Here is a 57671-nt window from a genome sequence, read left to right as displayed (position 1 = left end):
CATGATGGGCGGCAAACACCACGGTAGCCGCCATGACAAGATGGCCCGCATGCAGAACATGACCCCGGAGCAGATCCAGACCAACCTGCAACAGCGCTACGACAAGATCGAAGACCCGGCCAAGAAGGCCGAGTTCGTGAAGAACCTGACGCTGCGTGCCGACGGCATGACCAAGCACGCCGAGGCGATGAAGCAGTTCGCCGAAGCGCACCAGTAAACTCGTCTCGACCTGCAAAAGGGTGGCCTAGGCCACCCTTTTTCGTTTCCCCCTCCCGCTCGGCCGCTCGCCCTCTGCGATCCCCCGGCCACCCCTCATTTCCCTTCGCCTCTGCTCCGGGTTCTGTGAGCGATAACAAACGTTTTATGTTCGAAATAGCTAATAATGGCGACTCAAATAACAAGGCCATGCAAGACAGTGCCAACAATAGACAGGAGTCGTTATGGGGTGGAGTCTGGGAACAATCAAGGGACGATATACAGCCGTCTTCGTGGGATTCATGGCGCTGGTGTGTGCCCTGACGGTGATCGGCATCCAGATCTGGATCAAGCCGGCGCTGCAGAGGGCCGGTGAGCAGAATGTAGCGCTGCGGGTCAGCGAGATAGCGACCGACATCCGCGATCAGCTCAACGGGGTGCAGAGCCAGTCTCGCAGCATCACCCAGCTGGTCGCCCAGCTGCCGAGCGAGCAGATCGATGCCCTGCTGCCGGCGCTGATCGATCAATACGGCAATGCCATGGTCTTCGGTGGCGGCATCTGGCCACTGCCGGATCAGCGGGAAGCGGGCCGAGCCAAGTTCAGCACCTTCTACCACAGGGATGCGGCCAACAAGCTGATCCCCAACACCTACTGGAACTCGGCCGAGGCCCCCAACTACTTCGAACAGCCGTGGCACAAGGCTGGCCAGCAGGCGCCGCAGGGCATGTGCGTCTGGGCCGCCGCCTACAAGGATGGCGCCAGTCAGCAGCCGAGAACCAACTGCGCCATGGGGATCTACCGCAATGGCGCCCTGTTCGGGGTATCGACCATAGATGTGACCCTGGGCTTCTTCAACGATCTGGTGGCCAGGAAGGAGCAGGAGATCGGTGGTCAGGTGATGATCGTCGAGGCTGACGGCAAGATCCTGAGCCGAAATGCCCGCCTGAGCGGTGACGTTGTGCTCGGCAACCTCTCCGCCCACACCGATTACCCCTTCGCCGGCGCCATCGCCAGCCTGCTCGGCCAGAGCCAGGGCAAGGGGCTGCTGCGTACCAGCTTCCAGGATCAGGGAGAAGAGCAGACCCTGCTGCTGCAAGCCATAGAGGGGACCCCCTGGTTGCTGGCCACGGCCCTGCCGACCAGTACCCTGACCCAGGACAGCCAGGACGTGCTCACCACCTTGGCCGCGATCCAGCTGCCCCTGGTGGGACTGCTGTTCGTGCTGATGCTGCTGGCCATCACCCAGCTCGGTAGCCGGCTGCAGACCCTCAAGCAGAATATCGACGCCCTCTCTGCCGGCGATGCGGACCTGACCGCCCGCATCCAGGTGAAGGGCCACGACGAGCTGGATCATATCGCCCTGTCGGTGAACCGCTTCATCGCCTATCTGCAGCAGATGATGGTGCAGGTGACAGACGCCACCGACCTCATCACCCGCGAACTGGCACAGCTCGATCAACAGACGGGTCAGGCGCGGCGGATCCTGAGCGAGCACGCCGCCGAGACGGATCAGGTGGTCACGGCCCTCACCGAGCTCAGCTCCACCGCCGACAGCGTGGCACAACATGCCAGCGACTCGGCGAGCTTCACCGAGACCGCCAATGGTCAGGCCGCCAACTCCCGCAAGGTGGTGGGATCGGCCTCCGCCAGCGTGGTGGCGCTGATCGACGAGGTGGATCTCGCCGCCGCCAAGGTGCTGGAGATGCAGGAAGATGCCAAGCAGATCGGCAGCGTGCTCGGGGTGATAGGTGGCATAGCCGCCCAGACCAACCTGCTGGCGCTCAATGCCGCCATAGAGGCGGCGCGAGCCGGTGAGCAAGGCCGTGGTTTCGCCGTGGTGGCGGACGAGGTGCGCGCCCTGGCGGCCCGCACCCAGAACAGCACGGCCGAGGTGGGCAGCATGCTGTCGCGCCTCACTCAGGGGGTGGCCGAAGCCGTGGTCGCCATGGAGCAGACCAAGCACAGTTGCCAGGCGGCGGCAGATACCACGGGCCAGGTGACGGGAGGGCTCGACAACATGGCCGATTCTGTGGTGCAGATCCACGATCTCAGCAGCCAGATCGCCACCGCCGCCGAGGAGCAGAGCCGGGTAACCGAGGAGATCAACCGCAACATGGTGAGCATTCGCGACATGCTCAACCTGCTGGTGGAGAATGGCCGCAACACGGAGCAGAGCGCGGAGTCACTGCTCAGCTCCAATCGCCAGCTGCTGGCCCTGGTGCGCCGCTTCAAGGTGTAATGAGGAATGCCAGCCAGCAAAAAGGGGCCCGAGGGCCCCTTTTTCATGCACGTCGTTCAGACTCAGGCCTTGGCTTTGTCGGCCAGGTTCAGGGTCTTGACGGTTTCGCCTTCGAACTTGATGACGACGCTCTTCTGAGCGGCTTCGGCATCCTTGAACAGGGTCTTGGAGGTCTCTGCCAGCATGGGAGATACCTTGTTCAGGGCGCTCAGGTCATAGGTCCACACTTCCAGACCGGCTTCGGTCTTGGTGCTGGCCGGGGCGCCCAGCTTGTCCTTGATGGCCTGCTTGTTGGAGCCGCCTTCCTTGATATCCAGTGCCTTCTTGATCGCTTCGTTGGAGGCGCTGTCCATGGCGGTACCGGCCATCTCTTTGGCACTGCTGGTGACGCTGCTGGTCACTGTATCGGTCAGGGAATCCATCAGGCCGGCGTGGGCGAACAGGGGCAGTGCAGTCAGGGCAATCAGGATGCGCTTTTTCATCGATTCATGTCTCGTGGGGGATTAAAGAGCGCGCATCAGACCAGTGCCCTCAGGCGGAGTCAAGGCAATCGATCGGTCAATACGCATTCGGGGGGGAAAAGAGAAAAATCCGACGGCCGGCAGGCCGGGGGCAACCCTATGGCCCCCTGGATCCGACTATTCGCAGATCTGGTTCTTGCCCGCCAGCTTGGCCTGATAGAGCGCCCTATCCACCCGCACCATCAGCTGGCTCATGGGCTCGTCCGGCAGGTATTCGGCCAGCCCGAAACTCATGGTGATGTCGAGCTGTTCGCAGACCCGCGACCGCACCAGCAGCTCTCGCAGCTTGTCGGCAACCAGCTTGGCATCCGTGCACCCTGTGCTGGGCAGCACCACCATGAACTCGTCGCCACCCCAGCGCGCTATGAGGTCAATTTCGCGAATGTGAGTCCGCACCAGTGCCACTATGTTGATCAGGGTCTGATCCCCGGCACTGTGGCCATGGTTGTCATTGATCTGCTTGAAGTCATCCACATCCATGGCGATCACGGAGAAGGACTGATGAAAGCGCCTGGAGCGCTCGCACTCCTGCTTGATGACCCGCTCCAGCCGATAGCGGCTGGCGGCCCCGGTCAGGGCATCCGTCTCCGCCAGCTGGCGGTTCTCCTCCGCCTTCTGCTGCAACACCCCGTTGAGCCGCACCAGCTCGGCGGTACGTTCGGCGATCTGCTGCTCCAGCGACTGGTTGCGCGATTCCAGCTGTTCATACAAGAGCTTCTGGGCATGGATATTGCGATGGGCGCCTATCATGCGGGCCACAGAGCCATCCGGATTGCGGGCTATGACGCGGCCACAATCCTCAATCCAGATGAAGAGGCCCTCCCGGCTGCGGCAACGATACTCGACCCGATAGTCGGCGGCCGTGCCGCTCAGATAGGCATCGAAGCAGGCCATCACTCGATCAATGTCATCCGGGTGGATCACGCTCTCCCAGGTGAAGACGGTGTTGCCAAGGGAGTGGGGCTCGTAGCCCAGCATCTGATACCAGCCGGGATTGCGATAGACGAAACCCGTGTTGGCGTTCCAGTCCCAGATCCCGTCGCTGACCACTTCCAGAATGCCGTGCACCACGGCTTCGCTGACGTCCGAGATCCTGATCGTGTCACTGTCTTGCAGCATAGAGACCATCCTTGCCCTCTAGCCCCGCCGAGGCGGGGGATTCAAACCTGATTAGTGGAAAACGACAACGAAGAGACGACAACCATGAAGCGCAACCCAATATCCGCCTGCCGGCGCACGATCCACCTCTGGTTAACAGGGTTATCGGCCGCTATCGGGTTCGTATGAACAACAACAGTAGCAACCAGTGTGGCTCAGGATCTCACCCTTGTCCGGTTTTAAATCCGGGATGATGCAGGCTGCGATAATGGCTGGGAGCCAGGCCATGCTGGCGTTTGAAGGCGGTGGAGAAGTGGTACTCGTTCTTGAAGCCGCACAGCTGGGCCAGCTGCTTCACCGGCTCGCCGCGACTGGCCAGCAACAGCGCCGCCCGTTGCAACCGCAGCCGTTGCAGCAAGGCCATGGGAGCCAGCGCGAAGTGCTGCTGGCAGAGGCGATAGAGCTGGCGCTGCGAGAGGTGCAGGGCGTCGGCCATCCGCCCTATGTCCCAGCACTCGGCCAGCGACTCTTTCAGCATCAGCTCGAGACGCAGCGCCAGCCGCTCGCCGCGACTCTGCCCCTCCCCCTTTTGCAGCAGGCGGCGCAGATAAAAGCCGAGCTGTTCTACCAGCAGCGCACTGAGCAGCGGGTCCTGGTGGCGCTCCTGCTCCGCATAGAGGTTCTCCAGGGTGTGCAGCAAGCTGGCCTGCTGGGAGGTACAACCCAGCCTGGGGTGGCTGGCGAAGGCATCCCAGGGGGAGCCCTTGTGCAGCAGCAGCCATACCAGATCCCAGTCGCCGCCCGGCGTTGACGACCATCTGTCCGGCAACTGCGGCTCAGGCAATTGATAGCAGAGCGGTTCCCCCGCCGGGATCAGGGCCCACTCCCCAATCTTGAGTCGCTCGAGACGATCGCCGATCAGCACCTCCCCCTCGCCCCCCAGAGTGAGCAGAAAACAGTGCACGTCCGCCAGGCGGCGCTCGATCCGGTAGTGGCTGCGCAGGCGGGAATGGCCAGCCAGCCATACCCGCTCTTGGGCAAGGGCGGGCAACAGGCTGTCACAGCAGATCTGTTCGCGGCAGTCAGGGGAGACTTCAATGACTTCAGGATTGGCAGTTTCAGACATCATCAGGACGGGCTCAGCCATGTCGAACATTCAAGGCCCAGCATAGCATGGTCGGTATCAAGTCACAGGAGACCAGCCATGCACATACATCACGTCGCCATCTGGGCACAGGATCTGGAGGCGCTCAAGGCATTCTACTGCTCCCTGTTTGGCGGGCAGGCCAATGAGCGTTACCACAACCCGGCCAAACAGTTTTCGTCCTACTTCGTGCGCTTCGAAGGGGGCGCCAGTCTGGAGCTGATGCACAGCCCTATCCTGTTTCCGGCAGATCTCAGTCTGCCGCACCCGCTGCAGGGGCTAGCCCACCTCGCCTTCTCCCTCGGCAGCGAGGAGGAGGTGGACAAGATGACCGCCCGCCTCAAGCTGCTCAAGGGCGCCGAGGTGAAACACCTGGACGGCCCCCGCTGGACCGGTGACGGCTATTACGAGAGCACCTTCCTCGACCCGGAAGGCAATCGACTGGAGCTGACTATCTAGTCCATAGGGATCGACACCAGTTGGCCAAAGAACAGACTGGCGATCCGGGCTCTTTCGGCTCATCCGCAGTGTGGGTGTTCATCACCTCCTGCATTTGCAGACACAGGTTCAGCAAAGTGCTCCATGTATATGCAACCTAAGTACAGGTAACTGCTTGGATAGATCCTTGGTCCTTGGCGCTATTTCCGGATGGCATAAATATTGATTAAAAAATGACACGACCTGTGTAGATGGATATAACGGATTATTTTTGAATTGTAACGCCCCGCTAAATAGCGGGGCTTTTGATATCGCCGGGGAAATAAGTAGTCAATAAGCCCGGATAACGGCCAGCGGAACTGACTGCGCGACCCGCAGATGCCCTTCATAATTGAGATGAAGGTGATCCCCGGAATCATATTGCGCACTGAGTTGCTGAATGCATTCCGGATCCCGTACCAGCAGGTCGCTGTCAATAACAGCATCAAACTCCCCGCTTGTTTGCATCCAGTGATTCACTGCCTGCCGGACAACCTCCTTTTCAGGCTGATAAAAGTGCTCAATACCATATTCACCGGTTCCCCGCAGCGGTACCAGGGTTACGCCTGTCATGCGGATACCGTGTTCCCGCGCCATCTGCAGTAATTGCCGATAGGCGTTGATCAGCACGGTTGCCGACGGCACCGGATGTTCCGGATCCAGTACCGTACCCGCCAACCCGATATCATTCAGTCCGACCTGCACGATACAGGCAGTGACACCGGGCTGCTGCACCACATCACGCTCAAAACGCGACAAGGTAGCGATGCCGACGCCGTCTTTCAGTAGCCGGGAACCCGACTGCCCGGCATTCACCACGGCAATATTCTCGGCAATAAAGCGCTCTGCCAAAAAATCAGTCCAACGGCCATAGGTGTCCATCTCCACGCCGTTACCATCCACCATAGAGTCACCGATGACGACCAGAGTGCGGCACGCAGATTCCGGCTGAACCTGGACACTTTCAACCAGAAGACGGGAACTGACTTTCTGACCATCGCCGGCTTCTTCCCTGATGGCCTGATTACCCGGTTCAAGCAACGAAAAATGACGGGCATCCCAATGGAAGGTATTGACCGGGATCTGCTCCGGCAGATATGTCCGCAGATTGATCACCGATAGTGATGGAATATCCAGTGGAATTTCATCACTGCACAGAGTGCCCCCCGCAGGAATTATCGCGCCGGTTTGCCCATTAAAGGTGACAGGCAGTGCACCGCACAGATCAGACACGGAAATATAGCTCTCGCCTATTACCAGAGGCTGTGCGCCATAGCGATTGGAAAAGATCAGCCGCAGCTTTTGGCCGCCCAGGCTGATGCGCAGTGTCTGCCTGAGTGTCAGATCCCCATCAATTACCGGTATATCCGATGGAAACGGAAAAACCTCTCCCGATGCCGGCTGAGAGGTGGAAAGCCAGGTGCATATCCACTCGTCGCGCATTGACGTGGCTGAAGGCACTGAATATGACATCAGAAACTCTCCTGACATGAATAACGGATTTAGTGCGCGTCCGGCGGGGTCGTCATGGTATCGAACGTGTGCATGGCGATATCTGTCATTGCCATCAGACGCGCCCGGCTGACACCATCCCGGGCCTGGACGGAGATCCCGTGAAACAGGGTCGCCACATAATCCCCGAGCGCCTGTATATCGGTGTTTTCCGGCAGATCGCCGGACTGAACGCCTTGCCGGATGCGCTGTATGATGCCGTCAATCCGCTCCCGGCGGTAACCGGCCAGCCATGCCATGACCTCTTCGTTGTCACGGCCATAGTTGGTCAGCGACAACACCACCATACAACCGTGCGGCCGATCGTCTCGGGTGTAGTTTTCAACTGCGTTTACAAGCAGTTGCCTGACAGCCAGGCGGGTATCCGGCTGTGACAGGGCGGCGTCAGCAAAAGCACCTTCTTCGGCCAGATAAAGCGCTATCGCCTCACGGAAAAGATTTTCCTTTGAGCCGAAGGCGGCATAAATACGGGCAGAAGCAATCCCCAGTGCAGCAACCAGATCAGACAGGGATATCCCTTCATAGCCACGCTGCCAGAACACCTCCTTTGCTTTGCGCAATGCCTCTTCACGATCGAACTCTCTTGGTCTGCCAGCCATAACACTCTCTCCGCATCTGTCATTTCAGACAAAGGCTACCAGTCCATTGTCGACTAACAAAGAATTATTTTTTGTTGATTGACAAAGATTGTGAAGCCCTCTTAACCTATTCACTGTTGATCGACAAACAATAGGTGCCATCGCAGCTGACACGGGCTCTGTCTAGGGCCTGCTGCGGGTATTTTTTATCAATCATTCAGACGGAAAAAGTATGAACACATCATTCATCAGGGCATTGCTGACACTGGTCATGCTGTTCCCATTGCATGGCACTGCCATCGCGGCAAATGTACAAAGCGCGGCAGCGACATCGGCAACAACGCAGGTTAGTGAGGCAGATTTTCAGCATCAGTATGTCGACGTTGCAGGGCAGAAGATGCATTACGTGACGATGGGAAAGGGGGAACCTGTATTACTGATCCCGGGCTGGCCGCAAACCTGGTATGCATGGCGTCATGTGATGACCAGACTCGCAGCCGAAGGCTATATGGCGATAGCGGTTGATCCGCCGGGAACCGGTTATTCCGCACGACCGAACACGGGTTATGATACCGGGGCGGTGGCAACCACATTGCACAGGATGATGAATCAGCTGGGCCATAAGCAATATTCGGTTGTCGGTCACGACATCGGCATGTGGGTTGGTTATGCGCTGGCAAGTGACTATCCCGCAGACATTAAAAAAATAGCGCTGACCGAGGCAGTGATTCCGGGGTTGGCGCCGGCCCCCTCCATCTTTGTCGATCCACAGGAGAATATTTTCCTCTGGCACTTTATGTTTAATCAGGTGCAGGATTTGCCAGAAACGCTGACGGCCGGAAAAGAACGGGAATATCTGAATTTTATTTTTGACCACTGGTCTTATCGTCGTGATCGCGTCGCCGCACAAACCTATATCGATGCTTATTCTTCACCAGGCGGACTGAGGGCAGGATTTTCGTATTACCGGGCGATTCCGCAAACTATCCAGCAAAATAAACAGCGGGCCGAGAAAAAATTGATGATGCCGGTTCTGGCCATCGGCGCAGATCATGCCACCCGTGATGCACCACAGCAGACGATGCAGGGAAGAGCGGTGAATTTGCAGGGCGCTATGCTCAGTGAGTGCGGTCACTTTGTAACGGAAGAATGCCCGGAACAGCTGATGACAGTATTGCTGCCATTTTTTAGAAAATAACGGCACCGCTGATTTACGAGCAATATTAAAATAGGCCTCCTAGTTGGGGGCTTTATTCTTTATGCCCGGATCATTTACCGTTTCACGCTGGCTCAGCGTGGCATTCTATTCGCGATAGCGTAATCTGGCTGAGGAAACGGAATACCCCCCTTCTCCCCTTGTGGGAGAAGGGCTGAGGATGAGGGGTAGGAAAAATATTTTACGCTGTAAATGTAGGGCTTCACTACGCTAAGCCGCCGATAGGTTGCTGCCGAGTATGCGAAGCCTTACATATGAGGCACTATTACCCGTAGCGTCTCATTATTGAGTCAGCCAAGTGACTGCCTGCACTAATTAACCTTGCCAATATCCTAATATTCTCAATACATTGTTCATTTGTAGTTTTAACAGGGTAATTCATCGTATGATCAACCTCCCCCCAAACTTCCTCCAACAATGTTCTGATTTGAACCTCACATGTTACTTTACTACGAGCATTAGGTTTTAATACATAGTGAATACTGGTGTAAAAACTATCTTTTTGCTCGGTTTTTATTCCAAGCTGTTGGAAGAATGCCGTAGAATCAGGGTCATATGTATATGCTTTAGGATCTTCAAAAAGCACGAAATCCTCTTCGGCAACCTTTCTTAAGATCAATCGATGTATTTCTTGGAACTGTGATTGATGCAAATGTAAAACTCGAACACCAGCCATGTCAGTTATTCTTTCAAACATATTATCCTTGGTAATTGGCCCCTGTTTTTCATCATCCTCTTTGGCCAAATCCTCTATGTTCTTTCGCTCTATCTTTTCCAGTAAGTGGCCTACATCCTTAATCCTGTGTCTAATAGAATGGACAACCTTTTTAAGTGAGCGAGCTTCAAAAAAATTTATCACATTCTTATGGAAATGCTCTATCGCATCAAACTTATCATGATATTCCGCAAGGATTTCTGCATATTTATCACTAAGATTAGGTTCCATTATTCATCCAACCCTTCCAAGCGCCGTATCAAGTCATCAGCAAATGCATGATAGCCAGCTTTTTTTTCTTCGTATATTCCCCTATTCCCGCTTATTGTTCCTTTGTCACCAGCCTCAAGATTATCTAGGCTTGGTATATTCCATATTGGGGTTCTATACTTCTGAGCCATTGCCGGCAATGTATTATGCGTGTGCATTACGGCTGTACCACCAATAGGAGCAGCGATAATTTCTTGATCTAGATGGCTTGTAGAGGACTTTGGAATATATTTAGATATGACTTCCGGCAATTTATTTACATAAGAGAAATGTGCGGCAGCAAGATCATATTCATTAGCTCCTTTATACGGCCTCGCATTGTATATTGTATATTGTATATCCTAAGAACTTCACAAAATTGTTTGGAAATGTAGCTCTCTTTCTGTCTGGCAAGAGGCTATACATTGTATCAAATTGGCCCTTCCAATTCTTTAGAGCCTGTCCTATGTTTGCAATGCCGAATGTAGAAAACATATCCGGCATACATGGGACAAAGAATCCAGTGGACATAGAAATAATTACTTTGTTTAGCATCCCAAGACTTGGTGAAGTGTCAATAATTACATACTCATATCCAAATTTTTGACATGCTTCAAGACAAATGCTTCTAATGCTAGTAATTGTTCTTAATGCTTGTGGCTCACCAAGAAATGCATCGCTCCATAACCGAGATATCTTATCTTCAAAAGAGTGCAAACTTAATCTCCCAGGGATAAGACCTAGGGGGGGGGGGGGGGGGGGGGGGGGGGGGGGGGTTATCATTAATTTTATATACATTGCCAAGGCTAAAGGATTCATAGACACCATCTTCAATTGGCTTTAATAAACAATGAATGGAACGAGGGGTACTGATAAAGTCGGTAAATTCTCCCCCTGAATCATCTAGAGCACCTTGAAAGTCTTCAATGTATGGGTTTTCAGCCTCCCATAATGCCTCAAGCTCATCAGGTGAAATACACTGCAATGTTAGATTGGATTGTGGATCCAAATCTATCATTAAGGTTTTAATTCCTTTTTCGGAGAGCGCATGAGCAAGATGGAAACTTAGCGTAGACTTGCCGACGCCCCCTTTATTATTAAATATTGATACAACTTTCAAGTCACTCACTCCTATCTAGATGTTTAATTTAATTTCGCCATAACAATATTACTCTCTTTTTATCACTCCCCCAACCTCTCTGCCAATCCGGAATAGCGCTCGGTCTTTTTCCGCACCGCTTGGGCCAGCAGGGCGCGATCGCCGTAGAGATCGAGTCGCGCCTTGGCGCGGGTGATGCCGGTATAGACCAGCTCACGGGTCAGCAGCGGGCTGGGGCTGTCGGGCAGCACCAGCACGGTATGGGCAAACTCCGAGCCCTGGGATTTGTGGATGGTCATGGCATAGACGGTCTCGTGGGGCGGCAGCCGGCTCGGCAGAAGGGCGCGCAGGGTACCGTCCGGCTGCTCGAACCATACCTTCAAGCGGCCAGTTTCATCGGGCAGGCAGAGCCCCATATCGCCGTTGTAGAGGCCGACGCCGTGGTCGTTGCGCACCACCATCACAGGGCGACCGGCATACCAGTCACCATCGCGGGCGATAAGGCCGGCCCGTGCCAGGGCCAGTTCGAGCCGCTCGTTTAGCCCCAGCACGCCGAACGGGCCGTCGCGCAGGGCGCAGAGGATCTGGAAGCCGTTGAATGCCTTGAACACGGCGGCGGGCGCTTCCCCCACACGGGCCGCCTTCAGATAGCTGCCGTAACCGGCCACCCCCTGGGCAATCAGGGCGTCGTAGGCCTCCCCCGCCCAGGGGTGCAGGCTGATATCGCCAAAGCCCATGCCCCAGACCGATTCCACCGCAGTGGCATCGCCGCTGTTGCAGGCGCGCGCCAGCTGGCCTATGCCCGAATGCTGATCGAAGCGCCAGCTCTTGGAAAGCAAACAGAGGCTGTCGCGCACGGGTGCCCCTGCGGGCGTGCCCTGCAAACGGTAGCCGGTCTGGCGGGAGAGCCAATCCGCCTGCGCCGGGCTGATGCCCTGTTCGATAAAGCTGCAGATATCGCCGAGCACGGCCCCCGCCTCCACCGAGGCGAGCTGATCCTTGTCGCCGAGCAGGATCAGGCGGGCGTGGCTTGGCAGCGCATCGAGCAGGCGCGCCATCATGGGCAAATCGACCATGGAGGCCTCATCCACCACCAGCAGATCCAGGTGCAGCGGGTTGCCCGCGTGGTGGCGGAACTGGCTGCGCCCCGGGATCACCCCGAGCAGCCGGTGCAAGGTGCCCGCCTCAGTGGGGATCGCCTCGACCCACTCGGGGGGCAGATCGAGGGCCTGCAGGGCAGAGCCGATACTCTCGGTGAGGCGCGCCGCCGCCTTGCCGGTGGGGGCCACCAGCCGGATCGCCGGGGCTTTGCCTGCTTGCAGGCCAGTCTCCACCAGAATGGCCAAGAGCTTCGCCACAGTCGTGGTTTTGCCGGTGCCGGGGCCGCCGGAGATGACCGCAAAGGGGCGCGCCGCCGCGGTGGCCGCCGCCAGCTTCTGGCCGTTGCAGCAGAGCGCCTCGGGCACCAGCGCATCCAGCTTGTCAAGATTGCTCGCCGCCTGGGCGCTGGCCAGCAGCCCTTCGATGGCGGGCCAATCCACCTCGCTCGGGAACACCAGATCCAGATACTTCTCGATAAAGTGGCGGGCCGAGAAGTCGGGGGCGAGGCGGGCGTTGAGCAGCGCTCCGAACACCAGCCCGTAGTCGCGGGCAAACAGCCGCGACAGGGCCGGGGCGATCTCCGGCCATTCGGCGCGTTCACTCAAAGCGCGCAGATGGCGGGCCACCCCCTGCTCGTGATCGTGATAGCGGGTGAGGTAGAGGCGCCCGTGCCACAACCGCAGCGGCCAGCGCGGGGCGAGCCCGTCATCCTGCTCGGTGCCAACCAAGGGGCTGGCCGCAAACAGGGCGGGCCAGCGGGCAGGATCCGCCAGATCCAGCAACAGATCCCGGCTCTGCTGGGGATCCAGCCCGAACGGGCGCAGTGAACCGGCTGCGAGCATCTCCAGCGGCAGACAGACATGGCCGCGCCCCAGCTCGAAGCAGGCGAGCGCAGCCCCCAGCACCAGCTCGGGGCTGCCGCCCAGATCGGCCACCAACTTGGCAAATTGCAGATCCAGCTGGCGGATACGGCCAGCCAGCGCCAGTGCTTTTAACCGTTCAACCACCATTACGCTGGTCGCTGTGCTGATCATGGTGCCGCTCATGCCTCTACCTCGTTTAATTCTGTTGATGAAACATCGCCAGAGCGATCACCATTTCTAAACAACTCATCCAGCCCCGACACCAGTTCACGGCTCGGGCGGGTATGGAAAATGCCCCCCTGCGGCATGCCGCGCAGGAACAGATAGAAGACCCCGCCAAAGTGCTGCTCGAAGTCGTAGCCCGGCAGGCGCAGGGTGAGCAGCCGGTGCAGCGCCAGCGAGTAGAGCTGGTATTGCAGGTCGTAGCGGTGCTCGGCCATCGCCCGCTCCAGCGCCGGACGGCTGTAATCGGCGGGGCTCATGCCGAGATGGTTCGATTTGTAGTCGAGCAGATACCAGCGCCCCTGCCACTCGAACACCAGATCGATAAAGCCCTTGAGCATCCCCTGCACGGTGGCAAAGCTCAGCGGCTTGTTGCCCCGCCACAGCGGGTCGTGCTGCTGGCAGAGCGCGGTCAGCGCCGGCGCCGTCACTCGCCCCATGGGCAGGAAGAACTCCAGCTCCACCTGTTTGCGCTCGGGCGCCAGATCCCGCAGCCGCACCGGCTCGCCAAAGCCTGTTTCAAGGGGCGTATCGAGCACCGCCTCCACCTGCTGTTGCAACACGGGGGCCCAGCTCTCGTCGAAGCCATCCTGCGCCAATAGAGTGGCGATATGCTCTGCCAGCGGCTCGCCAGCAGCGCTCCGAAAATCGATGGTCTCGAACAGGCTGTGCAGCAGGGTGCCGGGACGCGCCCCTCTCGGGAAGGTGAAGATGGAGGGCTGGGGCGTCTCCTCAGGCTGCTCTGCAGCCAATGCGGCCGCCTCGGTGACGACCTCGTCATCGAAGCCGGGGTTGGCCAAGACACCCTCGCTGTGACCGTGACCCTGCGCCGCCAGCCCGGAGTAGGAGCTGATCCACCAGTCCCGCTCCAGCCGCCCGGTAAAGTGGCGCACCTGCGGCTCGCCCAGCAGCTCCTCTTCAGGCGGCAGCGGGGCCGGACGGGTGAGCGAGGGCTCACCGACAGCCACCCCGGGCAGATCCTGGGCAAGCGAACTGAGGGCGGTCGCCAGGGTCTGCGCATCCCCCTCTTCCCCCTTTTGCAGCAGGTAGCCGATGGCGGTGTGGTGCAGATCGGTCTTCTCCGACTTGCCCGCCCCTGCCCGCACCGGCGCCAGCCCCAGCCAGGTGGCGTAGACGCCCCGGGTCAGCGCCACGTAGAGCAGTCGCAAGTCTTCGGCAAGGCGCTCGCGGTCGGCCTCCGCCAGGGAACCCTCAGCGCCGGTGAGATCGAGAATGGTGCGATTGCCCGCCTCGTCCGCCTCGTGATAGAGCGGGGTCTCGGCGGTTCTGTGGCTGCAGATAAAGGGCAGGAACACCAATGGATACTCCAGCCCCTTGGATTTGTGGATGGTGACGATCTGCACCAGCTTGCGCTCGGATTCGAGCCGCAGTACCTGCTCCGCATCTTGCCCGTTGGGGCGGCTCACCGCCTCCCCCAACCAGCGCAGCAGGGCATATTCCCCGTCCAGCTCGCTGCTCACCTGTTGCAGCAGCTCAGCCAGATGAAGGAAGTTGGTCAGCCGCCGCTCGCCATAGGGGCTCGCCAGCAGGGAGGAGGCGAGATTGCGCCTGTGCAGCAGGGCCCGCAACATGGCCAGCACGCCGCGACGGTGCCAGATCTTGCGGTACTCCATAAACTCCTGCACCGCGCTCTCCCACGCCCGCTCGTCGCTGGCCAGCCCATCGAGCGCCCTGGCATCCAGATCAAACAGACCGGTGGCGAGCGCCGCCCGCAGGCTGCGCTCTTCGCTCGGGTTCTGGCAGGCGTGCAAAATCAGCAGTATCTCCCGCGCCTCCACCTGCTCCAGCACGCTCTCGCGGTTCGACAGATAGACGGAGGCGATGGCAAGCCGCGCCAGCTCCTGCTGCACCAGCTTGCCCTCGGCGCCGGTGCGCACCAGCACGGCGATATCTCCGGCCTTGACCGCCTTGTCACCTATCAGCGCCTTGCCCTCGCGGGCCAACGTCAGCAAGTGATGGATCTCGGCGGCGGTGGCGCGCGCCATCTTGCTCTGGTAATCCCCCCGATTGAAGGTGGGCTGACCCGCCAGCTGCCAGCAGTGGAGCACAGGGGCGGTGACGCCATTCAGCAGCAGCGCCTTGCTCTTGCCCTGCGCCTCCACCGGCAGGAAGGGGATATCCGCCTCGTAGATAAAGGGATCCTTGGCCCGCTCGAACAGGCCGTTGACCGCCCCCACCAGCGCACTGCTGGAGCGCCAGTTACGCCCCAGGGTGTAGTGGGCGCTCACATTTCGCCGCGCCTGAATGTAGGTAAAGATGTCGGCGCCGCGAAAGCCGTAGATGGCCTGCTTGGGGTCACCGATCATCAAGAGCGCAGTATCCTGATGGCCGCCATAGAGCCGATGGAAGATGCGGTACTGCTGGGGGTCGGTATCCTGAAACTCATCGATCATCGCCACCCGGTAGGTGGCACGAATCCGCTCGCAAAGCTGCTCGCCAAGGCTGGAACCGAGCGCCCCGTCGAGATCTTTCAGCAGGTCATCGAACGAGAGCTGATGAGCCTGCCGCTTGCTCGCCTGCATCCGGCTGCGCACCACCTTGGCGGCCCGTTGCAGGATCAGATCCCGAATACCGGGGCGGCTGGCCAGCAGTTCATCGATTTGGCTGAACAGCGACAGGGTAGGCACGGCGCCCCCCTTCTTGAGGTTCTCCTCCAACACCCTCTGACCGAAGCGCTCCAGCTCCTTGGGAATGGCGTAGCCGCTGGCCTCGTCCTGCGCCCAGTCGGCTATCTTGGCAAGCCACCCTTCGTAGTTCTTGCCGGTGTAGCGGCTGATCTGGCCGTCGGTCTGGCGGCGGATCTCGTCCCCTTGCGCCAGCCATTCGCTCTTCACTGCCGCGATGCGACTCATGGCCGCCTGATGGCGGGCGGCGAGGGTCTCATCCCCCAACGCGGGGTGGATCTCCAGCTCGCTGTTGTCGAGCCAGCTACCCATCTCCCGCAGCAGGGCGGCGGGGCTCGGCCAGAGCGCGCGCACGGCGCTGGCGAGGGTCTTGTCCACCGGATAGAACTCGGCGCGCCAGTAGTCGCTCACCGCCTGCAGCCTGAGCTGGCTGTCGTCGGTGAGAAATTCGGTCTCGAAGAGGGCACCCGACTCGAAGGCGTTCTGCTTGAGCATCCGCTGGCAGAAGCCGTGGATGGTAAAGACCGCCGCCTCGTCCATCTGCCGCTCGGCGGCCAGCAGGCGGCGGGCCGCCAGCTCGTGATCCTCCACCTCCACCAGCAGCTGGGCCAGCAGATCATCGCGGCTTTGCCCGCGCATAAAGGCAAGGCGCGCCTCGTGGATGCGGCCGCGGATCCGCCCGCGCAGCTCGGCGGTGGCCGCCTCGGTAAAGGTCACCACCAGGATTTCGGTCACCGACAGCGGCCGCTCGTGGGCGCTGGATTGACCGGCATCGGCCCCCTCTTCGCCACTGTCTTGTTCAATAATCGGGCCGTGGCCCAGCAGCAGGCGCAGGTAGAGACCGGCTATGGTGTAGGTCTTGCCGGTCCCGGCGGAGGCCTCGATCAGTCGTTCACCGTGGAGGGGAAAACGCAGCGTATTGAGCGGGTTAGCCATTATTGCAACTCCTCCAGGGTCTGGTGCAGCGGGGTCAGGTGTTCGCGGGCCAGCGCCTGCAACTGGGCCAGCACGGCCTCATCCAGTTCGGGGAAGCAGCGGGCGACATAAACGTCCTCCCCTTCGCCATTGACCATCCAGCCGCCGTTGAAGCGGGTGAGGGCCGCCTTGTCGGCCGCCTCCGGCTTGTCCGGATCCTTCTCGATCGCCTTGAGCCAATCCCAGGCGGTGTTGGGGAAAAACGGCAGCGGCCGCTTCATCCCCTGGGCCCAGAGCGCCACCAGGGCCGCCAGTTTGGGCCGCGCCTCGTCGGCCGAGAGCTTGGGCAGCCGCAGACTCTGCTTGGCATCGAACAGCAGGGTGTCGCCGGGGGCACCACTCAGGCAGAGGCCGAGGTGCTGGATCCAGCCAAGCAGCAGATCCTTGCCGTTGAAGCTGCCGGGTTTCACCACCAGCAAGCGCCCCTTCTGGGTGTCGATCCACCCCTGCAGCTGACCCTGTGCCAGCGAGATATCGATCTCCACCGCCTGTTTTTCACTGACCCAGGGGCGCAGACGCTCCGCCAGTTTGCCCATCTCGGCATCCAGATCGTCCAGCAGCAGGCTGCCGAACCAGCCTTGCGGCAGCAGGCCGGTGAGCTGCAACCGCTCGCGGCGCACCGCACTATCACCCTCAGCCAAGTGAGCACCGAGCAGCAGATCTTTAAGCTGATAATTTTGCAGACCGTCCAGCTCGAACGGCTCGCTGTCCTCTATGTTGGCTTCGTTCAACTCGAACCACACCTTGAGGCGGCGGTTGAGGAAATACTTGGTGGGTTGACGATAGAAGCGCAGCAACTCGGCCAGCTCCAGCCCCTGCTCCTTGCCCCATTCGGGGGGCAGCGGCAGCTCGCCGCTCTGGAAGTTGGCGGCGCCGCGCACCGGATTGAGGGCGGGCAGCCAGTCGGCGGCATAGGTAAAGAGGCGTGAACCCGCCTCAGGATGGAAGTAGTTGCGGCTGTAGGGGGTGAGCGGGTGCGGCACCATCAGGTGCTTGAGCAGCCGCTTGCCGGAGGTTTCATCGTCGAGGTTCTCATCCCCCGCCAGCACGAAACCCTGACGCACATAGTCGATCAGCTCGGCCAGCAAGACGGATGGCACCTTGTCGCTGTTGTCCTGGGCGCTGAAGCCCTGATAGCTGATGTAGAGCCCCTGCTGGGCGCTGAGCAGCGCCTCGAGGAAGAGGTAGCGGTCGTCATCGCGGCGGGAGCGATCCCCGCGCCGCGAAGCCACTGCCATCAGATCGAAGCCCATGGGGGCCAGGGTGCGCGGGTAGACGCCGTCGTTCATGCCGAGCAGGCAGACCTGTTTGAAGGGAATGGAGCGCATCGGCATCAGGGTGCAGAAGTTGACCTGACCGGCGAGGAAGCGCTGGCTGGAGCGGGACTCCCCCAGCACGCTGCCGAGGTAATCCTGCAACAGGTCGGCCGAGATGGGCTGATCGAAACGAGCCTCACCGAGCTGGGTCTGCCAGTCGGCCAGCTGGCTGCGAATGAGCTGGAGCTGACGCTCTTCCTCCTCGTCGGCCAGATAGAAGCGCTCCAGCAGCGCCAGCAGGCAAGCGTTCCACTGTGCCAGCGGCTGCGCCTGTTGCAGCCGGGGCAGGAATTCGGCCAGCGAGTCGACGAACCAGGCGAGCTTGCCGAGCGCCAGCCCCTGCTGACCCTCGATCTCTGCATAGGGCAATATGCTGGCCAAGGGCCCCTGCTGCCCCCCCATATTGTCGGCACAGGGCAGGATGCCCGCCACCGGCTCGCCATCCCCCATGGCAAAACCGAGCAGCATGCGGCGCAGGCCGAACAGCCAGCTGTTGCCGGACATGGGCGGCAGATCGAAACGGGCGGGGTAGCCATCGTCCAGCCCCCAGCGGATGCCGGTCTCCTGCACCCAGACCCGCAGCTGGTTGAACTCGTCGTCATCCAGCTCGAAGCGGCGCAGCACGGCGGGCACCTCGAGAATGGCGAGCAGCTCGCCCGCGCCGAAGCGGGCGTTGGGCAGCTTGAGCAGGGCGAGGAAGCTTTGCAGCAGCGGGCTCTCCTGACTCGCCGCCCGATCCGATACCGCGAAGGGGATCTGGCCGCGCGCGCCGAACACCGCCTGAATGTAGGGGCCGTAGCTGTTCACGTCCGGCATCATCACCACCACATCTTTCGGGGTGAGGGACGAGTCCTGCTCGAACAGCGCCAGCAGCCGGTCGTGCAGCACCTCCAGCTCCCGCATCGGGCCGTGACAGGCGTGGATCTGCAAGGATCCATCTGCCGGATCGATCGGGCTCTTGTGGTGGCTGCTATCGAGATCGAACTGACCGGCGCCCCGTTCTGCCAGCTCCAGCACATCCTTCTGGATGGCGCGAAGCAGGCTGGCATTGCCCTTGGCATCCAGCTCGTCGATATCGACGAAGGCTTCTATTTGTGGCACCTCCAGCTCCATCAGCTGGTGCAGGTAGTCGCGCCCCAGCTTGCCCATGGAGGCGAGCAGCGGGTTGGCGGGCCCCTGCAGGGTGTCGAGGTCCGTGCCCGGTTTGAGCTTGTTCTCCAGCCGCGCCAGGGTTTTGCGATCGAGCAGATCCCCCCAGTAGTAGCGGCAGGGATTGGTGACGAACAGATGCACCTCCACCTCGGGTCGGCTGCCGAGGGCCAGCAACGCCTCCACATAGCGCGGCGGCAGCGCCGAGATGCCGAACACGAACACCCGCTGCGGCAGCTTGCCCGGCAGATCCAAGGTGCGCGCCAGCTCGTGGATAAACTCCTCGTAGAGGTTGGCTCTGTGGTAGCCGCTTGGGCTCAGCGCCAGGGTGCGGGCCACCAGCTCGCGCCACAGTTCAGGCTGCCAGTCCTGCCCGCTCACCCCGGCCAGCTCCAACCCCAATCCTTCCCCCTGTTCCCAGCGGGCGATCCAGTCCGACCGGTAGACCAGATACTGGTCGAACAGATCCGCTACCTTCTGGCAGAGCTGCCACAGTCGCACCTGTTCGGGATCCTGCGCAGGATCCTCGTCATCCCCGCCCCTCAGATAGGCGGCGAGCGGTGCGAAGGCGGGCCTGTCCAGCAGGGCGGGCAAAATGGTCATCAGCTGCCAGCTCATGGCGCCCTTGTTGTAGGGGCTTATGCAAGGCACGTCCGCCAGCACCCGGGTGAACATATCCCAGATGAAACTGGCAGGCAGCGGGAAGTCGATATTGGCGGCGATGCCGAAGGCCTTGGCCAGCTCCAGCTTGAGCCACTGGGCCATGCCCGGACTCTGCACCAGGATCTGCTCCCGATCGAAGGGGTGAGAGAGAGGAGCCTGCCGGATGCGGCTCACCAGCAGCTCCTTGAGCAGATCCAGCTGATTGGAGTGGTAGAGGGTAAACATGGACGACTCCCGCCAATTCAAATGAGGGGTGGGTGCGAGAAAAGGTGAGTCATTCCCGTCACTTCACACGAAATGGGATTGTCGGGGATCGAAGGGTAAGATGCAAAAGGCGCTTGTTGCCGCAGATCACGTCGCCATCATGCGGGGCAGGAAAGGGTCAATGGCGGACATAAAAAAGCCGGTGCTGCTGCACCGGCCAAAAGGCGTTGGAAAACTCTCACTATCCGGGTATTACCAGTTCTTGCCGAGGCGGGCATCCAGACTGAAGGCCCCTGCACCGGCCGCCGCCAGGGCCAGGAAACCACCGGCCACGGAGACGTTCTTCATGAACATCAGCATCTGCATCTGATCCGCAGGCTGATAGTGGAAAATAAAGGCGGCCATCAGGGTGAAACCGGCCATCAGCACAGAGATGCTGCGGCTGAACAGACCCAGCATGATGGCGAGGCCACCACCCAGCTCCAGCAGGATCACCAGCGGCAGAATGAATCCGGGCACGCCCATGGCTTCCATGTAACCCTGGGTACCGGCATAGCCGCCGATCTTGCCCCAGCCTGCAATCACAAACATCAGTGCCAGCAGTACGCGACCCACCAGCAGTGCCACATCTTTCATCTTGTCCATTTCAAACTCCTCGTTGTATGTCAAATCACCGCTGACTGCTTCAGGGTAGGTCAAATAACAGGGCTTGGCTGGCACTCATTGCCACCAGATCCCATTTGGGTTCATCACGACTGAGTACCCCGTCGCCGGGTCGGGCAGCCAGACCGTTGGCGGTCAGCTCCCCTGAAATCATCTGCAGGTAACCGTGTCGGCCGGCCAGCGCCCAGGCGAGACTCTCACCGGGTTCAAGCTGCAACCGCCAGACGCGGGCCTGTTGGCGGATCCTGAAGGATCCCGCTTCGCCATCCGGTGACGCCACCAGCGTCAATCCCGGGTTGGCTTCAATCTTCTTCTGCTGATAGCCGGGTGTCGTGCCGTGTTCGTTCGGCTCGATCCAGATTTGCAGCAGGGAGAGCGGCTCGGTCTGCGAGGGGTTGTACTCGCTGTGCCGGATGCCGGACCCTGCGCTCATCAGCTGGAAATCCCCTGCCGGGATCTGCTCGGCGTGGCCGAGGCTGTCCTTGTGCTCTATGGTGCCTTGCAGCACGCAGGTCAGGATCTCCATGTTGGCGTGAGGGTGAGTGGCGAATCCGCCACCCGGTGCCACCAGATCCTGATTGATGACCCGCAGCACCGAATGCCCCATCCAGTCCGGGTCGTAGTAGTGCCCGAAGGAAAAGCTGTGGCGCGCATCCAGCCAGCCGAAGTTGGCCTTGCCGCGCGCTTCTGCGGCTCTCAATTTCATCATGGTGTGCTCCTCACGTACCGATACGGTTGATTAACGCTGCTTGCCGCTACCGATGCCGAACGGAATACGGTAGTCGCTGCTCTGATCCCCCAGGCTCACGGTCAGGTTGCCCTGGGTGCGGCTCGGGATCTGTACCTGCTGGCTGCCCATCAGGTTAGCGTGCACGGAGGCAACCAGGTCGCCAGACTCGTCACGCACTTCCAGCATGGGGTTGGCCTTGCCTTCCACCGCGGCACTCGCGTGCCAGTTGACGAACAGCACACCCGGGGCGGCGTTGAGGTCAGCGGGGACGGAAGCCTGAGCAAAGCCGGCTGTCATCAGGCCTGCAACGGCCAGCATCTTGATTACGTTTTTCATGTTCATTCACTCTCTTGGTTTTTATGTCATTGCCAAGGCCGGTTCGGCCAGAATCAATGCATCCATGCAAGAGGTTATTCAAATAGTGTGTTGTTCTTTTACCGACATCAGACATCACTCTTTGTGATGCCTCAGCCCGGAACTACTGTTTATTTGGCCGCTTGGCCTTCCTGCCTAAGCGTTGATTGAATATTAAAGACACTTGGCCTAAGTTGTTAGCGAGATAAACTGGCAAACATGTTCAAAAAAATTGAAGGTATGAAATGGCCAAGGAATCGAACAAGGAACGGGCGCTGACCCTGGAAGCCATACGGGTGCTGGACGCCATCGATCGCCGTGGCAGCTTCGCGGCGGCCGCAGACGAGCTGGGCAAGGTCCCCTCGGCGCTGAGCTACACGGTACAGAAGCTGGAAGACGAGCTGGACGCCATGCTGTTCGACCGCAGCGGCCACAGAACCAAGTTCACCCCGGCCGGCCGCATGCTGCTGGAGCGGGGCCGGGTGCTGCTGGAGGCGGCCGAGCATCTGGTGGGCGAGACCCGGGCACTGGCCCGTGGCTGGGAGACAGACATCACCATAGCCGTCGATGCCTTGGTGCCGCTGCAGGCGCTCTATCCCCTGGTCGAAAGGCTGGCCGAGCTGACGGATACCCGGCTCAGGTTTCGCGCCGAGGTGCTGGCGGGCAGCTGGGAGTGTCTGGAAGATGGCCGGGCCGACCTGCTCATCTCCTCCCTCAACCCCGACATCATGCTGACCGGCATCAAGCATCAGGCGCTGCAGGAGGAGGTGATGCTCTACGTCGCCCACCCGGATCACCCGCTGCACCAGGAGCCCGAGCCCCTGGCGGACGAGACGCTGCGCCGCTACCGGGCCATCGCTGTGGCGGACTCGGCGCTGCGCAAGCCGGTGCTCACCTATCGCCTGCTCGACAAGCAGCCGCGTCTCACCGTCAGTACCATGGCGGAGAAACGCGATGCCCTGCTGGCGGGGATCGGCGTCGGCACCATGCCGCTGAGCTGGATAGAGGAGGACATCAAGGCGGGCCGCCTCAAGGTGATCAGCCCCGAGTATCGTCACCAGATCCAGGTCGTACTGGCCTGGAGGCGCGATACCATGGGCAAGGCCAAGAGCTGGCTGGTGCGGGAGATCCCCAAGCTGTTTCCCTGCAAGGGGGAGTGAGGCTGTGGAGCCTTAGCCATGACGGATGGAGGCGGCGATCGCCTTCGCTTGACGGCGGGCGCAAATTCGGGGAAAAGAAAAAAGCGGACCTCTTGCGAGTTCCGCTCAATGCCAGGAAAGAATAAAAACCTTGCGGTTTAAAAAACCCTTAAATTGGAAGCAAACAATCGATTTCTCAACCAGGAAGGTCTTGAATCCGATTCGTTTTGAATTATGCGCGATGTTTTATGCGCCACCAGCAAAATGTTGAATGGTTGAAGGATATGCACCGCAGAGTATCACTATCTGCAACCTTCACCCTTGACTGGTCTGGCCATTTCAACCGATTACGACGGGTTTATTTCCTCTGGTTTTTTTAAGTGTCAGTATCTGAGCCCATAACTAAAAAAGAACCCAGTTTCTGACACAACATAAAGATGCAGATAAAGGAATAGTTGCATGACCTACAGCCAGACCCTGGCCAACAATATTCTCGACACCCTGAAGAAGACCCTGACCGACAAGGGGATCCGCTATCAGACCCTGGCAGAAGCCATGGGGGTCTCCATCGCCACCGTCAAACGGATGATGAACAAACCCTCCCTGCCGTTCGATACCCTGCTGGAGATCTGCCACCTGGTGGGGCTCTCGTTCGAGGAGCTGCTGGACCGCACCCAGGATGCCCAGAGCCGCCGCGCCGTCTTCACCCAGGAGCAGGACGAGGCCTTCCACAAGGAGCCGGGGCTCTACGCCTTTCTCGCCAACATCTTCTGGCGCGACAAGACCCTGATCGATCTCAAGCGGGAGTACGGCCTGACCGATGCCTCCTGCTACCTCTACCTGCGCAAGCTGGAGAAGCTCGGCATCTTGCAGCTCGGCATAGACAACAGCTACCACTTCCTCATCAGCGAGCGCATCAGCTTCGAGCAGCACAGCCGCTTCGCCCGCCAGCAGGCGCGCCAGGCCATGTCCGTGCTGGGGGACTATCTGGTGGAGAACATGCACAAGTCCAACAACTACATGGCGCTGTGCCAGCTCCATCTGGGCGAGAGCGAGGCCATGGCGCTGATCGAGCGGATGAAGGAGTACTGGCACCAGGAGCTCAAGCTCAACCGCCCCGCCATCGGCCAGCGCGAGGGCAGCAAGACCTACACTATGTCGCTGCAGCTGGCGGACTGCGGCTACCAGAGCTTCGACGACCTGATCCCCAATATCGACAACTGATCCCGGCGGATCCCGAGGGATCCGTCTGCTGTGGTCAGTTCGATAGCGGCAATTCAGATCGGCTTGCAGCCATCGGCCGCAGCGCCCGCATCCCCCGACAGATACCTGTCACCACTGTGCCCGCCAGTGCGCGCTGATTCATTGTGACTCCGCCATATGGGGACATTTTGAGGGGCTGAATGCAGGCGACAGCGCCCGGGTGTCGAGATGAATTCGTATGGCATCCGGCCGCCAATGCTCGATATCGCAATCCACCAGCCCCCCTCGCTCGTCATAGTTGACCCGCACCAGCCGCAGCACTGCGCTCCCTTCCGCCAGATTGAGGGCGCGGGCTATGGCGCCCCGTGCCGCCGAGGGGGTGATCTCCAGGCTGGCACCGCCCTGGCCTATGCCATAGTGCTGCTGATAGAGCTCGGTGAGGGAGCTGGCCAGCGGCGCGCTGGCGATATCGGGGAAACGGTTGGCCAGCAGATGGTGGCTGACGTGGAGCACGGGTCGGCCGTCGATCAATCGCTGGCGGCGGATCTCGTAGAGCGGGGTGAAGGGATCCAGCCCCATCCAGCGGCACAACTCGCTGCTGGCAAGCGCACTGCCGTGGGCCAGCACCCGGGTCTCGGCAATGCGCTGCTGCTCGCCGATCCACTGGTGAAAATGGGTGTGGATGGCAGGGTCGTAGGTGAGCCGGGGCGGCGCCACGAACCAGCCGCGCCGCTCGGCCCGGTAGATGAGGCCGTCCGCCTCCAGGCTGGAGAGCGCCTCCTTGATGGTGATGCGGGTGGTGGCGAAGCGCTCGCTCAAGGCCCGTTCGGCGGGCAGCTGTTGCCCCGCCCCCAGCTGGCCGCTGCCGATATAGCGGCGCAGAGTCTGGCAAATCTGTTCACACTTGGAGGGGCTGCGGCCAGCGGCCACACCCTGTTCGCTCAATCGCTCTGTCACTGTCACATCCCTGTCGGTCATTCCGGTTTGCGTCCGTCTGGAGTAGACCAGCGGCTGTCGGCCCTGAGTTGTAACCGCTGTGGATGACAGTGCCGTGACAGGCCGATTGTCATCAAACTGCCATCAAAGCGCCCCGCCACCGTCATATTTCCCCTCTAGCATCCCTCTCGAACCTTAACTGACCTAGTCCAGAGGGATGGGATGATGAAAAGCGTGATCGCAAGTGCACTGGCCCTGGTGGCCATCAGTCAGCCACTGTTTGCCGCCGAGAACATCGCGGATCTTGAGAAAGCCGCCCGCGGTGAAGGCCAGCTCAGCAGTATAGGCATGCCCGACAGCTGGGCCAACTGGAAGGACACCTGGCAGCAGCTGGGCAACATCTACGGCATCAAGCATCAGGATACCGACATGAGCTCGGCCCAGGAGATCGCCAAGTTCGCCGCCGAGAAGGCCAACGCCACCGCCGACATCGGCGACGTGGGCGGCGCCTTCGGCCCGGTCGCGGTCAAGCAGGGGGTCACCCAGCCCTACAAGCCCTCCACCTGGGCCGATATTCCGAACTGGGCCAAGGACGCGGACGGCCACTGGATGCTGGCCTATACCGGCACCATCGCCTTCCTGATCAACAAGGATCTGGTCAAGGCCGCCCCCACCAGCTGGCAATCCCTGCTCGGCGGCGACTACAAGGTGACCCTGGGTGACGTGGGCGTCGCCTCCCAGGCCAACAACGGCGTGCTGGCGGCGGCCTATGCCACCGGCGGCAGCGAGAAGAATCTCAAGCCTGCCTTGGAATTGTTCGGCCAGCTGGCCAAGCAGGGTCGCCTGTCGCTGAACGACCCCTCCATCGCCAATATCGAGAAGGGCGAGGTGGAAGTGGGCGTGCTGTGGGACTTCAACGCGCTGAACTACCGCGACAAGATAGACCCCAAGAAGTTTGATGTGGTGATCCCGAGCGACGGCTCCGTCATCGCCGGCTACACCACCATCATCAACAAGTGGGCCAAGAACCCCAACGCCGCCAAGCTGGCGCGGGAATACATCCTCTCCGATGCCGGTCAGATCAACCTGGCCCGTGGCTACGCCCGCCCCATCCGCGGCAATGTGGTGCTGCCGGACGACGTGAAAGCCAAGCTGCTGCCGGCCGAGCAATACGCCAATGCCAAGCCGGTCAGCGACCATGCCGCCTGGGAGCAGAGCTCCAAGGCCCTGCCGCGCCAGTGGCAGGAAACCGTCATGATCAACATGCAGTAAGGAGTGCCAGTGCAACACAAGGTGATAGTGGTACTTGTGGATGGCCTGTCTGCCGAGGTAGCCCACACCATGGGCTACCTCACAGGCATGGTGGAGGCAGAGCGCGGCCTGTATACGACCCTGAGCTGCGCCCTGCCCTCCCTCTCCCGGCCCCTCTACGAGTGCATCCTGACCGGCGTACCGCCGGTGGCCAGCGGCATCACCCACAACGGGGTGAGTCGCCTGAGCCAGCACGACTCCATCTTCCATTTGGCCCGGGCCGCGGGCAAAAGCACCGCCGCCGCTGCCTATCACTGGGTAAGCGAACTCTATAACCGCAGCCCCTGGCTGGCGCTGCGGGATCGTTACACCCATGACGAGCAACTGCCGATCCAGCACGGCTGCTTCTACTGGGATGACAACTACCCCGACAGCCATCTGCTGATGGATGGCGAGTGGCTGCGAACCCAGCATGATCCCGATTTTCTGCTGATCCACCCCATGGGGGTGGACGATGCGGGCCACAAGTTTAGCCTGGATTCTCGCCAGTACCGCAACCAGGCGCGCCGCATGGACAGCCTGCTGGCCGATCTGCTGCCCCAGTGGCTGGCAGAAGGGTATCAGCTGGTGATCACTTCGGATCACGGCATGAACGAGGATCTCAGCCACGGCGGCACCCTGCCAGAAGAGCGCACTGTGCCGCTCTGGCTGTTTGGCGATGCCTTTGTGGCCCAGTGGCCGGAGGGCGCGACGATCGCCCAGACCCAGCTCTGCGCCCTGATGGCCGACTTGCTGGGCATTCCCCACGACAAGCCAGCCGCACCACAGCTGCTCAAGGCGGCCTTTATGCGCGAGGTGCACTGATGATGCCTGCCACCACGAGGATCGCGGCGGATCAACCCGTGAAGATCCTGCACGGAGCCCACCGCCACTGGCTGCCCGCCCTGGTGCTGCTCCCCTTCATCCTGCTGATGATGTTGTTCCAGCTCGCCCCCATGGTGTGGGTGCTGGTGGGCAGCTTCCAGACCCCGGATGGCTGGGGCATCGACCATTACCGGGAAATTTTGGGCTCCCCCTTCTACCTGCAATCCTTCACCAACTCGCTGCGCATCGCCGGCATCGCCAGCCTGGCGGGGCTTGTCATCGGCACTCTGGGCGCCGCTGCGCTGCGCCACAGCGGCGAGCGGGTGAAGCGGCTGCTGCTGGCCTTTGTCACCATGACCAGCAACTTCAGCGGCGTGCCCCTGGCGTTCGCCTTCATCATCATTCTCGGCATCAACGGCGCCGTCACCCTGCTGCTCAAATCCTGGGGCTGGATCGACGGCTTCAACCTCTACTCGGGGTCGGGCCTTATTCTGATCTACACCTACTTCCAGATCCCGCTCGCCTTGCTGCTGCTCTATCCGGCGTTCGATGCGCTGCAGGATGACTGGCCCCAGGCCGCCGCCCTGCTGGGCGCCAGCAAGCGGCAGTACGTGTGGCACGTGGCGCTGCCTGTGCTCACTCCCGCCCTGCTCGGCACTCTCATCATCCTGTTTGCCAACGCGGTGGGGGCCTATGCCTCCGCCTACGCCCTCACCACGGGCAACTTCAACCTGGTGACCATCAGGGTGGCCAGCCTGGTCTCCGGCGACATCTTCCTCGAGCCCAATCTGGCGGCGGCGCTGGCGGTGATCCTGATGGTGCTGCTGGGGGTGGTGACGGCCGCCAACCAGTGGCTGCTGAAGAAGAGCTATGTGAACAAGGGGCAATCCCATGCATGACCTGACACCCTGTTCTGGATCGAACAAGCTGGGTGCAGTTGGCCCACATCATGGCGGGAGACGACAAGATGCATGACCTGACGCCGCGCTGGCCCAGATGGGTGCTGGGGGCGCTGGTCGCCACCCTGCTGCTGCCGCTGCTGGCCACCTTTCTCTATTCGATCTCCACCCGCTGGGGGGCGACCCTGCTGCCGGACGGCTTCACTCTCGACTGGTATCTGCAGCTGTGGGGCGACCCACGCTTTCTCGCGGCGTTTGGCCGCAGCCTGCTGGTCTGTTTCGCCACCCTGCTGCTCGGAACCCTGGTGCTGGTGCCGACCGTGCTGGTGGTGGCCTACTACTTCCCCAGGCTGGATCCCTGGATGAACCTGCTGATCCTGCTCCCCTTCGCGGTGCCGCCCGTGGTCTCCTCGGTGGGGCTGCTGCAGATCTACGCCGACGGTCCGCTGCCCATAGTCGGCACGCCCTGGATCCTGATCGGCACCTGGTTCACAGTCGTGCTGCCCTTCATGTACCGGGCGCTGGCCAACAGCCTGCAGGGTGTACCGCTGAAAGATCTGATGGATGCCGCCCACCTGCTGGGGGCCAGCAGTGCCCGTGCCTTCGCGCTGGTGGTGATCCCCTGCCTGCGCAAGGGGCTGCTGGCGGCGCTGTTTCTGTCGCTCTCCTTCCTGCTCGGGGAGTTCGTGTTCGCCAACATGCTGGTGGGCACCCGTTACGAGACACTGCAGGTCTACCTCTACAACATGCGCGCCACCTCGGGCCACTTCACCAGCGCGCTGGTGATGAGCTACTTCCTGCTGACCCTGCTGCTCACCTGGGCGGCGAACAGATTCCATCGGTGACGCGCCATGATCCACCGGACAACCCGCACCACACCGACCGACTCCATACCGCCCACCCCCAGCCTGGGCAGCCCATTATTCGCTTTCATCGGTGACCAACCATGTTCCATCTAGAAGTAACCCAGCTGCACAAATCCTACGGCGAGACCAAGGTGTTCGAGGGGATAGAGTTCGGCATTCGCAAGGGGGAGCTGGTGACCCTGCTCGGCCCCTCAGGCTGCGGCAAATCCACCCTGTTGCGGGCGCTGGCCGGGCTCACCCCGGTCGATGGCGGTCAGGTGCGGGTGGCCGGTGAAGAGATCACCTGGCAGGCGCCCCAGAAACGGGGCATCGGCATGGTGTTCCAGAGCTATGCCCTCTTCCCCAACATGACTGTGTGGGACAACGTGGCCTTCGGCCTCAAGATGAAGCCCCAGCCGGGACGGGAGCTGGCGGCCAGCGTGCAGGAGGCCTTGAGTCTGGTGGAGCTGGATGGCTTAGAGCGCCGCTATCCGAGCGAGCTCTCCGGTGGCCAGCGCCAGCGGGTCGCCCTGGCCCGCGCCCTGGTGGTGCGGCCAAGGATCCTGTTGCTGGACGAGCCGCTCTCGGCCCTCGATGCCCGCATCCGCCGCAGCCTGCGCTTGCAGATCCGCGAGATCCAGCAGCGCCTCGAGCTCACCACCATCTTCGTCACCCACGATCAGGAAGAAGCGCTGACCATGTCGGACCGGATCTTCCTGATGAACAAGGGATCCATAGTCCAGAGCGGCACGCCTGAGCAGATCTACACCCGCCCCGCCAGCGAGTTTGTGGCGAGCTTTATCGGCAACTACAACCTGCTGAACGCAGAGCAGGGCAAGTCGCTGTTCGGCCCCCGTTTTCAGGGCAAGCTGGCGCTGAGGCCGGAGTCCATCACACTGCTGCCCGCAGGGGCGACCAGTAGCGAGCCCAGCCTGCCCGGCATCGTTCGCCAGCAGCAGCTGCTCGGCAACGTCATCCGCTATCAGGTGGCGTGCGAGGCGGGGCTCTTGACGGTGGACTGCCTCAACCGCTCGGCCCGGGATCTGCTGCCGGCAGGCACAAGTGTCACTCTGGCGGTGGCCCGGGATCAGCTGTGTGAGGTAGCATAAGGCCATGTATCCCATTCTGTTTTCGGCCGGCATCAAGATGCCGGCCACCAACCCAAGGAGCCGTCATGGCACTGGCACTGTTTGATCTGGACGAGACCCTGATTGCCGGGGATTCCGCCAGCCTCTGGCTGGAGTACATGGTGGCCCAGGAGCTGGCCCCGGCGGACATGATTGCCGAAGAGCAGGCCATGATGTCCCTCTACCATCAGGGCAAGATGGACATGCATCAGTACATGGCCTTCACCCTGCGGCCGCTGGCGGGCAAGTCGCGCCAGTGGCTCGGCCAGCAGTGCCAGCACTTCGCCGAGCAGGTGCTGCGGGCACGCATCTACCCGGAAGGGTTGGCGCGCATCGAGTGGCATAGGGAGCGCGGCGACGAGCTGGTACTGATCTCCGCCTCCGGCGAGCATCTGGTGGCGCCCATGGCGCAGATGCTGGGGATGGATCACTGCGTCGCCATACTGCTGGATGAGGAAGAGGGCATGCTGACCGGCCAGACTCGCGGCACACTCAGCTTTCGGGAAGGCAAGGTGGCCCGCATCAACCAGCTCTTCGCCGGGAACGATAACCTCTGGCAGGAGAGCCACGGTTACAGCGACTCCCACAACGACCTGCCACTGCTGCGGGCTGTGACCCATCCCCATGCAGTCAATCCGGCTCCCGGCCTGCGTCAGGTCGCAGTCGAGCAGGCCTGGCCCACCCTGGACTGGCAGTTGGTCGGCTGATCGACTGAATGAAGAAGAGGCCATCAGGCCTCTTCGTTGCTCAACAGGCTGCCTTTTGGCAAGCTCCCCTCTCCGGCCACCAGTTCCTGCGGCTTGCCCAGGTAGATGCGGTTCTTGCCATCGCGCTTGGCGCGGTAGACCTCGGCATCGGCCACCTCCAGCAGCGTCTGGCCGTGCGTCACTCCATGGCTGGCCACCAGCCCGCCACTCAAGGTGAGTCTGAGGCCAGGCTCGCGCCAGTCCAGTGACTCCACCCCCTTGCGAAACTGTTCCAGCAGCATCAGGCAGAAGTGGGTATCCGGGTTGACCATCAGCACCACCAGCTCCTCCCCGCCGTAACGGCAGACCCAGCCATGATCCCCCAGCAGCCGCATGGCCAGCTTGGACACCCGCTTGAGCACCACGTCCCCGGTCTGGTGGCCATAGTTGTCGTTGACCCGCTTGAAGTCATCGAGATCGACCATGGCCAGGCAGAAGGGCTGGTGTTCGAGCAACAGCCGGGTCAGGCGTTCGTCGAAGAAGCGGCGATTGTAGAGGCCGGTCAGCTTGTCCAGATGGGCCTGCTGGCGCGCCTCGTGATAATCCTTGCCCACCTCGGCCAGCTCGGCGTAGACGTCCTTGAGCTCACGCATCCCGCCTTGGGGCACGTCATCGGGTTGGGTCCGGCTGGCCCGGATCATGGAGGAGATCTCGTCGAGCATGCGGCGGAAATAGCGGGACCACACCAGTGCCAGCACGAAATAGAGCACGCAGGCCAGCGCCACCATCAGCAGCACGTTGAGGGAGACCCTGTCGATCGCGGCCTGGACGCTGGCCGCCGGTTGCACGCTGATGAGCACCCAGTTGCGTTCAGGCAACTTGCTGTAGGCCACGAACAGCTGGGAGGCCTTGTCCAGGAAGATGCCATCCCCCTGCTTGAAGCGGGAGAGCCACTGGGGATGGGTCATGGGCTTGAGCAACTGGGCGGGATCCGGGTGCACCAGCACCTTGCCGGACTGGTTGACTATCATCTGGTACCCGTTGTCAGCCTGGCGGTTCAGCTGGGCCGAGAAGGGCGCCAGGATGGCATCGACCGCAAACACCCCCCGCACCTTGCCGCTGGCATCGGTCAGGGCCCGCGCCAGGGCGATCACCAGGTTGCCATTGGTATAGTCGTAGTAGGGCTCGGTCCAGACTATCTTGCCCAGATGCTGGCTGGCCAGCAGGTACCAGGGGCGCACCCTGGGATCGAAGTTGGCATCCGCCTCCCACTTGGGGTAAATCAGCATCTGGCGCTCGGCCGTGCCGACATAGATGTAGATGAGATCGGCCATGACCCCCTTGTAGAGCCGCCACTCCTTCAGATAGGTCTCGGTATTGTACAGGCGGGGGCCGCTGATATCTTCCACCTTCACTTGGTCGTAGATAAGCGTAAACTGCCGTTCCATCTCCTGGAGATAGGGCTCGATGAAGACGTGACGCAACTGGTGATTGGTGGCGAGCAGACGCTGCTGCAACTCGTTTTGCAGGCTGCGTTCCATGTGCAGATAGTAGATGCCGCCCAGCATCAGCACGGGAATGAACAGCAGCAGCAAGCCCAGCCGCATCCGGGCAACCAGGGACCAGGTTTTCTTGGAGACAACACGCTTATCCAACCCGGACTCCTGCTACCGTCAGACATGATGTAGTGTCAGAATATCAGCACCACGGGATGGCGTCCAAAAGGAAGCTGGTTATGTGCTCAACAAGAGGTAATCGACACGGATGTTGAACCCGGATCTGCTGATGGCGCTGCACTATTGCGCCGTGATCACCCTGACCGGGGCCATCACCTCAGAGTATTTTCTGTTCCGGCGCGGCATGTCCATCGAACAGGTGCGCAAGCTGCTGCTGGCCGACGGCCTGGCGGCGCTGGCCCTGCTGCTCATCTTCATCACGGGGGTGTTGCAGGTGCTCGCCCACCCCGACGAGCCCGCCGTGCTGCTAGCCAACCCCGGCTATCGCACCAAGCTGCTGCTGTTCTTCGTGATGGCCATCAGCTTTGGCTACCCCAGCCGCCTCTTCTATCGCTGGCGCCGCTCCCTTCGCCAGGGTCGGGCCCCCATGGTCTCCATCCAGCAGCAGTTCTGGGTGATCTGGATCCTGCGCGGCAACCTCTTGCTGCTCGCCCTCATTCCCCTGCTGGCCAGACTCGCCAACAGCTGAAGGCAGCCGCCATGAAACCGCAATAACGGCTGATCCTGAGCCTGGGCAGCAAGGCTCTTGCTGCTCACCCTCATCCTCCTGCTGGCCAGACTCGCCAACAGCTGAAGGCAGCTGCCATGAAACCGCAATAACGGCTGATCCTGAGCCTGGTCAGCAAGGCTCTTGCTGCTCACCCTGATCCCCCTGCTGGCCAGACTTGCCAGCAGCTGAAGGCGACGCTTATTCAGCAGCCATACGGATCAATCCGGCCCCTGCACGGCCATTCTGCGGCTGCCACCCTTTTCCCCTCGCTGCCCCTCCTGCGGACCAAACTCGCGAGCGTTAAAGACAAATCCCCCCGCACACGGTTATCTTGGTGGCTGGAGTTTTGCGGACGGGCGCCTGCCCGCCACCTTTTCAGGGATGAATTCGTATGCGTTCGAACATGATGTTACTGATGGCCGCCGCCATCTGGGGGCTGGGCTTCGTCGCCCAGCGGCTGGGGATGGACCACATGGGGCCTTACACCTTCAACGGCCTGCGCTTTCTGTTGGGGGCCGCCTCCCTGCTGCCGCTACTGTGGTGGCTCAAGTCACGCCAGCCCACCGGTCAGTCCGGTGATCGCCGCCTGCTGCTGACCGGCGGCCTCATCGCCGGTACCGTGCTGTTCAGCGCCGCCTCGCTGCAACAGGTGGGGCTGCTCTACACCACGGCAGCCAAGGCGGGTTTCATCACAGGTCTCTACATCATACTGGTGCCGGTGATCGGGCTCGCCCTGCGCCACAAGACGGGAGCCAACACCTGGGTTGGCGCCCTCATCGCCATGGCGGGGCTCTACTACCTCAGCGTCACCGAGGATTTCACCATAGGCTACGGCGACCTGCTGCAGGTGGTGGGTGCCCTGTTCTGGGCCGTACACCTGCTGGTGCTGGATCACTACTCGAGCCGGGTCGCCCCCATTCGCCTCGCCGGCGTTCAGTTCGTGGTGTGCGGCCTGCTCAGCCTGGGTACGGCGCTGGTCATCGAGACCCCCAGTCTGAGTGGCGCGGTGGCCGGCTGGCAGGCCCTGCTCTATGCCGGTCTGGTGTCGGTTGGGGTGGGCTACACCCTGCAGGTGGTGGGGCAGCGCGGCGCCCATCCGGCCCATGCCGCCATCATCCTCAGTCTGGAGACGGTGTTTGCCGCCATCGGCGGTGTGCTGCTGCTCGGCGAGACCCTGGATGAACGCGCCATGGTGGGCTGCGCCCTGATGCTGGCAGGCATGTTGATCTCCCAGATCCGCCTGCGCTGGTGGTGGAAATCGCGGCGGGACAAGGTGCCCAGCCAACCCTAGCCGAGTGGGCCAGCTTCGACCTGTCGTCTGATGCTGGCCCACATGCCTGATCTCCCATATCCGGCTGCGTTGGTGGTGGAAATCGAGGCGGGACAAGGTGCCGAGCCAACCCTGACGTTACAGGCATGCCGGAACTCCAGTCCCCCCAAACAAAACGAGGCGCCCAGGGCGCCTCGTTTTATTGCCGTCTGCCTAGCGCACGCTGGAGAAGAAACTCACATCGTCGCGCAGGGGATCGTAGCTGACGCTGTGATAGAGCTCGAAGCAGGGGCCGTCGCCGAACGCCAGCCCGGCCGCGACTATGTCGCCTATGTGCTCCTGCCAGCGCGGTCGGTACTGGTTGCGGTCGGTGATGAGGTAACGGGACTGGGCATAACGCCCGGCGGGGATGAGCTGGGTTTCCACCTCCCCCTCGCCCCGGGTCTGGACAGGCACTGTGATGCCGATGTCGGTGCGGCACTGGGCAGGCGGCGTCACCTCGGGGTTGTCGTGGTAGATGAAGATCCACTCCCCGTCCTCCAGCCCGCGCGCAGCAGCCCACTGGTGCAGGCGGTTGCTGACGGCGTCATAGCCCTCGCCATAGGGGCCAGTGACCCTGACATAGGCCAGGGTGCGGGCATCCATCTCGACGGTTTTCATGGTGTTGCTCCTTGCTGATGAGTGGCCTTCAGCATAAGGGGACGGGCCGTTCCATGCGTGTCCTTCCTTGCTCTCATGGTGTCCGTTCTTGCCCTTGTCGCGGCGAAACGCTCCCGGGGTGCAGCCATAGTGACGACGAAACGCCTTGGCAAAGGCCTGGGAGCTGCCGAGCCCCGCCCCCAGGGCGATGGCGGTGACGCTGGCATCGGTATAGCAGAGCTGCCAGGCCGCCCGCTGCATGCGCAGCCGGCGACACATCTCGCCGGGGGACTCCCCCACCACGGCGGTGAACACCCGGTGGAAGTGATAGAGGGAGAGACAGGCCCGCTCCGCCAGCGCTTCGATGGAGAGATCCGGCTCCTGCTCCAGTGCCCGCAGCACAGGGATGAGCCGGCGGCGGTAGTCGATCATGGCCGGATCCTCGCCATGTAGAGGGCATCCACGTACTCACCCTGACGGAAGGCGTAGCCACGGGCCAGCCCCTCCTCGACGAAGCCGAACTTGCGATAGAGCGCCTGCGCCCCCGGATTGTCGGTATAGACGGTGAGCTCGACACGTTGCAGGTTGAGCCAGTTGTCGGCCATCTCCAGCGCGGCCCCCAACAGGGCCGAGCCTATGCCCTTGCCGGCCCAGTCATCCCGCACCCCCATGCCGATACAAGCCACGTGTTTGCGCCTGGGATTGGGCTCGATATGCAGCGAGAGCTGGCCCACCAGCAGGCCGTCGACCTCGGCCACCAGCGCCACCACGCTGCCGTTCTCCAACCGCTTCTGCCAGACGCTCAGGGTCGGATAGGGCAGTTGCAGGGTGCCCGCCTGGGCGTTGGGCATGGCATAGAGATCCCGCAAGGCGGGAGCATCGGCCGGTTCGGCGTGACGAATGGTGATCTGCATCTGAGGCTCCTTCTCGAAAACCTCATCATGCAGCATCAGAAGGGTCCGGTCATCCCCCCAGCCCCACCCATTTGTGATGCCTATCAAAGGGCGAGGGAAGGCCCATTGGTTCCGGGGTTTTTCCTTGTTATAGACTCAAGGCTCACCAACAAGGAGAAGCACCATGAACGACAAGACCCTGCACAGTGCCAATGGCGCCCCCGTTGTCGACAACAACAACAGCCTCACCGCCGGCCCCCGTGGCCCAGTGCTGATGCAAGACATCTGGTTGATGGAAAAGTTGGCTCACTTCGATCGGGAACGGATCCCGGAGCGGGTGGTTCACGCTAAGGGCTCGGGCGCTTACGGCACCTTTACCGTGACCCATGACATCAGCCAGTTCAGCAAGGCCAACCTGTTCAATGCCGTCGGCAAACAGACCCCCGTCTTCCTGCGCTTCTCCACCGTGGCCGGCGAGAAGGGGGCGGCCGACGCCGAGCGCGACGTGCGCGGCTTCGCCCTCAAGTTCTACACAGAGCAGGGCAACTGGGATCTGGTGGGCAACAACACCCCGGTCTTCTTCATCCGCGATCCGCTGAAATTCCCGGACTTCATCCACACCCAGAAGCGGGATCCGCGCACCAACCTGCGCAGCGCCACCGCCGCCTGGGACTTCTGGTCCCGTCATCCGGAATCCCTGCACCAGGTCACCATCCTCTTCAGCGACCGCGGCATCCCCAAGAGCCTGCGGGAGATGAACGGCTACGGCAGCCATACCTTCAGCTTCATCAACGACGCGAGCGAACGTTTCTGGGTCAAGTTCCACTTCAAGACCGAGCAGGGCCACAGCTTCTACACAGATGAAGAGGCGGCCAATGCCGTCGGTCAGGACAGAGAGACCAGCCAGGCGGATCTGTTCAACGCCATCGAGCGGGGCGACTTCCCGCGCTGGAAGGTCTATGTGCAGGTGATGCCGGAGGCCGAGGCCCAGACCTACCAGATCCACCCGTTCGACCTCACCAAGGTATGGCCGCACAGCGACTACCCGCTGATCCCGCTGGGGATGCTGGAGCTGAACCAGAACCCGGACAACTACTTCGCCCACGTGGAGCAGGCCGCCTTCACCCCGGCCAACGTGGTGCCCGGCATCGGCTTCTCGCCGGATCGCATGCTGCAGGGCCGCCTGTTCTCCTACGGTGACACCCAGCGCTATCGCCTTGGCGTCAACCACGGCCTGCTGCCGGTCAACGCACCGCGTTGCCCGTTCCACCACGGTGCCCACCGCGACGGTGCCATGCGGGCCGACAGCAATGGCGGCGCCAGCCCCAACTACCAACCGAACCGCTTCGGCACCCAGCAGCCGAGCGAGCAGCACGAGCCGGCGCTGAGTCTGGAAGGGGCCGCCCTGCACTACGATTTTCGCGACTACGACAGCGACTACTACAGCCAGCCGGGCAACCTGTTCCGCATCATGGATGAGGGGCAACGTTCACGCCTCGCCGCCAACCTGGCCCGCTCCCTCATCAATGTGGAGGATGACGCCATAGTCGCGGCCCAGCTCAAGCACTTCGAGCAGGCCGACCCCGAGTACGCCAAACGGGTCGAACTGGCACTGGCCGCCCTGCAACGCTAAGTCGCAGGCAGCCAACATCTGCAAAAGCAAAACGGGGGCCTGCTGGCCCCCGTTCTCGTCATGACGGTGCTTGATAAATAAAAAACGGAGCCCGAGGCTCCGTTTTCACTGCGGTATCAATCCAGGACGCAGCGCCCTCGCGCTCTTCCCGCTCCCTTGCCAACAAGCGTTTGTACCGCCCGCTGCGGCAACCAAGCTGTGCATTGGAAAAGCGGCACAGTTACCCGCCTGCGGTGATGAATAAAAAACGGAGCCCGAGGCCCCGTTTTTCACTGCGGTATCAATCCTGGACGCAGCGCCCTCGCGCTCTTCCCGCTCCCTTGCCAACAAGCGTTTGTACCACCCGTTACGGCAACCAAGCTGTGCATTGGAAGAGCGGCACAGTTACCCGCCTGCGGTGATGAATAAAAACGGAGCCCGAGGCTCCGTTTTTCACTGCGGTATCAATCCCGGACGGAACGCGCTTCGCGCTCTTCCCGCTCCCTTGCCAACAAGCGTTTGTACCACCAGCTACTGCGACGACGTTGTGCATTGGAAGAGCGACGAGCCATTTCTTAGGTTCCAGCCAAGAGAGGAAAAGAGCCGCATTATGCGATAGAGGTCACGTCCATGTCTTTAGCTGGATCAAGAAAAGCCTCACTGACCCACGCTGATGGTGCTGCTATTCGCCACCTTATCGGCCGCATGCGACGCCCTTTCAGGCTCGCGCCAGGCCAGTGGCCCGTTGCTCTCCAGCGCGTTTTGCGGGCCGCACTCCAGCCAGCTGTCGCCCTGTTGAATGCGGGCACCCAGCGAATATTTCTGATCCTGATACCAGCAGACTCGCTCCGGCAACGACCCCAGCGGCAGCACCAGCTCGGTTCCCGCCTGCACCCGTGTCACGTCGGCTGGCCCGGCGACGGCAGTCGCACTGCCCAGCCAAACCAGCAGCAGGCAACCCACCCCACACTTGCTTGCATTCATGGTGTCACTCCTTGCTCAGTACGGAATGAAAGCGACCGGAAACGGCGCAAACTTGATTAATAAGCCATACGCCGACTGGCATTCCCAAGCCAATATGATAGCCTGCCAGCGCCTGCTCACGCCCGTCAAAACCGGCGCAGGAAAACCCCGGTGGATTTGTCGGTTCTCGACGAATATAACCTTATTAATAAAATCGTTATTTGGATATTATCCCAATGCGTATCATGCCGTTGCTCCAGGCGGCCTGCCTGAGCCTGATGTTGTCCGCCTGCGTCGCCCCCCTCTTGCTGATGAGCCCTACCAGTCAACTGATGTGGGCCCTGCTCAAGCCGCTGGTCGGTTTCGACCCCAACGAAGCCAACCTGTTCGAACAGCCCATGATCAAGGATCGAATGACCGGCATTCTGGGTCCCAATTACGACAGCACCATGCAGTTGCTCAAGACAGCCAACGAGCTGCAGCAGGAGGGCCCGCTGTTCTACGTGGTCTCCCGCTACGCCCCCGTGCCGGACGTTGCCAAGCAGGCCGGCATGGTGTGGAACTCACAGACCAACCAGATGTCCGTCATGCTGCTCAAGGGCGATGGTACACCCCAGGTATTTGGCGAGAACCTGGCCGCAGGCGCACCGACCTGGCCAAGCGAGATGCAAAACTGGCAGACGCAGGGCAACCCGACGGCCACAGCACTCTCCGGCGCCACCAACAGTCTGGCCGGCTCTGCGACCAAGAGCCTGACCGGCGCCGCCACTACCAGCTCGGTATTCGGCAGCGTGCTGGGTTCCCTGCAGCAGGGCGCCAGCAAGACCATGGCTGACACCACCAAGCAAGTAGTGAACAGCGCCACCACCTCGGCCCAGCAACAGGCCACCAAGGCCGTGACCGAGCCCGCCAAGCAAGCCGCCAGCACCACGGTACAGAAGCAGGCCAGCAAGGCCGTGACCGAACCCGCCAAGCAGGCGGCCAGCAAGACCGTGACCGGCCCCGCCAAGCAGGCGGTCAGCAGCGCCAGCGCCACGGTACAGCAGCAGGCCAGCAAGGCTGTGACCGAACCCGCCAAGCAGGCGGTCAGCAGCGCCACTACCACCGTACAGCAACAGGCCACCAAGGCCGTGGTCGAACCGACCAAGCAGGCGGTCAGCAACGCCACTGCCACAGTACAGCAGCAGGCCACCAAGGCCGTGACCGGCCCCGCCAAGCAGGCGATCAGCAGCGCCAGTGCGACCGCAACGACGACGGCGGATGCGGCCGCGCGCGCCGCTGCCGAAGCCGAGATGGAAGCCCTGCTCAAGTAAGTCCCTCCCCAGGCCATCGCAAGATGGCCTGGCTGTTTTCCTTCTCCCTAGCTCCCCGTCACAGCTGCTCGCCATCCACGCTACCGGGTGCGTGAAATCATGAACTTCTCGACATAGCCCCCTAAACTGGAAGGACGATTTGTTGCAAGGAGTGCTGCCATGTCGCGTCTGCTCAGCCTGATGATCTGCTGCTGTCTGGGCACAGCACTGCCCGCCTCGGCGTTCACCTATTACTCCGAGCAGAACATGCCGTTCAACGGCCAGGATGAGAAGGGCAACAGCACCGGCCTGGCGGTCGAGCTGCTGCGGCTGATGTGGCAGGAGATGGGGGAACCGGAACAACCCATCCACTTCATGCCCTGGGCCAAGGCCTGGTATCTGCTGACCCAGCAGCCGGATGCCGTGCTGTTCACCACGGCCCGCACCCAGGCGCGGGATCCCCACTTCCTCTGGGTCTGCCCCATCAGCCACTCCCGGGTGTCGCTGGTGGGCCGCAAGCGGGATGCCCCCAGGGTGGCCAGCAAGGCCGATCTCGCCAGGCTGCAGATCGGCGTCATGCAGGCGGATGTGGGGGAACAACTGCTGCTCAACCGGGGCATCAGCCCCGCCAACCTGATGGCGGTGGAGCGGATGGATCAGGTGGTGCGCCAGCTCATCATGGCCCGCACCGATCTGGTGGCCGGCAACGAGGTGATGCTGTTCCATCAGGCCAGACAATTGGGCTTTCCATCGGACACCTTCGTCACGGTCGCCACCCTGGCGGAGCAGGACAACTGCTTTGCCTTCAACCCCGCCGCCGACAAACAGCAGGTCGCCCGCTTGCAACAGGCGCTCGACAAGGTCAGACAGGGGGAGGCTTTCAAGCGACTTATCGCCCGCTATCAGGATGTGGTGCAGTCACCGCCGGCGGATCACCTGCCCACTATCGAGTGAACACAAGATGCAAACAGGCCACCCGAAGGTGGCCGGTTTCATGGTGTCGCCTGCTTACTGGAAGTGGCTGTCGTGCTCGGACTTCTTGGTCTGGGCACCTTCGCTGTGCTCGATGGCGGTGCGGATGAGGTCCACCCCGGCACGGATGATCAAGACCCCCATGTTGACCAGCTTGACGCAGACCCACATGAAGGTGATGAGCAGTATCAGCTTGAGTACCGTCTGGAACGCCTCCAGGAAATTCTGCTCCAGCTGGCCGGTGAGGCCGTTGGCACTGGTCATCAGCCAGGTGTAGACCTCGCGCACGAACGGGATGCGGCTCGGCATCTCCAGCACGTCCAGGGCGGCGGGCAGGGCCTGGAAGATAACTATGCTGCCGAACAGTATCAGAATGACGCCGATGGCGATGCCCAGAAAAAAACCAAACTGTTTCATGGAAGGTCCCAAGGTTTGCTGCATGAAAATAACATAGCTGCCAATACTAGGGACTGCCTCACCACAGGGCAATCCTTGTGCGCAGGCTGGGCCAGAGCCAAACCCGCCATCCGGTGGGCCCCTGGCAGGAAACCATTGCCCAACTATCTGATTTCTGTGACCCTTGCGCCCATAGTCCCCCAACGCTCAGGCACCATGTTCCGTTCCTGTTTTTTACTGCTCTGCGCCCTGCTGCTGACACTGCCTGTCTCGGCCGCCCCCACGGCCGCCGTCTGCGTGGTCAAACATCAACAACAGCTGCTGCTGGTGCAGGACAGGGTCTCCTCCCGCTACAGCCTGACCGGCGGTTACATAGACGCGGGCGAGACGCCGCAACAGGCGGCACTGCGCGAGCTGTTTGAAGAGACAGGTCTGCGCGGCAGGATCATCGCCGAGCTGGGACCATGGCAGCGCGCCGTGCTGTTTGCCTGCCAGACACTGGAACCCATCCGGGCGCAGACAGGTTCGGGCTTCGTCTCCCTGCTGCGGGCCCCCAACCTGGGCGGCGAGATCCTCAACGCCAGGCTGATAGCCCCATCCCGGCTGCCTGACGGGCAGCGCCGCTTTCCGGCGCAGCTCGACTGGCTGGCCCCCCAGCTGGCCGACATCCCCGACAGCCCGGTGCTGTGGCTGCCGGATTTCAGCGGTGAAGGCAATGCTCTGCACCGGGCGGAAGTCCCGCTGATACAGCGCTTGCAGCGCTGGATCGGGGCCAGTGCCCCCTGGCTTGATGCCAGCAATCTGTTTGGTTCAGCCGCCTTTCAGCTTGCCCTGCTACCCTTGCTGCTGCCGCTGCTGGGCTGGCCCCGTCTGCGTCAGCTGTTGCTGGCCATGCTGACCCTCACCCTGCTGGTTCAGCTAGCCAAAGAGGGCACAGGCTGGCCCAGACCCTTCCATCTCGATCCCGCGCTGGCGCACGTAAGTGCCCAGGGCTTTGGCATGCCGAGCGGTCACGCCGCCTCGGCTCTGCTGTTCTGGGGCCTGCTGCTCAGATGGTGCTGGCCCGCCAACCCCTGGCGCGGCGCCTCGCTGGCACTGCTGCTGGCGGCCCTGACCGGGCTGGCCCGGGTCTGGCTCGGCGTCCACTTCCTGTCGGATGTGGCGGCGGGATTGCTGCTGGGCGCCCTGATGCTGACGATCCATTCCGGTTTGTCCGGCATGGCTGCCCGGCCATGGATCTGGGGCGGGCTCAGCCTCATCTGCACACTGGCCGCCTGGTGGAGCCAATCCTCGGCGCTGGCAGGCCTGGCCATGTTCAGTCTGGGTCTGACCCTCGGCATGCGGCTGCCATTGCCGCGAGAGCGGCAAAAACCCTGGTACACCCTGGCGATCACCCTGCTCGGCGGCCTGCCCCTCGGGGCGCTGCTGTGGGCGTTGCCATTCTGGCTGACCAGCTCCTGGCTCATCCTGCTCGGCCAGTGGCTACTCTATGGTTGCCTGGGGCTCTGGTTGAGCGCCGGCCTCTGGTGGATACTCTCACTCATGAACTCTGACCCGCTACCCAAGGGCTCCGGCCCCGACAAGGGATTGCTATGAATATGAAAAAAGTGGACTTGGCCAAGATAACCCTGGGGGTGCTGTTTCTCAGCATCCTCATCATCTCGTGCTTCATGGTGCTGCGCCCCTTCCTGCCCGCACTGGTGTGGGCCACCATGATCACCATAGCCACCTGGCCCCTGATGCGGATGGCCCAGCGCCTGCTGTGGGGCAAGCGCGCCCTGGCGGCGCTGGTGATGACCAGCATACTGCTGCTGATCTTCGTCATCCCGCTGTTCATGGCGCTGGCCAATGTGGCGGAGAAGGCGCCCATGCTGATCGAGCTCGGCACCACCATCAGCCATTCGCCGCCGCCCGAGCTGCTCTGGCTGCAGCAGATACCGTTGGTGGGCGGCAAGCTCTACGACTTCTGGCAGCAGATCCTGGCGAGCGGTGGTCAGGTGCTGTTTACCAAGCTGGCACCCTATTTTGGCCAGACTGCCCGCTGGCTCGCCTCCCAGGCCGGCAATCTGGGCTTGCTGTTCGTCCACTTCCTGCTGACCGTTGCCATCTGCGGCCTGCTCTACCACTCGGGTGAGAAGGCAGCCGACGGGATCCGCCGCTTCGCCCACCGCCTGGCGGGGGAGCGTGGTGACAATGCCACAGTGCTGGCTTCCCAGGCGATCCGCGCCGTGGCCATGGGGGTGGTGGTCACAGCCCTGGTGCAATCTTCGGTAGCCGGGGTCGGCCTGCTGATTGCCGGCATCCCCTACACCATGATCCTGGTGGTGGTGATGTTCCTGCTGATCGTCGCCCAGATCGGCCCCTTCCCCGTGCTGCTGGCCTGTGTCGGCTACCTCTACTGGAGCGGCGACACCACCTGGGGCACCTTCCTGCTGGTCTGGTCACTGCTGGCGGGCACCATGGACAACTTCCTGCGCCCCTTCCTTATCAAACGCGGGGCGGATCTGCCGCTTATTCTCATCCTGGTGGGGGTCATCGGCGGCCTGCTGGCGATGGGGATCATCGGCCTCTTTATCGGCCCCGTGGTGCTGGCGGTGGGCTACACCCTGCTGGATGCCTGGATCAAGGAGGGTGACCAACCGGCGATCGCTATTGTTGCGCCGCCCAAGGCCGAGTGACGATTCAGCCATAAATAGCTGATGCAAAGAGCCGCCCATTGGGCGGCTCTTTGGTTTTTGACGATCGTGATTTATGGCGATCGTGTCAGATTGGTTGATCCGCGCCAACCGGCATTCACCACATATTACCGTCCCATGCAGGTTCGATTACGCCTTACGGCTAATTGAAATCCACGGGCTGGCTATACGGAATTTTGTTCAGCAAGGTGGGTGTCCTGATTTCATAACGTTTGGCTAAGGGGCGGGCTTTAGCCCGTTCCAGTGAGCGAAGCGAACGATTTGAGCATATTGTTGGGCGATACCACTTCAAATGCGCAACACAGACCGAATTTTATTTGCAAGTTGATGCATGCCTCTGCGTTCAAGTTCTTGCACGAAAACATGCCACGGTGGGATGTTACTCATGTACGGTTCGTTGCTTGGCCCCGTATAACCTCCACCACCAGGACCGGTATAAAGCCCGCCACCAGGTCCAGTGTAGAGACCACCGCCAAGCCCCGTATAAAGCCCGCCTCCGGGGCCTGAGTACAGGCCGCCGCCCGGACCTGTGTATAGCCCCCCTCCGGGACCTGTGTACATGCCGCCGCCTGGCCCTGTGTATAGCCCCCCTCCGGGGCCTGTGTACATGCCGCCACCAGGCCCAGTGTACAAACCACCACCGGGGCCTGTGTAGCGACCGCCGCCTGGACCAGAGTATTGATCTCTTACCCACATACGAACTACCTCCGTGTGTTGCCTAACAGTGATTCGATGGAAAGTGGTACTAATCCGTTAATAGAGCCTTCCATATAACTCCGGTTTGCCCTGATCGCCGCCACGAAAAATTCATTTTAAATCACAACATTGCCGACCAATCTCTGGTGCTGAACGCATTCGCCAGACGTCTTCCTTTGGCTCTATTTTTGGCCATCGGGCAAAAGTACACTTCTAGAGCGGCAATGGAAAGCGCCACCCGACCTTGGTGTTGTGAACAGGTCAGGAGTGTGAGCGGGGCAACGTCTTATCTGGCGTAGCTGGCCAAGTGTCTGGCGGTGAGTCAGGGGGAATGGAATAGGGGAGCTGGAAGAAATAACCCGGGGCGTCGCAACGCACCGGGTTATCGGTCGGTAGGGGAGGGTCAGGCAGGTTGGTGGAGGGTGATGCAGTGAATGCCACCGCCACCGGCGGCCACAGGGTCAATGTTGATCTGCACGATTTCGCGACCCGGGTAGAGGCGGGCCAGCAGCTCGTGGCAGTAACTATCGGCCGCCTTGTCGCCAAACTCGGGGGCGATCACGGCGCCATTGATCGGCAGATAGTTGATGTAACCGGCGGCAAAGTCGCGGCTGCGGCTGAAGCGGTTGTCCCGCCCGTCGAGTGGTGGCGGCAGCACATGCAGCTCCAGCTTGTTGCCATCGGCGTCGGTGGCCTGTTTGAGGATGGCCAGGTGCCGGCGGGTCACCTCGTAGTCGTGGGACTGCGGGTCGTTATCCAGATTGACCACCACCACGCCGGGACGCACAAAGCGGGCGTAGAAGTCGACGTGGGCATCGGTGATGTCACGGCCCTTGATCCCCGGCAACCAGATGATTTTGCGCAGCCCCAGATTGGCTTTCAGCTCCGCCTCCAGTTGCGCCTTGCTCACCCCCGGATTGCGGTTGCTGTTGAGCCAGCAACTCTCGGTCAGAATGGCGGTGCCATTGCCATCCACCTCTATGCCCCCGCCTTCACCTGTCAGCTTGCTTTGCAGATAGTGGACATCCGCCTGCTTGCTGACCAGCTCGGCCACACCCGCATCCTGTTCGTGCTCCTGCTTATCACCCCAGCCGTTGAAGTTGAAGTCCACCAGCCCCAGCTCCCCCTCCTCGTTCTGGACGAAGACGCCGCCGGTATCCCGCAGCCAGATGTCGTCCAGCTCGGTGACGATAAAGCGGGTGTTCTGCTCACCACAAAGTTTGCGGGCCAGCGCCTGTTCGGCTTCGCGGCAGAGCACGTTCACCTGGGTATAAGGCACCATGGCCTGCACCAGCCGGCCTATGGTGGCCTGCACCTCCTTGTAATTGCGACCCCAGATATCGGCGCTCGCGCCAAAGGCAACCCAGACCCGAGTCTGAGGCGCGGCCTCGTCCGGCATCTGGTAACGGCCAACCGCAGTGACCTGGGAGCCAATAGGGGTAGCCACATTGGCAGCCTGTGCCCGTGGCAGGCTGCCCAGCCCGGCCAGGGCGCCGATGGCGGCCAGCTGTTTCAATACATGGCGTCGGGATGACATGGGATGGCTCCTTCGGAGGCGGAACGACTCCGGATTGATGACAAAAGTAGGATATGAATGACAAGCGCTGTTAATCAGATCACGCTGAGTAATAGACTAGCCGCCGCGATGATGGCGGACAAACGATCGATTTTCGGTATAAGTGATAAGCGGAGCTAATCAATGATGTTCAAACACTGGCCTCCACTCAATGTGCTGCGGGGCTTCGAGGCGGCGGCCAGACTCGGCAGCTTTCATCAGGCGGCACAGGAACTGCACCTCACCCAGTCGGCCATCAGCCAGCAGATCCGCTCGCTGGAGGAGCTGCTCGGCCAGCCGCTGTTTCATCGGCAGGGGCGCTCGGTCGCCCTCACCGATGCGGGGCAGGACCTGCTGGAGACAACCCAGAGCGTGCTGTTGCAACTGGCGGTGGGGATCCAGCGGCTGGAGCAGTACCGCAAACCGAACCAGCTGGTGCTCAATACCAGCACAGCCATAGCCCGCCACTGGCTGCTGCCCCGGCTGGCCGACTTTCACCGCCTGCATCCCGATATCGATCTCTGGCTGTTTACCAGCGACGAGGTACCCGTCATGACCGAGCAGACCATAGATATCGCCCTGCGCTGGGATCTCGCCCCCCAAGCCGAGTGCCACCACAGGGTACTGCTGGAGGACGCTCTGCTCCCCCTCGCCACTTTGGCCGTGCTGGCCCAACCCCCTGCGGAGCGCACCAGTCTCCATGGAGAGCGGGAAATGGATTGGCACCACTGGACGCTCAAAGGCGGGGAGGATCTGCAGTTGCAGACCCGGGGGCTCAACTTCTCCGATCCCGGCCTGCTGCTGGACGCGGCCGGCGCCGGGCTCGGCGTGGCGCTGGCGAGCGCGCTGCTGTCGGCTCCCGCACGACAACAGGGCTTGCTGCTGCCGCTCTCCTCCCGCACGGTCAAGGGGCCACAGTGGAGCTGGCTGGTCCATCAGGAGAGCGAGACCATTCCGGAGTGCCGCGCCTTCTGCTGCTGGCTGGAGCAACAGTTTGCCCGCGCCGCGACCGACCTCGACGGCATGGCATTGCCACCCTCTGAGGCAGGTCACTGAATCTGCGGGGGGAGCGTGGTTAAATGACGGCTTCTTCTTTTGCCGGACATAGCTGTGACCACGCCATCTGACCTCCAGCCGCTCCAGCCCTGGCCCGATTATCTGCAGGCCTCCTGGCTGCGCTGCGCCCACCAGACCAGCCCGACCCTTTGGCACCCGCCCCACAGCGCCAAGGGGCAAACCCTGCAGAGCCTGCGCCAGCGCAAACGGGATCTGCTCACCACTGGCGAGATGGCGCTGGAGGATCTCTACGAGTTCATGGAGGGGCGCCCCTGCGTTCTGCTGCTCACCGACGAGAGCGGCTGCCTGCTGGCCCGCACCGGCCATCGCGAGACGCTGGCAGAACTGGAGGCGCTGGGCTTCGGGCTCGGCGCCTTCTTCAGCGAGGGTCGCATCGGCACCAATGCCATCAATCTGGCGGCGCTGGAGGGGATGCCACTCTGCGTCAGCGGCCCCCAGCACTTCAACCGCACCCTGCACCCCTGGCACTGCTGCGCCAGCCCGGTCTACAACAGCAATGGCCGTCAGGTCGCCATCATGGCGCTGATCTGCAAGGTGGAAGAGGCGAGTGCCGGGGATCTGGCGCTCACCGTCAGCGCCGGTCGCGAGCTGGCCCATCTGCTGCAGATGGAGACCCTGATGCAGGAGTCCCAGCACCATCTGAGCGAGCTCTACGCACTGCTGGACGGCATGGATGACGGCGTGCTGGCCTGGGACCCGCAGGGCAGGCTGCGCTACCTCAACGGGCTGGCGGCCAGTCGGTTGCGGCTCGATCCCGCGCTCTGCCTCGGCCAGCCGCTGGAGCAGCACCTGTTGTTGCCACAGCGGTTGCAGCTCGCCATCAAGGGGCAGACGCCACTGAGCCATGTGGAGGTGACGCTGGAGCGGATCGGGGTGCAGACCGGGGAGTTCATCAATGCGCTGATAAGCCTCAAGCCACTGCCGGGGCCGGAGGGGGTCAGCTTTATCGCCCTGCTGCACCCGCTGGACAGGCTCAGGGCCATCAACCAGCTGCGCCAGGCGGTGCCCGAACTCTCCGCCCTGGTGGGCGAATCGAGCGCCATGCGCAAGCTGCTGCGCTACGCCCGCCAGGCGGCACGGAGCCAGGGCCCCATGCTGCTGCGCGGGGAGGAAGAGGTGGGCAAGGCCCAGCTGGCGGAGGCGATTCACTTCGGCAGCGAGCAGGCCGCCGGGCCGCTCATCACCCTCAACTGTCAGGCGCTGCCGAGCGAGCGGATGGCGCTGGAGCTGATGGGTTCCGACGAGGCGGGGCAGGAACGGGCCGGCAAGTTTGAGCTGGCCCATGGCGGCACGCTCGTGCTGGAGCAGGTGGAGTGTCTCTGTGCCCCCATGCAGGCGGCGCTGCTGCAACTGCTCAAGACAGGCCGCATCCAGCGCTTCGACTCGGCCCGCATACTGCCGCTCAAGGTGCGGATCATAGCGACCAGCAGCGCGGCGCTGGAGCAGAGGGTGCAGGCGGGACAGTTCGGCCGTCAGCTGCTCTACGCCCTGCAGGCGTGCGAGCTCTGGCTGCCGGGACTGCGGGAGCGCGGCGCCGACTTGCCGGCCCTCATCAGCCAGCAGCTAGGGGCGCAGGGGCGCGAGCCGGTGCGCCAGTTCAGTCCGGCAGCCCTCGACTGCCTGCTCGCCTACTCCTGGCCCGGCAATCTGGGGGAGCTGCGCAGCGCGGTTGAATATGCCCTGCTCCACTCGAGTCGTGAGCAGATCCCGCCGGAGGCGCTGCCCGCCGCCATTCGGCACGGCTATCGGCTGGTGGAAGACGAGGTGGTGGGGCAGCCGCTGCTCACCCTGGCCGAGCTGGAGCGCCAGGCCATTTTGCGCTGCGCCCACGCCTGCAAGGGGCAGGTCAGCCAGATGGCCCAGCATCTGGGCATCAGCCGCACCACCCTCTGGCGGCGGCTCAAGCTTATCGGTATCGATCCCGCGGACTACCACGGCTCCTGACGACTGGGATCCTGTTGTTGCCCGATGAAACCGGTCAGGCATAAAACAACAAGGCCCCGCAGTTGCGGGGCCGTTTTTATATGGCAAGGTAATGAGCGACGCGGTTACAGCCCCAGCTGGTGGGCGGTGACTATGGCCGCCAGCACATCCTCGGCGGTGACCTTGAACGGCATGTTGTGGATGGTCTCCCCTTCGGCGGTGGAGGCTTTGGCCACCTCCAGCAGGCGCGCCATGTCCAGCTCCTTGACCCCCATCATATGCAGGTTGGTCGGCAGGCCGATCGAGCGGCAGAAGGCCAGCACGGTTTCGATCTCCGCCATGGGCGCATTCTCCAGCACCAGCTGCACCAGGGTACCGAACGCCACCTTCTCACCGTGGTAGAGGTGGTGACACTCAGCCAGCTGGGTCAGGCCGTTGTGGATGGCGTGGGCGGCGGCCAGCCCGCTGCTCTCGAAGCCGATACCGCTCAGATAGGTGTTGGCCTCTATGATGTTCTCCACCGCCTTGGTGCAGAGCCCCTGCTCCACCGCCAGCTTGGCCTTGTAACCGTCGGCCAGCAGTGTCTTGTAACAGAGCTCGGCGATGGCCTGGGCCGCCAGGGTAGAGGCACCACCGGCCATGGTCTTGCAGCCGGAAACCTTGTTGGCACGCGCCTCGAAATAGGTGGAGAGCGCATCCCCCATGCCGGAGACCAAGAGCCGCACCGGGGCGCGGGAGACGACGCCGGTATCCATGATGACCATGTTGGGGTTGGTCGGGATCATCAGGTATTCGCTGAACTGTCCTTCCGGGGTATAGATGACCGCCAGCGCACTGGTTGGCGCATCGGTGGAGGCTATGGTCGGCACTATGACCACAGGCACCTTCTGGTAGAAGGCGACCGACTTGGCGGTATCGAGCGTCTTGCCGCCACCTATGCCGATGATGACGTCGAACGGCGTCTGGTTGCAGCGGGCCAGCAGGCGGTCGATCTCGGGGCGTGAACACTCGCCGTTGAAGCAATCGAACTCGGGCTTGATGCCCACGCCGTGGAAGCTGGTGGCAACCGTGTCACCAACCAGCTTGGTAACGAAGGCATCGGCCAGGATGAGCGGTTTGGCGCCGAGCGCCTTGACGTAGTTGCCTATGTTGGCGAGGGCCCCGTTGCCTTGCACGTATTTGCTGGGGCTGATGATGATGCGGTCCATATTCTATCCCTCTCTCTAGTTCATAAGACTTCTTTTGAAACTAACAGGGGCGAAGGGGCGGCTATGCCGGGGAGTCCTTCGTCTTGAGTGGCGCAGCACTGGCACACAGAGCCGGCGCTGCGCCTTGAAACGGGTTGGCGATCAGTCGCCGAAACGCTCGTCTGCCAGTTGCTGGAAGCAGGTCAGGGCGGCCTCGGCATCTTCTCCCTGTGCCAGCAGGGTGAGTCTGTCTCCCTGGCGCACGTTGAGCATGGTGAGCCGGGTCAGACTGCGGGGATTAGCCTCTTTATCCCCCTTTTGCAGCTTGAGTTCAGCAGCAAAGGGCTTGAGGGCCGCCACCAAACGAGCGGCGGGGCGCACATGCAGGCCGTGGGGGTTGTCGACCACCACCTCGCAGCGCAGCCAGCCCTCGTCGGCTGCCGGTGCCGTCTCAGTGGCGACCTGCGCAGCGCTGCCAGGCAGCATGGCCTGCTTGGGCCCCAGGGCGCCGAGCGCCTCTGCGGCCACGTCATCGAGGCTCATACCTGAACCTGCCGCCACCACGGCTGCCAGGGTGCCCTCGACCAGCGGGGCAGGACAGAGCCGCACCCGAGAACTCAGATCTGGGGGCAACAGCTCGAGGGCGGTCTCGGCGCTCAAGAGGGCGCTGCCCAAGTCCATCAGCACCAGCACGCCGCTGCCGTCGTCTGCTTCTTCGATCGCACTCATCACGGCGATGGCATCTGTGCCTATGGGGTGGTCGGGATCATCGACCCCGGCCGCCAGCAACAGCCGTGCCGGGCTGCCCAGCTGGTCGGCCAGCGCTTTCAAGCCGGCCGCCAGCATGGCGCTGTGAGAGACAACTACGATACCTATCATGTCACAACCTCGCTCTGTCACGCAGGGCGGTCAGCAGCAGCAGGGTCGAAGTGGCTCCGGCATCCTGATGGCCTATGCTGCGCTCGCCCAGATAGCTGGCGCGCCCCTTGCGGGCCTGCATCTGTATGGTGGCCTCGGTGCCGGCCGCCGCGGCAGCCACCGCCTTGTCCAGTGCCTCGGCCAGCGGCAACTCCTGCTGCTGCGCCTGTTGCAGGGCGGCCAGCGCGGGCCACCAGGCGTCGCACATTGTCTTGTCGCCCGGCTCGGCGCGGCCGCGAGAGACGATTCCCTCGACACCATCGGCCAGCATCTTGCCAAGCTGGCTCAGGGTCAGGCTCTGGCAGGCATCCGTGCTGGCCGCCGCCCGAATGAAGAAGGTGCCGTAGAGCGGGCCGCTGGCGCCGCCGACCGAGGAGAGCAGCGTCATGCCGGTGGTTTTCAGCACCTGGCCTATATCCTTGTCTGCCACCGCGGGCAGCTTCTCCGCCACCTTGGTAAAGCCGCGCTGCATGTTGAGACCGTGGTCGCCATCGCCGATGTCGGTATCCAGTGCCGTGAGGTAGTCACGCTGCTCGGTGAAGATGTGTTCGCAATCCAGCAGCCAGTTGACGATTTGATGTTTGCTTAGCATGAGAATGAGGGCTCCTTAGCAACCGCGACGCAGGGCGGGGGTGTGAACGGGGGCATCCCACAGGCTCATCAACTCGTCATCCACCTTGAGCAAGGTAATGGAGATGCCGGTCATGTCGAGGGCGGTGCAGTAGGGGCCTATCAGGTTGCGCACCAGATGGATGCCGGCCTCTTCGCACAGGGCCGCGAGACGACCATAGACGCCATACAGTTCTGAAATCGGGGTGCCACCCAGGCTGTTGACCAGGGCTATGACACGATCGCCCCGGTTGAGCGCCTCGATGAAGGTGTGCTCTTCCTGCCAGCTGCCGGAGGCTCTGTCCCAGTGGCGCAGAGTGCGGCCATAGGGGGTGTTGTCCGCCAGCTCGCTGAACATGTCGCCCACCAGGGTGTCGAGGTCGGTGAAGGGGCGGCGCGCTATGCCGGGTTCGCCGTGGATGCCCACCCCGAACTCCATCTCGTTGTCCGCCAGGGTGAAGGAGGGCTTGCCGGCGGCAGGCACGGTACAGGCGTGCATGGCGACGCCTATGGTACGGCTCTGATTGTTGATGCGACGGGCCAGCGCCTCGCAGCGGGCCAGGTCGTAGCCCGCCTCGGCGGCGGCACCGACCAGCTTCTCGCACAGCACAGTCGTGGCGACACCGCGGCGGCCGGCGGTGTAGAGGCTGTCTTTCACCGCCACGTCGTCATCGATCAGCGAGAAGCCGACCTTGACCCCGTCACCGTGCAGCAGCTCGACCGCGGTTTCGAAGTTGAGCACGTCACCCGTGTAGTTCTTCACCAGGAACAGCACGCCAGCGCCACCATCGACCGCCTGACCGCACTCGTACATCTGATCCGGGGTCGGCGAGGTAAAAATTTCACCGGGGCAGGCGCCATCCAGCATCCCCTTGCCCACCAGACCACCGTGCATCGGCTCGTGGCCGCTGCCACCACCGGAGACCAGCGCCACCTTGCCCATCACGGGAGAGTCGGCGCGGGTGATGTAGTGGGGTTCGATACGTACCTTGAGCTCGGGGTGGGCGGCTGCCATCCCCATCAGTTGTTCACGGACCACGGCATCGACGGCATTGATCAGTTTCTTCATGGCTCACTCCTTGGCTTGCCACCGCACGGGTGGGCAAATGGTTGATGAAGCCAGTCTAACGGGATAAATCGGGATAAAAATGACGGCCGGTTCGGTTCGGATTTGAAACAGGAGAAAGGCCATTGGCGTTTCAATCTGAAACAGCGAGAGACAAACGGGAGGGAAACTGCAGGCGGCCTCACAACCATGAAAAAGGGCCCCCGCAGGAGCCCTTCACGCCAACCGGCAGCCTTAGATGGCCCAGCCACCGGCATAGAAGACCACCAGTGCCACGGCAATGATGACGGTACCGACGTTGAGTTTCTTCCACTCGGCGGCAAACAGACGACCCACGACCAGCGCCACGAAGCCCAGCATGATGCCGGTCACTATGTTGCAGGTGAGTACGATGAAGACGGCGCACAGCATGCCAGCCAACGCATCGACAGAGTCGCTGAAGTCCAGCTTGGTGACGTTGCCCAGCATCAGCAGACCGACGTACATCAGCGCCGGTGCTGTGGCGTAAGCCGGCACCAGATAGCTGAGCGGCGAGAGGAAGATCATCAGCAGGAACAGCAGGCCGACCAGGGCTGCGGTCAGACCCGTCTTGCCACCGGCTGCGGTACCTGCGGCAGATTCAATGTAGACGGCGGCCGGAGCCCCACCCACGACGCCAGCCACCATGCTGCTGACGGAGTCGGCAGTCAGGGCCTTGCCGCCGCTGATGATGTGACCACGCTCATTGATGAGACCCGCCTGACCCGCTACGGCACGGATTGTACCGGTGGCGTCGAACACGGCTGTCATCACCAGCGCCAGTACGGTCGGAATGACCACGGGGTTGAGGGCACCAAACAGATCCATGCTGCCAACCAGAGAGCCCTTCTCGCCAGTCAGGCTCGGCATGGCGAAGAAGCCATGCCAGGCCACGTTCGGATCGAAGATGAGGCCGAGGATGGAGATGGCGATGATCACCATCAGTATGCCGCCCGGCACCTTGCGACGTTCCAGGCCGAAGATGGCGGCCAGACCCAGTACCGTCATGACGACCGGGAAGGAGGTCACCTCACCGAGCTGAACCGGCAGACCCGCCCCTTCGTTCTTGATCACCATGCCGACGCCGTTGGTGGCGATCAGCAGCAGGAACAGGCCGATACCTATGCCGGTGCCGTGGGCGATGCCAGAGGGCAGGTTGTCCAGGATCCACTGGCGCACGCCGGTCACGCTGATCAGGGTGAACAGCACCCCCATCAGGAAGATGGCGCCGAGGGCCACCGGGATGCTCAGGCCTTGCCCCAGCACCAGGCTGAAGGCGGTGAAGGCGGTGAGGGAGATGGCGCAACCAATGGCCATGGGCAGCTTGGCCCAGAGTCCCATCAGCAGGGAACCGAAGGCGGCGATCAAGCAGGTCGCCACGAAGACGGGCCCCTGCTCGAAGCCGGCGGCACCCAGCATGTTCGGCACCACTATGATGCTGTAGACCATGGCCAGGAAGGTGGTCAGCCCGGCCAACAGCTCCTGGCGCACACTACTGCCGCGCGCAGAAATGGAAAAATAAGAGTCCAAAAAGCCGCCGTTCCCTGATTGGGCGGCCATATCTTGCTTTGCCATAACTAATCCTGAAAGTGTGAAGGAAATCGTTTGCTTTTGTGGCGCGCAAAATAGCAAGAATTTGTCGAAATTGCAGCGAATTCCCTGACTTTTTCATCAAAATGGCAGTAATCGTTCTCGTTCGGGCACAAATCTGCATGCCCGCTTGCTGCTGTTCCCACCTTCGTCCACGAGGCAGGCCTCTATACTGCAGAGAACCATTCGCACTGCCAGACGGGAGATGACCCATGCACACGCGCAATCTGCTGAACGATATTCCCTCGCCACTGCCTACCGAACTCTTTCAGGATCTGGTCAGCACCAACCACCTGCGGATCGAGCGCATTCTCTCCCACGGCCATCAGACGGCACCGGGAGAATGGTACGATCAGGATGAACATGAGTGGGTCCTGGTCGTGCAGGGAGAGGCCAGCCTGCTGTTCATCGATCCGCAGACCCAGGAGCAACAATCGGTACAGCTGGGCCCGGGCGATCACATCAATATTCCCGCCCGTCAGAAACACAGGGTGGAGTGGACTCACCCCGACATGACCACAGTCTGGCTCTGCGTGTTCTACTGAGGTGGATAAGAAAGGGACGGCAAGGGCCCTTGAATGAAGTCGAATTGATACGGCAAAGGGAAAAGGGGAGCAGTTGAGCAGTTGAGCAGTTGAGCAGTTGAGCAGATGAACTTGAGGTATCAGAAAGCAAAAAGGCCTTCCCGATCGGGAAGGCCTTTCAATTTACTGGCGGAGCGGACGGGACTCGAACCCGCGACCCCCGGCGTGACAGGCCGGTATTCTAACCGACTGAACTACCGCTCCGCTGTCTGGTTAGCTTTTTGCTAAATTGTCTGCCGTCTCAACGAGGTGTCATCCTCTCGGCCAACGTCGTGATGTGCACGGCGCTGTTTAATTGGGTGCCTGGCAGTGTCCTACTCTCGCATGGCGAATGCCACACTACCATCGGCGCTACCGCGTTTCACTTCTGAGTTCGGCATGGGATCAGGTGGTTCCACGGCGCTATGGCCGCCAGGCAAAATCTTAATCTAGAAAGCTGACGTGAGTAACGACTGATTGGCTATTGCCTGGTCGCTATCACTGAATTAGGTAAGTAGTCTCGCACTTGCTACAAGTCTCAGAACACTTCTTGGGTGTTGTATGGTTAAGCCTCACGGGTAATTAGTATGGGTTAGCTCAACACGTCGCCGCGCTTACACACCCCACCTATCAACGTTGTGGTCTCCAACGGCCCTTTAGGACCCTCAAGGGGTCAGGGATGACTCATCTCAGGGCTCGCTTCCCGCTTAGATGCTTTCAGCGGTTATCGATTCCGAACTTAGCTACCGGGCAGTGCCACTGGCGTGACAACCCGAACACCAGAGGTTCGTTCACTCCGGTCCTCTCGTACTAGGAGCAACTCCCTTCAATCATCCAACGCCCACGGCAGATAGGGACCGAACTGTCTCACGACGTTCTGAACCCAGCTCGCGTACCACTTTAAATGGCGAACAGCCATACCCTTGGGACCGACTTCAGCCCCAGGATGTGATGAGCCGACATCGAGGTGCCAAACACCGCCGTCGATATGAACTCTTGGGCGGTATCAGCCTGTTATCCCCGGAGTACCTTTTATCCGTTGAGCGATGGCCCTTCCATTCAGAACCACCGGATCACTATGACCTACTTTCGTACCTGCTCGACCTGTCCGTCTCGCAGTTAAGCTGGCTTATGCCATTGCACTAACCTCCTGATGTCCGACCAGGATTAGCCAACCTTCGTGCTCCTCCGTTACTCTTTGGGAGGAGACCGCCCCAGTCAAACTACCCACCAGGCACTGTCCGCGATCCCGATTCAGGGACCTGCGTTAGAACATCAAACATACAAGGGTGGTATTTCAAGGACGGCTCCAGCGCAACTGGCGTCACGCCTTCAAAGCCTCCCACCTATCCTACACATGTAGGTTCAATGTTCAGTGCCAAGCTGTAGTAAAGGTTCACGGGGTCTTTCCGTCTAGCCGCGGGTACACCGCATCTTCACGGCGAATTCGATTTCACTGAGTCTCGGGTGGAGACAGCATGGCCATGGTTACACCATTCGTGCAGGTCGGAACTTACCCGACAAGGAATTTCGCTACCTTAGGACCGTTATAGTTACGGCCGCCGTTTACCGGGGCTTCGATCAAGAGCTTCGCTTGCGCTAACCCCATCAATTAACCTTCCGGCACCGGGCAGGTGTCACACCCTATACGTCCACTTTCGTGTTTGCAGAGTGCTGTGTTTTTGATAAACAGTCCCAGCCATCTGGTCACTGCGACTCCCAACTGCTCCATCCGCGAGGGACTTCACTGTCAAGAGCGAACCTTCTCCCGAAGTTACGGTTCTATTTTGCCTAGTTCCTTCACCCGAGTTCTCTCAAGCGCCTTGGTATTCTCTACCCGACCACCTGTGTCGGTTTGGGGTACGATGACTTGTAATCTGAAGCTTAGAGGCTTTTCCTGGAAGCAGGGCATCAATGGCTTCACCACCGTAGTGGCTTCGTCTCGTGTCTCAGTGTTGTGTCTCCGGATTTGCCTAGAAACACCACCTACGCACTTTCACCAGGACAACCGTCGCCTGGCCCACCTAGCCTTCTCCGTCCCCCCATCGCAATTACAAGTCGTGCAGGAATATTAACCTGCTTCCCATCGATTACGCCTTTCGGCCTCACCTTAGGGGTCGACTCACCCTGCCCCGATTAACGTTGGACAGGAACCCTTGGTCTTCCGGCGAGGAGGCTTTTCACCCCCTTTATCGTTACTTACGTCAGCATTCGCACTTCTGATATCTCCAGCATACCTCTCGATACACCTTCGCAGACTTACAGAACGCTCCCCTACCACTCACACATAAGTGTGAATCCGCGGCTTCGGTGCCTGGTTTGAGCCCCGTTACATCTTCCGCGCAGGCCGACTCGACTAGTGAGCTATTACGCTTTCTTTAAATGATGGCTGCTTCTAAGCCAACATCCTAGCTGTCTGAGCCTTCCCACATCGTTTCCCACTTAACCAGAACTTTGGGACCTTAGCCGGCGGTCTGGGTTGTTTCCCTCTTCACGACGGACGTTAGCACCCGCCGTGTGTCTCCCGGATATTACTTACTGGTATTCGGAGTTTGCATGGAGTTGGTAAGTCGGGATGACCCCCTAGTCCAAACAGTGCTCTACCCCCAGTAGTATTCGTCCGAGGCGCTA

The 57671-nt window shown here is 61.4% G+C and carries 48 protein-coding genes, 1 tRNA gene and 2 rRNA genes (2 of these 51 only partly in view); 22 read left to right on the top strand and 29 right to left on the bottom strand.

Translation table 11 applies throughout. From position 1 onward, the window contains the following. Both CK910_RS06735 and CK910_RS06730 read left to right on the top strand, forming a co-directional pair. Positions 1-217: the 3' portion of a hypothetical protein gene (locus CK910_RS06735; RefSeq protein WP_043141431.1), read on the top strand. Its footprint begins 134 nt before the window's first position; 217 of the gene's 351 nt are visible here — the last part of the coding sequence; its start codon lies off the left edge, out of view; the stop codon is at positions 215-217. Between the two features lie 223 nt (positions 218-440). Next, the gene (locus CK910_RS06730) at positions 441-2435 is read left to right on the top strand and encodes a methyl-accepting chemotaxis protein (RefSeq protein ID WP_098981741.1); all 1995 of its coding nucleotides are present in this window, start codon (positions 441-443) and stop codon (positions 2433-2435) included. A 62-nt stretch (positions 2436-2497) separates the two neighbouring features. Here CK910_RS06730 and CK910_RS06725 read toward each other — a convergent pair whose 3' ends face one another. The 3 genes from CK910_RS06725 to CK910_RS06715 form a co-directional block, all read right to left on the bottom strand. Beyond that, entirely contained in the window at positions 2498-2917 is a 420-nt protein-coding gene (locus CK910_RS06725; RefSeq protein ID WP_043141437.1) for a hypothetical protein, read from the bottom strand. Positions 2918-3073: 156 nt separating this feature from the next. Continuing rightward, positions 3074-4075, bottom strand: coding sequence for a sensor domain-containing diguanylate cyclase (locus CK910_RS06720; RefSeq protein WP_098981738.1), 1002 nt, complete (start codon positions 4073-4075; stop codon positions 3074-3076). Between the two features lie 202 nt (positions 4076-4277). Then, positions 4278-5201 (bottom strand): helix-turn-helix transcriptional regulator, encoded by a 924-nt coding sequence (locus CK910_RS06715; protein WP_253852831.1) that lies wholly within the window; start codon positions 5199-5201, stop codon positions 4278-4280. Positions 5202-5258: 57 nt separating this feature from the next. On the opposite strand from CK910_RS06715, the gene CK910_RS06710 reads away from it, so the two are divergent. Then, on the top strand, positions 5259-5657 hold the full coding sequence (locus CK910_RS06710; RefSeq protein ID WP_098981736.1) for a VOC family protein: 399 nt from the start codon (positions 5259-5261) through the stop codon (positions 5655-5657). 309 nt (positions 5658-5966) lie between these two features. Here CK910_RS06710 and CK910_RS06705 read toward each other — a convergent pair whose 3' ends face one another. After that, positions 5967-7148: an SGNH/GDSL hydrolase family protein gene (locus CK910_RS06705; protein WP_098981733.1), complete on the bottom strand. Its 1182-nt coding sequence runs from the start codon at positions 7146-7148 to the stop codon at positions 5967-5969. Positions 7149-7177: 29 nt separating this feature from the next. Further along, entirely contained in the window at positions 7178-7786 is a 609-nt protein-coding gene (locus CK910_RS06700; RefSeq protein WP_098981730.1) for a TetR/AcrR family transcriptional regulator, read from the bottom strand. Positions 7787-7997: 211 nt separating this feature from the next. Between CK910_RS06700 and CK910_RS06695 the strand changes: the two genes are divergently transcribed. After that, positions 7998-8963, top strand: a complete 966-nt coding sequence (locus tag CK910_RS06695; protein ID WP_098981727.1) for an alpha/beta fold hydrolase — start codon at positions 7998-8000, stop codon at positions 8961-8963. 283 nt (positions 8964-9246) lie between these two features. On the opposite strand, the gene CK910_RS06690 is transcribed toward CK910_RS06695, so the two are convergent. The 9 genes from CK910_RS06690 to CK910_RS06655 all read right to left on the bottom strand — a co-directional run bounded on the left by CK910_RS06690 (position 9247) and on the right by CK910_RS06655 (position 21917). Next, the gene (locus CK910_RS06690) at positions 9247-9927 is read right to left on the bottom strand and encodes a (p)ppGpp synthetase (protein WP_098981725.1); all 681 of its coding nucleotides are present in this window, start codon (positions 9925-9927) and stop codon (positions 9247-9249) included. Positions 9928-10269: 342 nt separating this feature from the next. Further along, positions 10270-10728, bottom strand: coding sequence for an AAA family ATPase (locus tag CK910_RS24580; protein ID WP_367582016.1), 459 nt, complete (start codon positions 10726-10728; stop codon positions 10270-10272). After that, positions 10649-11065 carry a ParA family protein gene (locus tag CK910_RS24155; RefSeq protein WP_216640178.1) on the bottom strand — a complete coding sequence of 139 codons (417 nt, stop codon included), beginning with the start codon at positions 11063-11065 and terminating at the stop codon, positions 10649-10651. Before CK910_RS24155 ends, CK910_RS24580 begins: the two co-directional genes overlap by 80 nt. A 62-nt stretch (positions 11066-11127) precedes the next feature. Continuing rightward, positions 11128-13191, bottom strand: coding sequence for an exodeoxyribonuclease V subunit alpha (gene recD, locus CK910_RS06680; RefSeq protein WP_098981723.1), 2064 nt, complete (start codon positions 13189-13191; stop codon positions 11128-11130). Continuing rightward, positions 13188-16811 (bottom strand): exodeoxyribonuclease V subunit beta, encoded by a 3624-nt coding sequence (gene recB, locus CK910_RS06675; RefSeq protein ID WP_098981721.1) that lies wholly within the window; start codon positions 16809-16811, stop codon positions 13188-13190. The genes recD and recB overlap by 4 nt, the downstream gene beginning before the upstream one ends. Then, positions 16811-20203, bottom strand: coding sequence for an exodeoxyribonuclease V subunit gamma (recC, locus tag CK910_RS06670; RefSeq protein WP_098981719.1), 3393 nt, complete (start codon positions 20201-20203; stop codon positions 16811-16813). Before recC ends, recB begins: the two co-directional genes overlap by 1 nt. 231 nt (positions 20204-20434) lie before the next feature. Further along, on the bottom strand, positions 20435-20827 hold the full coding sequence (locus CK910_RS06665; RefSeq protein ID WP_043141457.1) for a DoxX family protein: 393 nt from the start codon (positions 20825-20827) through the stop codon (positions 20435-20437). A 40-nt stretch (positions 20828-20867) separates the two neighbouring features. Then, on the bottom strand, positions 20868-21554 hold the full coding sequence (locus CK910_RS06660; protein WP_043141459.1) for a pirin family protein: 687 nt from the start codon (positions 21552-21554) through the stop codon (positions 20868-20870). Positions 21555-21584: 30 nt separating this feature from the next. Then, entirely contained in the window at positions 21585-21917 is a 333-nt protein-coding gene (locus CK910_RS06655; protein ID WP_098981714.1) for a hypothetical protein, read from the bottom strand. A gap of 257 nt (positions 21918-22174) precedes the next feature. Here CK910_RS06655 and CK910_RS06650 point away from each other — a divergent pair, with 257 nt between their 5' ends. Then, the gene (locus CK910_RS06650; protein ID WP_043556051.1) at positions 22175-23089 is read left to right on the top strand and encodes a LysR family transcriptional regulator; all 915 of its coding nucleotides are present in this window, start codon (positions 22175-22177) and stop codon (positions 23087-23089) included. A gap of 438 nt (positions 23090-23527) precedes the next feature. After that, positions 23528-24292 carry a helix-turn-helix domain-containing protein gene (locus CK910_RS06645; protein ID WP_043556049.1) on the top strand — a complete coding sequence of 255 codons (765 nt, stop codon included), beginning with the start codon at positions 23528-23530 and terminating at the stop codon, positions 24290-24292. 138 nt (positions 24293-24430) lie between these two features. Here the strand turns inward: CK910_RS06645 and CK910_RS06640 are convergent, their stop codons facing one another. Then, on the bottom strand, positions 24431-25249 hold the full coding sequence (locus CK910_RS06640) for a UTRA domain-containing protein (RefSeq protein WP_172955257.1): 819 nt from the start codon (positions 25247-25249) through the stop codon (positions 24431-24433). Between the two features lie 183 nt (positions 25250-25432). Between CK910_RS06640 and CK910_RS06635 the strand changes: the two genes are divergently transcribed. From CK910_RS06635 to CK910_RS06610, 6 genes are all read left to right on the top strand, one after another. Then, on the top strand, positions 25433-26479 hold the full coding sequence (locus tag CK910_RS06635; protein WP_098981711.1) for an ABC transporter substrate-binding protein: 1047 nt from the start codon (positions 25433-25435) through the stop codon (positions 26477-26479). Between the two features lie 9 nt (positions 26480-26488). Next, on the top strand, positions 26489-27322 hold the full coding sequence (locus CK910_RS06630; protein WP_098981708.1) for an alkaline phosphatase family protein: 834 nt from the start codon (positions 26489-26491) through the stop codon (positions 27320-27322). Then, the gene (locus CK910_RS06625; RefSeq protein WP_098981706.1) at positions 27322-28221 is read left to right on the top strand and encodes an ABC transporter permease; all 900 of its coding nucleotides are present in this window, start codon (positions 27322-27324) and stop codon (positions 28219-28221) included. The genes CK910_RS06630 and CK910_RS06625 overlap by 1 nt, the downstream gene beginning before the upstream one ends. A 68-nt stretch (positions 28222-28289) precedes the next feature. Continuing rightward, positions 28290-29066, top strand: a complete 777-nt coding sequence (locus CK910_RS06620) for an ABC transporter permease (protein ID WP_043141478.1) — start codon at positions 28290-28292, stop codon at positions 29064-29066. Positions 29067-29167: 101 nt separating this feature from the next. Beyond that, complete coding sequence (locus CK910_RS06615) at positions 29168-30175, top strand: ABC transporter ATP-binding protein (protein ID WP_043556044.1); 1008 nt, start codon at positions 29168-29170, stop codon at positions 30173-30175. A 65-nt stretch (positions 30176-30240) separates the two neighbouring features. Then, complete coding sequence (locus CK910_RS06610; protein WP_098981703.1) at positions 30241-30900, top strand: HAD family hydrolase; 660 nt, start codon at positions 30241-30243, stop codon at positions 30898-30900. Between the two features lie 23 nt (positions 30901-30923). Here CK910_RS06610 and CK910_RS06605 read toward each other — a convergent pair whose 3' ends face one another. Then, positions 30924-32534: a sensor domain-containing diguanylate cyclase gene (locus CK910_RS06605; RefSeq protein WP_098981700.1), complete on the bottom strand. Its 1611-nt coding sequence runs from the start codon at positions 32532-32534 to the stop codon at positions 30924-30926. 109 nt (positions 32535-32643) lie between these two features. On the opposite strand from CK910_RS06605, the gene CK910_RS06600 reads away from it, so the two are divergent. After that, a complete protein-coding gene (locus CK910_RS06600) occupies positions 32644-33084 on the top strand; it encodes a DUF2214 family protein (protein ID WP_043141487.1) in 441 nt (146 codons plus the stop codon). 412 nt (positions 33085-33496) lie between these two features. Further along, positions 33497-34396, top strand: coding sequence for a DMT family transporter (locus tag CK910_RS06595; protein ID WP_098981697.1), 900 nt, complete (start codon positions 33497-33499; stop codon positions 34394-34396). A 192-nt stretch (positions 34397-34588) separates the two neighbouring features. Here CK910_RS06595 and CK910_RS06590 read toward each other — a convergent pair whose 3' ends face one another. Further along, on the bottom strand, positions 34589-35446 hold the full coding sequence (locus tag CK910_RS06590; protein ID WP_098981695.1) for an AraC family transcriptional regulator: 858 nt from the start codon (positions 35444-35446) through the stop codon (positions 34589-34591). Further along, positions 35443-35928 (bottom strand): GNAT family N-acetyltransferase, encoded by a 486-nt coding sequence (locus CK910_RS06585; protein WP_098985011.1) that lies wholly within the window; start codon positions 35926-35928, stop codon positions 35443-35445. Before CK910_RS06585 ends, CK910_RS06590 begins: the two co-directional genes overlap by 4 nt. 163 nt (positions 35929-36091) lie before the next feature. Here CK910_RS06585 and CK910_RS06580 point away from each other — a divergent pair, with 163 nt between their 5' ends. Further along, positions 36092-37540: a catalase gene (locus CK910_RS06580; protein ID WP_098981692.1), complete on the top strand. Its 1449-nt coding sequence runs from the start codon at positions 36092-36094 to the stop codon at positions 37538-37540. 636 nt (positions 37541-38176) lie between these two features. On the opposite strand, the gene CK910_RS06575 is transcribed toward CK910_RS06580, so the two are convergent. Beyond that, positions 38177-38503: a YnjH family protein gene (locus tag CK910_RS06575; RefSeq protein ID WP_098981689.1), complete on the bottom strand. Its 327-nt coding sequence runs from the start codon at positions 38501-38503 to the stop codon at positions 38177-38179. 215 nt (positions 38504-38718) lie between these two features. On the opposite strand from CK910_RS06575, the gene CK910_RS06570 reads away from it, so the two are divergent. Continuing rightward, positions 38719-39795, top strand: coding sequence for a hypothetical protein (locus CK910_RS06570; RefSeq protein WP_098981687.1), 1077 nt, complete (start codon positions 38719-38721; stop codon positions 39793-39795). Positions 39796-39954: 159 nt separating this feature from the next. Next, positions 39955-40728 (top strand): substrate-binding periplasmic protein, encoded by a 774-nt coding sequence (locus CK910_RS06565; RefSeq protein WP_098981685.1) that lies wholly within the window; start codon positions 39955-39957, stop codon positions 40726-40728. Positions 40729-40782: 54 nt separating this feature from the next. Here the strand turns inward: CK910_RS06565 and CK910_RS06560 are convergent, their stop codons facing one another. Then, positions 40783-41163, bottom strand: coding sequence for a hypothetical protein (locus CK910_RS06560; RefSeq protein ID WP_172955256.1), 381 nt, complete (start codon positions 41161-41163; stop codon positions 40783-40785). Positions 41164-41358: 195 nt separating this feature from the next. Here CK910_RS06560 and CK910_RS06555 point away from each other — a divergent pair, with 195 nt between their 5' ends. Both CK910_RS06555 and ydiK read left to right on the top strand, forming a co-directional pair. Further along, entirely contained in the window at positions 41359-42738 is a 1380-nt protein-coding gene (locus CK910_RS06555) for a bifunctional NUDIX hydrolase/phosphatase PAP2 family protein (protein WP_098985010.1), read from the top strand. Further along, a complete protein-coding gene (gene ydiK, locus CK910_RS06550) occupies positions 42735-43820 on the top strand; it encodes an AI-2E family transporter YdiK (RefSeq protein ID WP_172955255.1) in 1086 nt (361 codons plus the stop codon). The genes CK910_RS06555 and ydiK overlap by 4 nt, the downstream gene beginning before the upstream one ends. 1117 nt (positions 43821-44937) lie before the next feature. Here ydiK and CK910_RS06540 read toward each other — a convergent pair. After that, positions 44938-46071 (bottom strand): agmatine deiminase family protein, encoded by a 1134-nt coding sequence (locus tag CK910_RS06540; protein ID WP_098981677.1) that lies wholly within the window; start codon positions 46069-46071, stop codon positions 44938-44940. A 162-nt stretch (positions 46072-46233) separates the two neighbouring features. Between CK910_RS06540 and CK910_RS06535 the strand changes: the two genes are divergently transcribed. Continuing rightward, complete coding sequence (locus tag CK910_RS06535; RefSeq protein WP_098981674.1) at positions 46234-47145, top strand: LysR family transcriptional regulator; 912 nt, start codon at positions 46234-46236, stop codon at positions 47143-47145. Positions 47146-47199: 54 nt separating this feature from the next. Beyond that, positions 47200-49110, top strand: coding sequence for a dihydroxyacetone kinase operon transcriptional regulator DhaR (dhaR, locus tag CK910_RS06530; RefSeq protein ID WP_098985009.1), 1911 nt, complete (start codon positions 47200-47202; stop codon positions 49108-49110). A gap of 104 nt (positions 49111-49214) precedes the next feature. Here the strand turns inward: dhaR and CK910_RS06525 are convergent, their stop codons facing one another. The 5 genes from CK910_RS06525 to CK910_RS06505 form a co-directional block, all read right to left on the bottom strand. Beyond that, entirely contained in the window at positions 49215-50297 is a 1083-nt protein-coding gene (locus CK910_RS06525) for a glycerol dehydrogenase (protein ID WP_043141519.1), read from the bottom strand. Between the two features lie 141 nt (positions 50298-50438). Continuing rightward, positions 50439-51155 carry a dihydroxyacetone kinase phosphoryl donor subunit DhaM gene (gene dhaM, locus CK910_RS06520; protein ID WP_098981672.1) on the bottom strand — a complete coding sequence of 239 codons (717 nt, stop codon included), beginning with the start codon at positions 51153-51155 and terminating at the stop codon, positions 50439-50441. A gap of 1 nt (position 51156) precedes the next feature. After that, positions 51157-51786, bottom strand: a complete 630-nt coding sequence (gene dhaL / locus CK910_RS06515; RefSeq protein ID WP_098981669.1) for a dihydroxyacetone kinase subunit DhaL — start codon at positions 51784-51786, stop codon at positions 51157-51159. Positions 51787-51801: 15 nt separating this feature from the next. After that, positions 51802-52872: a dihydroxyacetone kinase subunit DhaK gene (dhaK, locus tag CK910_RS06510; protein ID WP_098981667.1), complete on the bottom strand. Its 1071-nt coding sequence runs from the start codon at positions 52870-52872 to the stop codon at positions 51802-51804. A gap of 231 nt (positions 52873-53103) precedes the next feature. Further along, complete coding sequence (locus tag CK910_RS06505; RefSeq protein WP_172955254.1) at positions 53104-54462, bottom strand: NCS2 family permease; 1359 nt, start codon at positions 54460-54462, stop codon at positions 53104-53106. 227 nt (positions 54463-54689) lie between these two features. Here CK910_RS06505 and CK910_RS06500 point away from each other — a divergent pair, with 227 nt between their 5' ends. Further along, complete coding sequence (locus tag CK910_RS06500; protein WP_043142538.1) at positions 54690-55022, top strand: cupin domain-containing protein; 333 nt, start codon at positions 54690-54692, stop codon at positions 55020-55022. 166 nt (positions 55023-55188) lie between these two features. Here the strand turns inward: CK910_RS06500 and CK910_RS06495 are convergent. From CK910_RS06495 to CK910_RS06485, 3 genes are all read right to left on the bottom strand, one after another. Further along, positions 55189-55265 (bottom strand) — tRNA-Asp (locus tag CK910_RS06495). Between the two features lie 97 nt (positions 55266-55362). Then, a 5S ribosomal RNA gene (gene rrf, locus CK910_RS06490) occupies positions 55363-55477 on the bottom strand. 124 nt (positions 55478-55601) lie between these two features. Beyond that, positions 55602-57671: ribosomal RNA gene (locus tag CK910_RS06485) — 23S ribosomal RNA — on the bottom strand; it runs 820 nt beyond the window's last position.

Source organism: Aeromonas sp. CA23 (assembly GCF_002587065.1).
Taxonomy (GTDB): Bacteria; Pseudomonadota; Gammaproteobacteria; order Enterobacterales; family Aeromonadaceae; genus Aeromonas; species Aeromonas bestiarum.
The sequence above is the reverse complement of the archived record's forward strand: the minus strand, read 5'-3'. Positions and strand labels throughout refer to the sequence as shown.

What these genes read in the sequence shown, in the direction of transcription:
- CK910_RS06500 (WP_043142538.1), top strand. Translation starts at nt 54,690, where the DNA reads ATGCACACGCGCAATCTGCTGAACGATATTCCCTCGCCACTGCCTACC.
- CK910_RS06635 (WP_098981711.1), top strand. Translation starts at nt 25,433, where the DNA reads ATGAAAAGCGTGATCGCAAGTGCACTGGCCCTGGTGGCCATCAGTCAG.
- CK910_RS06525 (WP_043141519.1), bottom strand. Translation starts at nt 50,297, where the DNA reads ATGGACCGCATCATCATCAGCCCCAGCAAATACGTGCAAGGCAACGGG.
- dhaK (WP_098981667.1), bottom strand. Translation starts at nt 52,872, where the DNA reads ATGAAGAAACTGATCAATGCCGTCGATGCCGTGGTCCGTGAACAACTG.
- CK910_RS06590 (WP_098981695.1), bottom strand. Translation starts at nt 35,446, where the DNA reads ATGATCGACTACCGCCGCCGGCTCATCCCTGTGCTGCGGGCACTGGAG.
- CK910_RS06705 (WP_098981733.1), bottom strand. Translation starts at nt 7,148, where the DNA reads ATGTCATATTCAGTGCCTTCAGCCACGTCAATGCGCGACGAGTGGATA.
- CK910_RS24580 (WP_367582016.1), bottom strand. Translation starts at nt 10,728, where the DNA reads ATGATAACCCCCCCCCCCCCCCCCCCCCCCCCCCCCCCCCTAGGTCTT.
- CK910_RS06555 (WP_098985010.1), top strand. Translation starts at nt 41,359, where the DNA reads ATGTTCCGTTCCTGTTTTTTACTGCTCTGCGCCCTGCTGCTGACACTG.
- CK910_RS06640 (WP_172955257.1), bottom strand. Translation starts at nt 25,249, where the DNA reads ATGACCGACAGGGATGTGACAGTGACAGAGCGATTGAGCGAACAGGGT.
- CK910_RS06560 (WP_172955256.1), bottom strand. Translation starts at nt 41,163, where the DNA reads ATGAAACAGTTTGGTTTTTTTCTGGGCATCGCCATCGGCGTCATTCTG.
- recB (WP_098981721.1), bottom strand. Translation starts at nt 16,811, where the DNA reads ATGGCTAACCCGCTCAATACGCTGCGTTTTCCCCTCCACGGTGAACGA.
- CK910_RS06620 (WP_043141478.1), top strand. Translation starts at nt 28,290, where the DNA reads ATGCATGACCTGACGCCGCGCTGGCCCAGATGGGTGCTGGGGGCGCTG.
- CK910_RS06665 (WP_043141457.1), bottom strand. Translation starts at nt 20,827, where the DNA reads ATGGACAAGATGAAAGATGTGGCACTGCTGGTGGGTCGCGTACTGCTG.
- CK910_RS06730 (WP_098981741.1), top strand. Translation starts at nt 441, where the DNA reads ATGGGGTGGAGTCTGGGAACAATCAAGGGACGATATACAGCCGTCTTC.
- CK910_RS06650 (WP_043556051.1), top strand. Translation starts at nt 22,175, where the DNA reads ATGGCCAAGGAATCGAACAAGGAACGGGCGCTGACCCTGGAAGCCATA.
- CK910_RS06580 (WP_098981692.1), top strand. Translation starts at nt 36,092, where the DNA reads ATGAACGACAAGACCCTGCACAGTGCCAATGGCGCCCCCGTTGTCGAC.
- CK910_RS06595 (WP_098981697.1), top strand. Translation starts at nt 33,497, where the DNA reads ATGCGTTCGAACATGATGTTACTGATGGCCGCCGCCATCTGGGGGCTG.
- CK910_RS06600 (WP_043141487.1), top strand. Translation starts at nt 32,644, where the DNA reads ATGTTGAACCCGGATCTGCTGATGGCGCTGCACTATTGCGCCGTGATC.
- CK910_RS06715 (WP_253852831.1), bottom strand. Translation starts at nt 5,201, where the DNA reads ATGGCTGAGCCCGTCCTGATGATGTCTGAAACTGCCAATCCTGAAGTC.
- CK910_RS06695 (WP_098981727.1), top strand. Translation starts at nt 7,998, where the DNA reads ATGAACACATCATTCATCAGGGCATTGCTGACACTGGTCATGCTGTTC.
- CK910_RS06575 (WP_098981689.1), bottom strand. Translation starts at nt 38,503, where the DNA reads ATGAATGCAAGCAAGTGTGGGGTGGGTTGCCTGCTGCTGGTTTGGCTG.
- CK910_RS06535 (WP_098981674.1), top strand. Translation starts at nt 46,234, where the DNA reads ATGATGTTCAAACACTGGCCTCCACTCAATGTGCTGCGGGGCTTCGAG.
- CK910_RS06710 (WP_098981736.1), top strand. Translation starts at nt 5,259, where the DNA reads ATGCACATACATCACGTCGCCATCTGGGCACAGGATCTGGAGGCGCTC.
- dhaM (WP_098981672.1), bottom strand. Translation starts at nt 51,155, where the DNA reads ATGATAGGTATCGTAGTTGTCTCTCACAGCGCCATGCTGGCGGCCGGC.
- dhaL (WP_098981669.1), bottom strand. Translation starts at nt 51,786, where the DNA reads ATGCTAAGCAAACATCAAATCGTCAACTGGCTGCTGGATTGCGAACAC.
- CK910_RS06660 (WP_043141459.1), bottom strand. Translation starts at nt 21,554, where the DNA reads ATGATGAAATTGAGAGCCGCAGAAGCGCGCGGCAAGGCCAACTTCGGC.
- CK910_RS06615 (WP_043556044.1), top strand. Translation starts at nt 29,168, where the DNA reads ATGTTCCATCTAGAAGTAACCCAGCTGCACAAATCCTACGGCGAGACC.
- CK910_RS06725 (WP_043141437.1), bottom strand. Translation starts at nt 2,917, where the DNA reads ATGAAAAAGCGCATCCTGATTGCCCTGACTGCACTGCCCCTGTTCGCC.
- ydiK (WP_172955255.1), top strand. Translation starts at nt 42,735, where the DNA reads ATGAATATGAAAAAAGTGGACTTGGCCAAGATAACCCTGGGGGTGCTG.
- CK910_RS06610 (WP_098981703.1), top strand. Translation starts at nt 30,241, where the DNA reads ATGGCACTGGCACTGTTTGATCTGGACGAGACCCTGATTGCCGGGGAT.
- CK910_RS06540 (WP_098981677.1), bottom strand. Translation starts at nt 46,071, where the DNA reads ATGTCATCCCGACGCCATGTATTGAAACAGCTGGCCGCCATCGGCGCC.
- recC (WP_098981719.1), bottom strand. Translation starts at nt 20,203, where the DNA reads ATGTTTACCCTCTACCACTCCAATCAGCTGGATCTGCTCAAGGAGCTG.
- CK910_RS06585 (WP_098985011.1), bottom strand. Translation starts at nt 35,928, where the DNA reads ATGCAGATCACCATTCGTCACGCCGAACCGGCCGATGCTCCCGCCTTG.
- CK910_RS06625 (WP_098981706.1), top strand. Translation starts at nt 27,322, where the DNA reads ATGATGCCTGCCACCACGAGGATCGCGGCGGATCAACCCGTGAAGATC.
- recD (WP_098981723.1), bottom strand. Translation starts at nt 13,191, where the DNA reads ATGAGCGGCACCATGATCAGCACAGCGACCAGCGTAATGGTGGTTGAA.
- CK910_RS06570 (WP_098981687.1), top strand. Translation starts at nt 38,719, where the DNA reads ATGCGTATCATGCCGTTGCTCCAGGCGGCCTGCCTGAGCCTGATGTTG.
- CK910_RS06505 (WP_172955254.1), bottom strand. Translation starts at nt 54,462, where the DNA reads ATGGCAAAGCAAGATATGGCCGCCCAATCAGGGAACGGCGGCTTTTTG.
- CK910_RS06565 (WP_098981685.1), top strand. Translation starts at nt 39,955, where the DNA reads ATGTCGCGTCTGCTCAGCCTGATGATCTGCTGCTGTCTGGGCACAGCA.
- CK910_RS06655 (WP_098981714.1), bottom strand. Translation starts at nt 21,917, where the DNA reads ATGAACATGAAAAACGTAATCAAGATGCTGGCCGTTGCAGGCCTGATG.
- CK910_RS06700 (WP_098981730.1), bottom strand. Translation starts at nt 7,786, where the DNA reads ATGGCTGGCAGACCAAGAGAGTTCGATCGTGAAGAGGCATTGCGCAAA.
- CK910_RS06645 (WP_043556049.1), top strand. Translation starts at nt 23,528, where the DNA reads ATGACCTACAGCCAGACCCTGGCCAACAATATTCTCGACACCCTGAAG.
- CK910_RS06720 (WP_098981738.1), bottom strand. Translation starts at nt 4,075, where the DNA reads ATGCTGCAAGACAGTGACACGATCAGGATCTCGGACGTCAGCGAAGCC.
- CK910_RS06690 (WP_098981725.1), bottom strand. Translation starts at nt 9,927, where the DNA reads ATGGAACCTAATCTTAGTGATAAATATGCAGAAATCCTTGCGGAATAT.